56 protein-coding genes and 2 pseudogenes (1 of these 58 running past the window's edge) are annotated in these 57,671 nt (G+C 44.6%); 18 read left to right on the plus strand and 40 right to left on the minus strand.

From position 1 onward, the window contains the following. From ardB to L2729_RS10225, 3 genes and pseudogenes are all read left to right on the plus strand, one after another. A pseudogene (ardB, locus tag L2729_RS10215) lies at positions 1-229 on the plus strand (acrylate reductase cytochrome subunit ArdB); the annotation flags it as partial. Positions 230-614: 385 nt separating this feature from the next. Next, complete coding sequence (dddY, locus tag L2729_RS10220) at positions 615-1,859, plus strand: dimethylsulfoniopropionate lyase DddY (protein ID WP_102038703.1); 1,245 nt, start codon at positions 615-617, stop codon at positions 1,857-1,859. Between the two features lie 118 nt (positions 1,860-1,977). Next, on the plus strand, positions 1,978-3,084 hold the full coding sequence (locus L2729_RS10225) for a hypothetical protein (protein WP_248988175.1): 1,107 nt from the start codon (positions 1,978-1,980) through the stop codon (positions 3,082-3,084). An 89-nt stretch (positions 3,085-3,173) separates the two neighbouring features. Here the strand turns inward: L2729_RS10225 and L2729_RS10230 are convergent, their stop codons facing one another. After that, complete coding sequence (locus L2729_RS10230; protein WP_248988176.1) at positions 3,174-4,061, minus strand: LysR family transcriptional regulator; 888 nt, start codon at positions 4,059-4,061, stop codon at positions 3,174-3,176. Between the two features lie 121 nt (positions 4,062-4,182). Here L2729_RS10230 and L2729_RS10235 point away from each other — a divergent pair, with 121 nt between their 5' ends. After that, positions 4,183-4,830 carry a TetR/AcrR family transcriptional regulator gene (locus tag L2729_RS10235; protein WP_248988177.1) on the plus strand — a complete coding sequence of 216 codons (648 nt, stop codon included), beginning with the start codon at positions 4,183-4,185 and terminating at the stop codon, positions 4,828-4,830. A 32-nt stretch (positions 4,831-4,862) separates the two neighbouring features. Here L2729_RS10235 and L2729_RS10240 read toward each other — a convergent pair whose 3' ends face one another. Together L2729_RS10240 and L2729_RS10245 are read right to left on the minus strand one after the other, a co-directional pair. After that, a complete protein-coding gene (locus L2729_RS10240) occupies positions 4,863-6,233 on the minus strand; it encodes an ATP-binding protein (protein WP_248988178.1) in 1,371 nt (456 codons plus the stop codon). Continuing rightward, positions 6,234-6,917, minus strand: a complete 684-nt coding sequence (locus L2729_RS10245; RefSeq protein WP_248988179.1) for a response regulator — start codon at positions 6,915-6,917, stop codon at positions 6,234-6,236. 240 nt (positions 6,918-7,157) lie between these two features. Here L2729_RS10245 and L2729_RS10250 point away from each other — a divergent pair, with 240 nt between their 5' ends. From L2729_RS10250 to L2729_RS10260, 3 genes are all read left to right on the plus strand, one after another. After that, positions 7,158-7,643 (plus strand): Spy/CpxP family protein refolding chaperone, encoded by a 486-nt coding sequence (locus L2729_RS10250; protein WP_248988180.1) that lies wholly within the window; start codon positions 7,158-7,160, stop codon positions 7,641-7,643. 107 nt (positions 7,644-7,750) lie between these two features. After that, positions 7,751-8,620: a cation efflux pump FieF gene (gene fieF / locus L2729_RS10255; protein WP_248988181.1), complete on the plus strand. Its 870-nt coding sequence runs from the start codon at positions 7,751-7,753 to the stop codon at positions 8,618-8,620. A gap of 168 nt (positions 8,621-8,788) precedes the next feature. Next, positions 8,789-9,343: a porin family protein gene (locus L2729_RS10260; RefSeq protein WP_248988182.1), complete on the plus strand. Its 555-nt coding sequence runs from the start codon at positions 8,789-8,791 to the stop codon at positions 9,341-9,343. A 91-nt stretch (positions 9,344-9,434) separates the two neighbouring features. Here L2729_RS10260 and glnG read toward each other — a convergent pair whose 3' ends face one another. From glnG to L2729_RS10275, 3 genes are all read right to left on the minus strand, one after another. Further along, positions 9,435-10,844: a nitrogen regulation protein NR(I) gene (glnG, locus tag L2729_RS10265; protein WP_248988183.1), complete on the minus strand. Its 1,410-nt coding sequence runs from the start codon at positions 10,842-10,844 to the stop codon at positions 9,435-9,437. Between the two features lie 17 nt (positions 10,845-10,861). Beyond that, positions 10,862-11,902, minus strand: coding sequence for a nitrogen regulation protein NR(II) (gene glnL / locus L2729_RS10270; protein ID WP_248988184.1), 1,041 nt, complete (start codon positions 11,900-11,902; stop codon positions 10,862-10,864). Between the two features lie 180 nt (positions 11,903-12,082). Next, complete coding sequence (locus L2729_RS10275) at positions 12,083-12,601, minus strand: DUF4124 domain-containing protein (protein WP_248988185.1); 519 nt, start codon at positions 12,599-12,601, stop codon at positions 12,083-12,085. A 297-nt stretch (positions 12,602-12,898) separates the two neighbouring features. Between L2729_RS10275 and L2729_RS10280 the strand changes: the two genes are divergently transcribed. Further along, positions 12,899-13,465: an MliC family protein gene (locus L2729_RS10280; protein WP_248988186.1), complete on the plus strand. Its 567-nt coding sequence runs from the start codon at positions 12,899-12,901 to the stop codon at positions 13,463-13,465. 131 nt (positions 13,466-13,596) lie between these two features. Here the strand turns inward: L2729_RS10280 and L2729_RS10285 are convergent, their stop codons facing one another. The 5 genes from L2729_RS10285 to L2729_RS10305 all read right to left on the minus strand — a co-directional run bounded on the left by L2729_RS10285 (position 13,597) and on the right by L2729_RS10305 (position 17,581). After that, on the minus strand, positions 13,597-14,220 hold the full coding sequence (locus L2729_RS10285; protein WP_248988187.1) for a glutathione S-transferase family protein: 624 nt from the start codon (positions 14,218-14,220) through the stop codon (positions 13,597-13,599). 97 nt (positions 14,221-14,317) lie between these two features. Beyond that, on the minus strand, positions 14,318-14,995 hold the full coding sequence (locus L2729_RS10290) for a type 1 glutamine amidotransferase domain-containing protein (RefSeq protein WP_248988188.1): 678 nt from the start codon (positions 14,993-14,995) through the stop codon (positions 14,318-14,320). 119 nt (positions 14,996-15,114) lie between these two features. Beyond that, positions 15,115-16,272: an iron-containing alcohol dehydrogenase gene (locus L2729_RS10295; protein ID WP_248988189.1), complete on the minus strand. Its 1,158-nt coding sequence runs from the start codon at positions 16,270-16,272 to the stop codon at positions 15,115-15,117. Between the two features lie 122 nt (positions 16,273-16,394). Next, on the minus strand, positions 16,395-16,997 hold the full coding sequence (locus L2729_RS10300) for a TetR/AcrR family transcriptional regulator (RefSeq protein WP_248988190.1): 603 nt from the start codon (positions 16,995-16,997) through the stop codon (positions 16,395-16,397). Positions 16,998-17,119: 122 nt separating this feature from the next. Beyond that, entirely contained in the window at positions 17,120-17,581 is a 462-nt protein-coding gene (locus tag L2729_RS10305; protein ID WP_248988191.1) for an Lrp/AsnC family transcriptional regulator, read from the minus strand. A gap of 165 nt (positions 17,582-17,746) precedes the next feature. On the opposite strand from L2729_RS10305, the gene L2729_RS10310 reads away from it, so the two are divergent. Further along, on the plus strand, positions 17,747-18,922 hold the full coding sequence (locus L2729_RS10310; protein WP_248988192.1) for a PrnB family protein: 1,176 nt from the start codon (positions 17,747-17,749) through the stop codon (positions 18,920-18,922). A gap of 1 nt (position 18,923) precedes the next feature. After that, a complete protein-coding gene (locus L2729_RS10315) occupies positions 18,924-20,054 on the plus strand; it encodes an aminotransferase class V-fold PLP-dependent enzyme (RefSeq protein WP_248988193.1) in 1,131 nt (376 codons plus the stop codon). A gap of 58 nt (positions 20,055-20,112) precedes the next feature. On the opposite strand, the gene L2729_RS10320 is transcribed toward L2729_RS10315, so the two are convergent. After that, positions 20,113-20,415 carry a hypothetical protein gene (locus tag L2729_RS10320; protein WP_248988194.1) on the minus strand — a complete coding sequence of 101 codons (303 nt, stop codon included), beginning with the start codon at positions 20,413-20,415 and terminating at the stop codon, positions 20,113-20,115. 250 nt (positions 20,416-20,665) lie between these two features. Between L2729_RS10320 and L2729_RS10325 the strand changes: the two genes are divergently transcribed. Next, the gene (locus tag L2729_RS10325) at positions 20,666-21,685 is read left to right on the plus strand and encodes a WD40/YVTN/BNR-like repeat-containing protein (RefSeq protein ID WP_248988195.1); all 1,020 of its coding nucleotides are present in this window, start codon (positions 20,666-20,668) and stop codon (positions 21,683-21,685) included. Positions 21,686-21,756: 71 nt separating this feature from the next. Here the strand turns inward: L2729_RS10325 and L2729_RS10330 are convergent, their stop codons facing one another. The 5 genes from L2729_RS10330 to glnA form a co-directional block, all read right to left on the minus strand. Continuing rightward, a complete protein-coding gene (locus L2729_RS10330) occupies positions 21,757-22,071 on the minus strand; it encodes a helix-turn-helix domain-containing protein (protein WP_248988196.1) in 315 nt (104 codons plus the stop codon). 40 nt (positions 22,072-22,111) lie between these two features. After that, complete coding sequence (locus L2729_RS10335) at positions 22,112-22,540, minus strand: hypothetical protein (RefSeq protein ID WP_248988197.1); 429 nt, start codon at positions 22,538-22,540, stop codon at positions 22,112-22,114. 206 nt (positions 22,541-22,746) lie between these two features. Next, a complete protein-coding gene (locus tag L2729_RS10340) occupies positions 22,747-23,976 on the minus strand; it encodes a dicarboxylate/amino acid:cation symporter (protein ID WP_248988198.1) in 1,230 nt (409 codons plus the stop codon). Positions 23,977-24,135: 159 nt separating this feature from the next. Next, on the minus strand, positions 24,136-26,316 hold the full coding sequence (locus tag L2729_RS10345; RefSeq protein WP_248988199.1) for a carbohydrate-binding family V/XII: 2,181 nt from the start codon (positions 26,314-26,316) through the stop codon (positions 24,136-24,138). Positions 26,317-26,535: 219 nt separating this feature from the next. Continuing rightward, positions 26,536-27,945 carry a glutamate--ammonia ligase gene (gene glnA / locus L2729_RS10350; protein ID WP_248988200.1) on the minus strand — a complete coding sequence of 470 codons (1,410 nt, stop codon included), beginning with the start codon at positions 27,943-27,945 and terminating at the stop codon, positions 26,536-26,538. A 738-nt stretch (positions 27,946-28,683) separates the two neighbouring features. On the opposite strand from glnA, the gene typA reads away from it, so the two are divergent. Then, complete coding sequence (gene typA, locus L2729_RS10355) at positions 28,684-30,495, plus strand: translational GTPase TypA (RefSeq protein WP_248988201.1); 1,812 nt, start codon at positions 28,684-28,686, stop codon at positions 30,493-30,495. 579 nt (positions 30,496-31,074) lie between these two features. Here typA and L2729_RS10360 read toward each other — a convergent pair. The 4 genes from L2729_RS10360 to L2729_RS10375 all read right to left on the minus strand — a co-directional run bounded on the left by L2729_RS10360 (position 31,075) and on the right by L2729_RS10375 (position 35,083). Further along, positions 31,075-32,274, minus strand: a complete 1,200-nt coding sequence (locus L2729_RS10360) for a DUF418 domain-containing protein (RefSeq protein WP_248988202.1) — start codon at positions 32,272-32,274, stop codon at positions 31,075-31,077. Positions 32,275-32,754: 480 nt separating this feature from the next. Further along, positions 32,755-33,969, minus strand: coding sequence for a 4Fe-4S binding protein (locus tag L2729_RS10365; RefSeq protein WP_248988203.1), 1,215 nt, complete (start codon positions 33,967-33,969; stop codon positions 32,755-32,757). A gap of 182 nt (positions 33,970-34,151) precedes the next feature. Then, positions 34,152-34,799, minus strand: a complete 648-nt coding sequence (locus L2729_RS10370; protein ID WP_248988204.1) for a DUF2959 domain-containing protein — start codon at positions 34,797-34,799, stop codon at positions 34,152-34,154. A gap of 62 nt (positions 34,800-34,861) precedes the next feature. Beyond that, positions 34,862-35,083 carry a hypothetical protein gene (locus tag L2729_RS10375; RefSeq protein ID WP_248988205.1) on the minus strand — a complete coding sequence of 74 codons (222 nt, stop codon included), beginning with the start codon at positions 35,081-35,083 and terminating at the stop codon, positions 34,862-34,864. A gap of 120 nt (positions 35,084-35,203) precedes the next feature. Between L2729_RS10375 and L2729_RS10380 the strand changes: the two genes are divergently transcribed. The 5 genes from L2729_RS10380 (at position 35,204) to L2729_RS10400 (ending at position 38,691) form a co-directional block, all read left to right on the plus strand. Further along, positions 35,204-36,208 carry a virulence factor BrkB family protein gene (locus L2729_RS10380; RefSeq protein WP_248988206.1) on the plus strand — a complete coding sequence of 335 codons (1,005 nt, stop codon included), beginning with the start codon at positions 35,204-35,206 and terminating at the stop codon, positions 36,206-36,208. Then, the gene (locus L2729_RS10385) at positions 36,195-37,133 is read left to right on the plus strand and encodes an alpha/beta fold hydrolase (protein WP_248988207.1); all 939 of its coding nucleotides are present in this window, start codon (positions 36,195-36,197) and stop codon (positions 37,131-37,133) included. The genes L2729_RS10380 and L2729_RS10385 overlap by 14 nt, the downstream gene beginning before the upstream one ends. Further along, on the plus strand, positions 37,130-37,699 hold the full coding sequence (locus tag L2729_RS10390) for a hypothetical protein (RefSeq protein ID WP_248988208.1): 570 nt from the start codon (positions 37,130-37,132) through the stop codon (positions 37,697-37,699). The genes L2729_RS10385 and L2729_RS10390 overlap by 4 nt, the downstream gene beginning before the upstream one ends. A gap of 83 nt (positions 37,700-37,782) precedes the next feature. Continuing rightward, positions 37,783-38,220, plus strand: a complete 438-nt coding sequence (dtd, locus tag L2729_RS10395; RefSeq protein WP_248988209.1) for a D-aminoacyl-tRNA deacylase — start codon at positions 37,783-37,785, stop codon at positions 38,218-38,220. 21 nt (positions 38,221-38,241) lie between these two features. After that, positions 38,242-38,691 carry a thioesterase domain-containing protein gene (locus L2729_RS10400; RefSeq protein WP_248988293.1) on the plus strand — a complete coding sequence of 150 codons (450 nt, stop codon included), beginning with the start codon at positions 38,242-38,244 and terminating at the stop codon, positions 38,689-38,691. Between the two features lie 77 nt (positions 38,692-38,768). Here L2729_RS10400 and L2729_RS10405 read toward each other — a convergent pair whose 3' ends face one another. After that, on the minus strand, positions 38,769-40,142 hold the full coding sequence (locus L2729_RS10405; protein ID WP_248988210.1) for a DUF4397 domain-containing protein: 1,374 nt from the start codon (positions 40,140-40,142) through the stop codon (positions 38,769-38,771). Between the two features lie 393 nt (positions 40,143-40,535). On the opposite strand from L2729_RS10405, the gene L2729_RS10410 reads away from it, so the two are divergent. Then, a complete protein-coding gene (locus L2729_RS10410; protein WP_248988211.1) occupies positions 40,536-41,129 on the plus strand; it encodes an FMN-dependent NADH-azoreductase in 594 nt (197 codons plus the stop codon). 79 nt (positions 41,130-41,208) lie between these two features. Here the strand turns inward: L2729_RS10410 and L2729_RS10415 are convergent, their stop codons facing one another. From L2729_RS10415 to L2729_RS10500, 18 genes and pseudogenes are all read right to left on the minus strand, one after another. Continuing rightward, a complete protein-coding gene (locus L2729_RS10415) occupies positions 41,209-41,535 on the minus strand; it encodes a rhodanese-like domain-containing protein (RefSeq protein ID WP_248988212.1) in 327 nt (108 codons plus the stop codon). Positions 41,536-41,695: 160 nt separating this feature from the next. Continuing rightward, on the minus strand, positions 41,696-42,937 hold the full coding sequence (locus tag L2729_RS10420) for a beta-ketoacyl-ACP synthase (RefSeq protein ID WP_248988213.1): 1,242 nt from the start codon (positions 42,935-42,937) through the stop codon (positions 41,696-41,698). After that, a complete protein-coding gene (locus L2729_RS10425) occupies positions 42,934-43,659 on the minus strand; it encodes a 3-ketoacyl-ACP reductase FabG2 (protein ID WP_248988214.1) in 726 nt (241 codons plus the stop codon). Before L2729_RS10425 ends, L2729_RS10420 begins: the two co-directional genes overlap by 4 nt. Positions 43,660-43,759: 100 nt before the next feature. Continuing rightward, positions 43,760-44,236 carry a hotdog family protein gene (locus tag L2729_RS10430; protein WP_248988215.1) on the minus strand — a complete coding sequence of 159 codons (477 nt, stop codon included), beginning with the start codon at positions 44,234-44,236 and terminating at the stop codon, positions 43,760-43,762. Next, positions 44,229-45,458, minus strand: a complete 1,230-nt coding sequence (locus L2729_RS10435) for a beta-ketoacyl-[acyl-carrier-protein] synthase family protein (protein WP_248988216.1) — start codon at positions 45,456-45,458, stop codon at positions 44,229-44,231. Before L2729_RS10435 ends, L2729_RS10430 begins: the two co-directional genes overlap by 8 nt. Positions 45,459-45,478: 20 nt before the next feature. Continuing rightward, positions 45,479-46,129 (minus strand): DUF3261 domain-containing protein, encoded by a 651-nt coding sequence (locus L2729_RS10440; RefSeq protein ID WP_248988217.1) that lies wholly within the window; start codon positions 46,127-46,129, stop codon positions 45,479-45,481. Continuing rightward, positions 46,117-47,364, minus strand: coding sequence for an NAD(P)/FAD-dependent oxidoreductase (locus L2729_RS10445; RefSeq protein WP_248988294.1), 1,248 nt, complete (start codon positions 47,362-47,364; stop codon positions 46,117-46,119). Before L2729_RS10445 ends, L2729_RS10440 begins: the two co-directional genes overlap by 13 nt. 23 nt (positions 47,365-47,387) lie before the next feature. Then, the gene (locus L2729_RS10450; RefSeq protein ID WP_248988218.1) at positions 47,388-49,805 is read right to left on the minus strand and encodes an MMPL family transporter; all 2,418 of its coding nucleotides are present in this window, start codon (positions 49,803-49,805) and stop codon (positions 47,388-47,390) included. After that, a complete protein-coding gene (locus L2729_RS10455) occupies positions 49,802-50,524 on the minus strand; it encodes an outer membrane lipoprotein carrier protein LolA (protein WP_248988219.1) in 723 nt (240 codons plus the stop codon). The genes L2729_RS10450 and L2729_RS10455 overlap by 4 nt, the downstream gene beginning before the upstream one ends. Continuing rightward, positions 50,521-50,991 carry an acyl-CoA thioesterase gene (locus L2729_RS10460; protein ID WP_248988220.1) on the minus strand — a complete coding sequence of 157 codons (471 nt, stop codon included), beginning with the start codon at positions 50,989-50,991 and terminating at the stop codon, positions 50,521-50,523. The genes L2729_RS10455 and L2729_RS10460 overlap by 4 nt, the downstream gene beginning before the upstream one ends. A 34-nt stretch (positions 50,992-51,025) precedes the next feature. Next, entirely contained in the window at positions 51,026-52,585 is a 1,560-nt protein-coding gene (locus L2729_RS10465; protein ID WP_248988221.1) for an HAL/PAL/TAL family ammonia-lyase, read from the minus strand. After that, positions 52,582-54,300, minus strand: coding sequence for a glycosyltransferase family 2 protein (locus L2729_RS10470; RefSeq protein ID WP_248988222.1), 1,719 nt, complete (start codon positions 54,298-54,300; stop codon positions 52,582-52,584). The genes L2729_RS10465 and L2729_RS10470 overlap by 4 nt, the downstream gene beginning before the upstream one ends. Further along, positions 54,300-54,692 (minus strand): ApeI family dehydratase, encoded by a 393-nt coding sequence (locus tag L2729_RS10475; RefSeq protein WP_248988223.1) that lies wholly within the window; start codon positions 54,690-54,692, stop codon positions 54,300-54,302. The genes L2729_RS10470 and L2729_RS10475 overlap by 1 nt, the downstream gene beginning before the upstream one ends. Further along, entirely contained in the window at positions 54,689-56,068 is a 1,380-nt protein-coding gene (locus tag L2729_RS10480; RefSeq protein ID WP_248988224.1) for an AMP-binding protein, read from the minus strand. The genes L2729_RS10475 and L2729_RS10480 overlap by 4 nt, the downstream gene beginning before the upstream one ends. Then, the gene (locus L2729_RS10485) at positions 56,065-56,613 is read right to left on the minus strand and encodes a COG4648 family protein (RefSeq protein WP_248988225.1); all 549 of its coding nucleotides are present in this window, start codon (positions 56,611-56,613) and stop codon (positions 56,065-56,067) included. The genes L2729_RS10480 and L2729_RS10485 overlap by 4 nt, the downstream gene beginning before the upstream one ends. Then, the gene (locus L2729_RS10490) at positions 56,613-56,861 is read right to left on the minus strand and encodes an acyl carrier protein (RefSeq protein WP_101089488.1); all 249 of its coding nucleotides are present in this window, start codon (positions 56,859-56,861) and stop codon (positions 56,613-56,615) included. Before L2729_RS10490 ends, L2729_RS10485 begins: the two co-directional genes overlap by 1 nt. Before the next feature lie 8 nt (positions 56,862-56,869). Further along, positions 56,870-57,124, minus strand: a complete 255-nt coding sequence (locus L2729_RS10495) for a phosphopantetheine-binding protein (RefSeq protein WP_248988226.1) — start codon at positions 57,122-57,124, stop codon at positions 56,870-56,872. Then, positions 57,102-57,671, minus strand: a pseudogene (locus L2729_RS10500) (lysophospholipid acyltransferase family protein) (it continues 250 nt past the right edge of the window). The gene L2729_RS10495 and the pseudogene L2729_RS10500 overlap by 23 nt, the downstream one beginning before the upstream one ends.

A 57,671-nucleotide genomic window follows, 5' to 3' on the forward strand; every position in this document is an offset into this window, starting at 1 on the left:
CAATGGCATCAAACAGTTTCCATCAGATCAAGCCTGTTTGCAGTGTCATGATGTTGATGACTTAGCAGAGCAAACAGCGCGTAGCGAAGAAGATAAGTGGCAGAATCCACATAACAACCTGCATTACGGTAAAGAGTTACCTTGCCAAGAGTGTCATGGCGAGCATACATCTAAAAAGCCATTATGCAGTAACTGCCATACTTTTAAGTTTGATAAATTTAAAGAGTAAACGGTAAACCACTCATTGTGATGAGTGGTGTTTCATCTCAATTATCCTAATCATTAGGATCAGGCCATGCTACTCAGTAATGGCCTTTTTTATTGAAAGAAAATTTATAAGATCCCTGCAAGTTTCTATAAGTTAATATTAGCCTCGCAATTTTATTGCGAGGCTTTTTATTTGTGTGGATATACATCTATTACTATTAGTAAAGTTTTATTGATTAAGTTCTAATTTAATTAATACAATTAAATTTTGTCATCATATTTTGATTGTGTGATACAGATGATGATTTTTTTGATAAAAGTTTGTGGTTTAATCATTTTTGGAAATGATTCCAAATATAATATTACGCGGAGTTTTATATTATATAATTAAACAATAATGGTGATGTATGAACGGTAAAATAGTATTGGGAGCTTTGCTTCTGTCCAATAGTGTCGCGGCAGCTGAGATTCCAGATTTCTTAGATGCTAATGAGATTAAGTCGGCAAAGTTTAGTTGTTTAGCTGAGCAAGCAAAATATTCTGCTGATGACCAAAAGTATGTCGATATTCTATGGGATGAGACTTTAACCTATCTAAAAGCTTACGCTATTGCACTGACCAACGATCAAACAAGCGGTTGCCTTAATTCGGACTCGGCTATGATTGACTCGACAGAGGGCGGTCAACGTATGTGCTTGATGGATAGGCGTGATATGAAGTTGATGGTGAAAAACATCTATCAGGTGATTAATAACGCTGATGAGGCAAAAAAGTGCTTTGGTGCACGTGAAGACGTTGCTTGGATCTACAATCCAGGTGGTGAGCTAACGGAAAACTCTCCCGTGGCGAAATGGCTGAATCGCACTACTTTTGAGACCTTTTTTAAAGAGAAGGTCACTAACCCTGAAGTGAAAAAGTTAGGTAAGAGTTTTACCGATAATTTTTACAAGATGGTGACGGGTGATGAAGTCAAAATGCCTGCGGTATTTCCTTATGACATTAGCGCTAATGCATTACCTAATTTATGGGCGGCGGCGGGTTGGTTCCCTATGTACGCAGAAGAAAGTAAGCGTAACGATAAGAACTTTAATAATATTCGTGGTGGTTATGCATACGCTGAAATATTTGGTCATTGGGGCTTATTACGTATCGATGAAATTAATGGCGAAAAGGTCGGTGCAGAAGTGGGTATGACAGTACAATCTGTTGATACCTTGTATCCGTTCCATAATCACGCAATCTCTGAGATGTACTACAACATGCGTGTGCCAGCTTGTACCAATCAGTTCAAAACAATGGCTATCCGTGAAGATTCACCTCTTGTTACAACCGTAAAAGAGGATGACAAAATACGTCGAGTGCAATTTGATGAAGGTCAGCATAATTCACAAACTATGTGGTTATCAGGTAGCAGCGAACAAGATCCATTGATCTACTTCCACCAGAATACTATCCATGCATTTGATGTTGACGGTAGTTGCGAAGCTAAGCCTGAAGAGCGCGCTATCGTATCAGTCTGGGCCAGAAGTAACGCGAATGACAAGCGTAATGACTATGGCACAACTTTGCTGTGCGAATCAGCTGAAAATCCGGGAACACCGGCTAAACGTGGCGAAGTTATTCAGTGTGATTTAACCAAAATTAAATGGTAGTGATTTAATATGACGATAGATAAAATCTATCGTCTATTAATTTAATCCCACTGTAGATATAACCCTCTCAATTAATTGTTTAACACTATATTATTTTTTAAATAAAAGGACGTATTCGATGAGCAAGCTAAATATAGCGCTGACTTTTTCGGCGCTGGTAGCTATTACGAGTAACTTTGCCGTTGCTGATGATTTAAAAGTTGGTGGTTCAGTTCGTGCTAATTACAGTTATAGTGATTATTCTGAATCGTCAAAAGATAAAATTGGTGATCTCGACTTTAACTTATTATCCGTTACTTTTTCAGACAAATGGAATGATATTGGCGTTAAAGCTGAATATCGGTTTTATCAAGGTTATGATTTCTTAAAATATGGTTATGCTTATTGGGATGTCAATGAAGACTTAACGGTTAGCGGCGGCGTTATCAATAAACCTTTTGGTAATAAGGGCTACGCATCGCATAACTGGTGGTATAGCTTAAACTACTATTTGGGCTTTGAAGACGATTATGGTGTTGGTGTTGCGGCAAAATATCAAAATGGTCGTTCACTAACAGAGTTCGCCTTTATTAAGAATGCGGTATATGGCGGCAGTGATCATCGAGATTTTGCGGGTACGGTAGCTAAAGGCACGGTTGATGGTACGAGTTATAATAACGAAGAAGCTAATACTTTAGCGGCTCGTCAAAGCTTTACGCTTACGGATGGGGAATTGATTACGATAGTGGGTGCATCACTTGAGTACGGACAACTCTATAACTCAGCGTTTGGTGAAAATGGCGATACTCTTAATTATGCTGCACACCTTGATATGAGTTATGACGGATGGGGCCTTCAAGCACAATATTTAGCTTATGATTATGATCAATATGACGATGGTCAAATTGATCCGAATAAGATTGGTATGGGCATGTTAGATGGATTTTTTGAAGTTGCTAGCAAAGGTAATATCTATACCGCTAACTTATCAAAAAACATCACAACTTCATGGGGAAGCTACACGCTCTATAATGACTTTAGTATGGTACAGCCAGATGTTGAAGCGTTTGATGACTCATTGCTAAATACAACGGGTGTGTCATTAGCATATGGTCCAGTCTTTGTTTATGTTGATTATTATATGGCTAAAAACGTCTTATGGTTGGGTGGCAACAGCTTGGGGTTAATCCAAGCTGATGACGATTGGGATCAACGATTTAATATCAACTTCGCTTACTACTTCTAGTGGCTTGCTCACTGTAGGTTAATTTAAAAACCTAAAAAAATGCCAACAATATTGTTGGCATTTTTTGTTTAACAGATTTGAAGCCGTGGTTAATTGGGATTGACAGTTTGAGTGACTTCACCCAAGTCAGTTACGTTGGCTTTTATTAAGTTAATTAATTGATTTGTCGCCTCAGTTTGTGTCTCTGGATTGAGATACAAGGACTCATTGAAAATCGGCAGTGGCGGAATATTGTGTTCAATAGGATCGATGATTTGCATCTTGTCACTAATTCGAAATTCGGCAACGGGGGCGATCACTAAGTCATTTTCGACCGCCATACATATTGCTGCTGGCGATGGGGTTGACAGTAATACACTCATTGGACGCATGGATATTCTATGGTTGGCAAAAACCTGTGCGCGAATGGGACAGTTCTCAGGATACAAAGCCATAGGCACGGTTTCCCGTTTATGGGCATTGCCCTCTTTTGCCGCAACCCAATGAAAACGACGTTCAAATAGCAGTTCACCATGGCCTGCTGCGGGTGCTTGCCAGTGAGTCGCAACAATGACATCGAATTCACCGTTGTGCAGTCGTTTATAAAGATTGCCACTTACATCGGTATCGATGACTAGCTCGATGCAAGTAAACTCCCGAATAAACTCCAGTAAACAACTGCTGAGATAACGGTTAATGTAATCTGTCGGCACGCCTAGTCGTATCACTTCACGGTTTTGACAATCCTTTAGTTCATCAAGAGCTTGTGAGCTGAGCTGCATCATCTTATAAGCGTAGTTAAGCAACGTCTTACCAGACTCAGTTAGCGTGACGCCTTTGTTATCTCTGAGTAACAAAGGTTGACCCACACTCTCTTCTAGCTTTTTGATTTGTAAGCTAATAGTTGATTGTGTGCGGCAAAGTTTATCCGCCGCCTTGGAAAGGTTTCCACATTCAGCTACCGCAATAAAGCTTTCTAACAATTCAATTTTTAACATGGGCTATTGAGTTTATTCATAGTGGTATCAGTATTACTCAATACCGCCGTAAGTCCTAGGCTGCTATGTTATGAATGTGAAGTTTATTTAAACTAATTGTTAGATTCGTGAAGAGGTCGACATGAGTAATTGGCAACAACGAGAAAGCTACTTAACTGACGTTGCGGAGCGATGCCTGCGTGGCCATAAAAGTTTTGACTTACGGCGTTCTCATTTGGTTGAAGCTAGTCAGATCTCTAAAGGCACAATCTATAATCATTTTCCAAGTGAAGCGGATTTAATGGTGACGGTGGCGACGGCACACTTTAAAAAGCGTTTAGAAAGAGCCGCTATCGACGAGAGCCAATATCAAGACTGTTTAACGCGTTTTTTGATGCACCATTGCTGGGGTATACGTGACGACCTCTTATATAATCGTTTTATTATTTCGAGAGTGATGCCAAATTCTGAACTCCTTGAGCAAGCAACTGACGATAATCGTTGTGCTTTTGAACAAGCTTATAACGATTATATTCAATGGAACCATCGACTAATAAAGGCCGTTGGTATTGTTGAAGGTTTTAATCGAGCAGAGCTGGTGGCCAATTATTTACGCGGCGCACATATTAATTGTGATGATGCGGGTAAGCACTACAATGACGCTAACTTATACCATCAGTTTAGTTACGCATTGGCACAATTAATGGGACACTCAGATAAGCGGATCCCCAAGCTGAGCGACTATATAAACTGGCTTGCGTCATTAGAAGTGACCGCAAGCGCGGCTTAGTCCATACCCAAGTCATTTGGGCATGGTCTCGTTTACGCCAAGGGCAATGTTATGGTGATTTTAAGACCCGTGGGGGAGCAGTTTTCAGCTTTTATCTGACCTTGATGCGCAGTCACCGCAGCTTCAGCAATCGCTAAGCCTAAGCCCCATCCGCCAGACTCTCTATCTCTTGCAGATTGCGGACGATAGAAGGGTTTAAAAATAGCTTCTAAGTCGGCAGTATCTGGGATCCCGGGTCCATCATCGATAATTTCAAGTTTAATTAATTGACCTGTAATTGAAGCTTGAATAGTAATTTGTGAAGTTGCATATCGAATCGCATTACGCAGCAAGTTCTCTACCGCCCTAGACAGTGGCCTAGGGTAAAGCGGCACTCGTATCGATTCATCAATGTCGATATGCAGTAGCTTATTTTGCTGCTGAGCCTCAAAATCGGCGTCATCCAGCACCTGACTTAAGGCCTCTGCAAGCTCTAAGTTGTGCTTAGATTCGCTGGCATTGAGCTTAACCCGCGACAGTTCTAATAACTCGGCAATCATCTGTTCCAACAGATCCGCTTCGTACTCTATTCGTTGTGTCTCTTGGGTTTCTTGACCTTTTTTACGGCTTAGCGCCAGTGACAGCTTGAGCCTAGTCAGGGGCGTTCTGAGTTCATGTGAGATATCGCTTATCAATCGCTGTTGGCTTTTGACCATATCTTCAACAGAATCAGCCATCCCGTTAAATGCTTGAGCAAGCTGTCCAATTTCATCATTACGCTTGGCTGTTGCACTGTCGACACGGCTGCTTAAATCACCATTAGCTAAGGCGTCAGCACTGCTTTTTAGTGAGCGTAATGGTTTGCCTAGATGCCAGGCAAAAAGCCCGCAGAGCAAGCCTGACAATAAAATTGCAATGCTTAAGGTGAGGATTTTGTTATCAATAAAAAAGAAAAACCAAGGTCGAGGGTGATGCTCGGGTAAACGACCATATAAAGCGTATTGCTTACCTTCTGCTGTAAACTCATATGGACCAAATAATAGCTCATCTCTGAATTGATGCTTTATTGGTTTACCGGCTTCATCAGCCATCAGCATAAACCGACGTAGTGCTCGTGAAGGCTTATGAGTATTGAGCACTCGTGAGTTTTCATCGACAAGGTAGATCCTTACCGGGCGACCATCTCTCTGTTTGAAGCGGCTCAAGCGCTTCATCCTATCGGGCTGCATGACTTGGGGGGAGTCAATGATCTTCTGTGCCAGCTTTGCCAACATGCTCTCGAGGCGAGGAGGTAACTCTGACTGGTCATGGTTTTGCTGTAATAGCGGCAATAAACCGATGAGGGCTATGATCAATGAGCTACATAGCCAAAAGCCGAGCAGTAACTTTACAAAAATATTGTTGGGGCTTTTTCTCAATGACATTTATGGTAACCAGATATAACCTTTGCCACGAATCGTTTTAACGCGTGGACGACCATCAATACGTTCAGGCATCTTTTTACGTAAGTTAGACAGATGCATGTCTAAACTACGATCAAATGGCATCAGCTTCTTTCCCAGCACTTTTTCACTGAGTGTCTCTTTAGACGCTAGCTCACCAGCATGTTGTACTAACTCAAACAGCAAACTAAATTCAGTTCCGGTCAGAATGATAAGCAGTTCCTGACAATGCACCTCTTGACGAGCAGGATCTAAACTGAGATCACCAAAGGACTGTATTGTTTGAATATTGTCATTAGGTTTAATATTCGTGCGTCTGATAATAGCGCGGATACGTGCGACGAGTTCGCGGTCATTGAATGGTTTAGGGAGGTAGTCATCTGCGCCAATCTCAAGGCCAACGACTCTGTCTATTTCATCGCCTCGTGCCGTTAACATCAATACCGGAGTTTGCTTCTTGGTACGCAGTGCACGTAATACTTCAAAACCATTGAGTTTAGGTAGCATCACATCGAGCAAGATGAGGTCAAATGTTTGTTGTAATGCGAGATTGAGTCCCGCCTGGCCATCATGGGCTAATGTCAGTTCAAACCCTTCTAGTTCTAATAGTTGTGCCAGTAATTCAGAAAGACCTAAGTCATCATCTATCAACAGTATACGGCTCATGCTAACCCTTTTTATTGCGCTCAATATCAGGAGTATACCTTGTTTGATGTCAATTGCTGTTTAGCAGTGTAATTCAATGTAAAGGTCATTTATTCATGTCGTCGGCATTTAGGTTTACTGCGTCAGCTTTACAGTGTTTTACGTAAGCTAAACCCTCGCTTACATTGCAATGGTTACACTGGTAAGCGTCGAAAACAGCTTAGCGTAACCACGCTAAATCGAATTGAGAAGAGGCAGTATATGAAAAAGAATACTTTAAAAGCAGGATTATTGGCGCTAGTGGCAAGTACCACATTACTCACTGTTACAGTGCGTGCCGCGGATGAACAGTCTGAACAGAATAACCAGCACGAGCATCATCAGATGAAAGGAGAGCGCGGCGGGCATCATGATAAAATGCGTAAGATGTTCCGCGGTTTAGATTTATCTGATGAACAAAAAACGCAAGTGAAGCTCATATTGAGTTCGCATCGTGAAGAGATGGTGTTAAACCGTCCATCGAAAGAGGAGCGCACAGCGCAAAAAGCACAGATGCTAGATTTTATCACTGCTGCGACTTTCAACGAGGCAGAAGTTAAACAAGCACTGGCTGCGAAACAAGAAGATCGTCAGCAAAAAGCGGTCAATATGATGAAACTGCAAAACGAGGTTTATCAATTGCTGACACCTGAGCAGCAACAGAAATTTAAGCAACGTTTTGCAAAGAACAAACACCACAAAAGATGATTTACATAATATCGTCATTAAACATGAGGGGATTCATCAGTTTTCCCCCTCAGTTTGATATAAACTTAAGATCTGGACTTCCCTTACTTTACTCGTAAACAGATCTTATGAATGACACTTCCCAATATGATTTTTGGGTTAAGCTTGCCAGCCGCGCGGCGGTTGCAACAGCCTTAACCCTAATCGCTATAAAATTAGCCGCATGGATGTATTCTGGCTCGGCCAGTATGTTGGCGTCTCTAACGGACTCTTTTGCAGATGCCTTGGCGTCTATCGTTAATTTTATCGCTATCCGCTATGCGATAGTTCCCGCCGATCAAGATCATCGATACGGCCATGGTAAAGCTGAACCGTTAGCTGCACTTGCCCAATCTGCGTTTATTCTTGGCTCTGCATTTCTGCTTCTATTCCATGGTGGTGAACGACTCATTAACCCAATTGAAGTGCAGAATGCGACTTTGGGTGTGATTGTATCAATTATCGCCATCGTGCTTACCTTCGCTCTAGTGATGCTGCAGAAAAGAGCGTTGGCAGCTACCTCAAGCACGATAGTCGAGGCTGATGCTCTGCATTATAAATCGGATCTGTTTTTGAATGCCGCGGTGTTATTAGCATTGGTTCTATCGCAATATGGCTGGTGGTGGGCTGATGGTTTATTCGCGGTGTTAATTGCACTTTTCATTGGTCAGCAAGCGATAGGTTTAGCATATCGGTCGGTACAATCTCTATTAGACAGGGAGCTCGATGATGATACTCGACTTAAAATCAGCGAGATCGCTATCATTGACCCTCAAGTTAAAGGGATCCATGATCTCAGAACAAGAGAGTCAGGCAAGACCATGTTTATTCAATTTCATTTAGAGTTAGATGGCTCGCTGAGTTTGGATCAGGCGCATACCATTGCGGTTGATACCTCTATCAGGATCCGGCGTGAGTTCAGTGATGCAGAGGTGATTATTCACCAAGATCCAGTGTAATCCGTCATGGGGAGCCTGTATAAGCAGGCGTTAGTGCTTTTGGTTACTGTTTTGATGATTACCAGTTATAGCTTTGTGGTCGGAATGATTGTTTACACATAATTGTCGCAATTTGTATCCTTGCCATGCTAAATTCCTGCGCATTAAAAACGATGTAAGGGAATTATCATGAAAAAAATATCAATTGTTGCGTTAGCTGTTCTAGGACTGACAACTTCACATATAGCTTCTGCAGAGACGGATCGCGTTGGAGCATACGTGGGTGGTCAAATTGGCGCATTTTCCGCTGATGCTGAGGGCGACTCCGAATCAGGCCAAAGCTATGGTGCTTATGGTGGATACAACTTCAATGAGTGGTTTGGTCTAGAAGGCACTCTTTATATTACTAATAACTTCGTCGATGAAGATTTTGTGGATGTTTATGCCGCTGCTTTTTCTGTAGCACCTAAATTCACATGGGTTATCAACGATACATTTTCTTTATACGGTAAAGTGGGTGTCGCTTCTGTCGCAATGGTTATCGACAACCCGATAAGAGACATCGATTATTCAGGTTTTGGTTTAACCGTTGGTGCAGGTGTTAACGCAGCCCTGACTAACAATCTCAATATCCGCTTAGGGTACGATTATACCTCAGCAGAGCTGGACTCAGATGATTTTGGTACCAGTGATTTTGACATCGATTTGTCAAACGTGACCTTAGGTATGCATTACCAGTTCTAGTTAATGCTAGAGCGTATTACAGCGCAACATTGAAATATAAAAAGGATATCAAACGATATCCTTTTTTAGTGTCACACTCTCGTGTTGCTCTTTATTCCATCGCCAACTCTTTCAGTTTACGAGTTAAGGTATTACGCCCCCAGCCCAAACGTTTAGCGGCTTCTTGTTTATGGCCATTGGTGTGTTTTAGCGCCGTTTCTAGTAAGATCCGTTCGAAAGCCGGCTGCACTTCAGTAAGCAGGTTACTTTCACCCTCTGCTAAGCGCTGATCTATCCAACGTTTTAACGCCGCTTCCCAGTCGGCAGTGCCAGTGTTTTGCTCGTGAGATACCGCGGGCTCCTCTAGTAATTCAGGGGGCAGGTCTTGGGGCAAAATTTCTTGTCCAGACGCCATCACGGTTAACCAACGACAAGTGTTTTCTAGCTGACGAACATTACCGGGCCAAGGCAGTGTTGCAAGCTTATTGGCTGTTTCCTTGGTCAGAATTTTGGGCTCAACATCGATCTCTTTTGCGGCGATGACTAAAAAGTGACGTGCGAGCTGGGCAATGTCTTCTCGTCGTTGCGATAACGGCGGTAGATGCACTCTGATCACATTCAAACGATGAAACAAATCCTCTCTAAAGCCACCTGCTTGCACAAGTTGTTCTAAATTTTGGTGCGTTGCAGCAATAATACGCACATCAACCTGAACGGGAGAGTGACCTCCTACGCGATAGAACTGACCATCGGCTAGCACTCGTAACAAACGAGTTTGTACATCCAAGGGCATGTCACCAATTTCATCTAGAAAGAGTGTGCCACCATTTGCTTGTTCAAATCGACCTTGGCGAACATTTCCAGCGCCTGTAAAGGCGCCTTTTTCATGGCCAAACAGCTCCGACTCGATTAAGTCTTTAGGGATCGCCGCCATATTAATTGCAATAAAGGGCTTACCCTTTCGGGGACTGTGTTTGTGTAACGCACTGGCGACTAGCTCTTTACCTGTACCCGATTGGCCATTAATCAGCACGCTAATGGATGAGCGTGATAATCGACCTATGGCTCTAAACACTTCTTGCATTGCCGGCGCTTCACCAATGATTTCGGGAGTGGCAACAACGGGTTCTGCAGGTGCACTGCTATTACTTTGTTCGTTAGCGTGCGTAATCGCGCGTTCAACGAGGGAGATGGCTTCATCGATATCAAACGGCTTAGGCAGATACTCAAATGCGCCTGCTTGATAAGCACTGACTGCGCTATCAAGGTCGGAGTGGGCGGTCATAATGATGACGGGAATATGTGGATAATGGGTTTGTAGGCGTTCGAGTAGCGTTAAGCCATCGGTGCCAGGCATCCGAATGTCAGACACAATCACTTTGGGCTGCGCTGTTTCAAGGGCATCCCACAATGATTCGGCAGCGGCAAAACTGGCACTGCTGAGTTTGGCGCTTTGTAATGATTTTTCAAGCACCCAACGAATAGAGCTATCATCATCGAGGACCCATACTTGTTCAGTCATGTTGTTGTTTTCCTCATTTAGCTATTGATGGGTAGGGTGATGGTGAACTCGGTGTGTCCAACAGAAGAGTCGCATTCAATACGGCCACCGTGCAATCGGGCAAAGTTATGCGCAATCGATAATCCGAGGCCTGAACCTTGTTCACGGCCTGTGACCATTGGGTAAAAGAGCGTATCCATTAAGTCGGGGTTAATGCCGGGTCCGTTATCGATAACGGACAACATCAGCACTAATTTATGTCGCTGTGTGCCAATCGTTATTTGATGCTGTGTGCGTGTTTTTATGCGGATATTACCGCCTGCCGTATCGAGTGCTTGCACCGCATTTTGCACAATATTGAGCACAACCTGTTGCAGTTGGTCGGGATCCATTTCGATATCAGGGATGGAAGGATCATAATCTTGCAACAAGGTGACATTGTCAGGCAGGGTTAAGTTGACCAGTTGTAATACCTTATGCACCACTTCATGGATATTATAAAGACGGTGTTGCGTCGGCTTTTGTGGGCCTAATAATCGGTCTACTAAGCCTCTTAAACGATCGGCTTGTTCAATAATTAAGTCGGTAAACTCTCTGAGTTCAGGCTCTTCAAGCTCCCGCGATAACAGCTGCGCTGCCCCTCTTAAACCCCCTAATGGATTTTTTATTTCATGTGCAAGATTTCGCACCAGAAATTGAGCGGCTTGTTGCTGTGCATCTTGAGTTAATTGCTGGTGGATGCGCCTTTGTTGATCGACCTGTCGTAGCTCTAATAAGGCCTGACCATGTTCTTGTTCTATTGGCGTTAGGGTGACATCGACAGTGTGTTGTTGACCGTCTAGAGTGACCAGTGAAACGGTATTAACGGTCAGCCCTTGGTTATTTTTAATGGCTAATTGCAGCATCGGAAGATCAACGGCCAATGTTTGATAATGTTCAGGCAAACTCAGTTCAAGGAGTTTGTTATTGCTAACACCCAAAAGCTGCTCAGTAGCAACATTAGTGTAAAGCAGTTCCAGCTCATCATTGATAACGAGCACTGCAGTCACTAAGTGATTGAGCAATAAACCTGTATCCATCTGCTACTCCGCCTTAATTCAGTTGCACCATTTTGGGATTCTAACTTAGTTGCACCACTATGGTGCACCAAAGTGGTGCGGTCTGCAACTAGACTTCATCGGAGTAATAACATTAAGCTAAATTAGTTAAGTGGATGTATTTATTCGTGTTAACTAATTATTCGCGAGCGAGATCAGACATTATCTTGCTCTATTTTGTATTGTCCGATGAAGAAAAATTTTCCTTGGGAGAGTTGATGCAAGTAGTTTGCCGTCTTGTGTTAGCGCTTTGATAATAAAAGTATGCTCACCGCGGTCGACATTATTCACTTGGAACAAACCGCTTTGTTGCGCATCACTTTGTTGCTTACCGTCCATAAACAGCACTAATAGATGTGAAGGAGCAAGTTCAGGTTCAATCTGCAGTGCGATTGAAATATTACCTTCATTACTTCTTACCGTTTCTTCTTCGTTAGGAGAGGCGATACGCATGCGGTAATTAATCTTATCGCCAGTAGGAGATAAATGTCCATTTGATGGACTGGGAGGCGGGGGAAGCTTTATTTGGTTCTCGGTGTTTTTGTTAAACTCAACGACTTCAGCATTTTTTACGGGCTGATCGGAAAAATGTATTTTACCGTCCTGATCTACCCATTTGTATACAGTCGCATGGATAAGTGGGCTGACAAGCAGCATTAAAACCAAAAAACCTAGGCGCATAGTGAGTTCCTTTGTGACACGTTTGCTCTCTCAGACTAGCGCCTTTTCAATAATAAATCATGAATTTTATTGATGATAATTATGCATTTGTCCTAAGTTATCCAAGTTGTGAACTGAAGGTCAGGGCTTATATGCTAATGTAGGTGTTAACTGCACCGTGAGCAGATCTATATTTCCCTCTAATTGTGGCAATGTTGTTGGTCTAGGTACACTACCCATAATAGAGCTCGATCTGACGGATTACAGTGAGTCGTTATAATACTAATGTTTACAGTATAGTTTGAGGTGATGATGGCTTTGAATAAAATCTTATTTCTGGTATTGCTCAGCATGGGCAGTTTTTCAACTTTAGCTTCATCGCCTAGTTTTGACTGTAATAAGGCTAGTGGTGCAGTAGAGCGACTGATCTGCCAAGATGATGAGCTAGCATCATTAGATAGAACAATGGCGACAGTATATCAGCAAGCTTTGAAAAACATTCCGGTAGAAGAACAACCCAAAGCGATGCAAAGAGGCTGGATAAAAGGCCGTAATGACTGCTGGAAAGCGCAAAGTGTGCGTGAGTGCGCGATGCAAAATTACCAAAGCCGCATTATAGAGTTAAAAATCCAAGGTGGATTGTTAGAGGTCCCTGCGAGTACTCTGTTTGATTGTGAGGATTTCCCTGCAATTACCGCTGTTTTTTATACCCAGTTAGATCCCGTCACAGCTGTTTTTTCGTTTGATGAGCAACAACTGCTGGCAACGAATGTACCCAGTGGCAGTGGTGCTAGATATCAAGGAGCTAACTTTGAGTTCTGGGAGCATCATGGCGAGGCAAGCGTCCGTTATTTTGATCAGGATTCTATTTGTAAGCTCCGCTAGCGGTGTAGAGCTGAACTCTTGAGTTAAGCTGTATTGCCCACCATTTAGTGTATTCGGATTCATCAACAAAAAGGCAGCATATAGAGGCTGCCTTTTTGTGAACGGTTAACTTAGACTAAGTCTAATAACGGTTAACTGTTGTCATATTGCTGTTCAATTTCACTCGCTTTAGCGCTATTGGCATGCTGGTCTAGCTGTTTTGCATAAGTGGCAATGTGTGGATATTTCTCCACCTCATCGCTGGCGACTAACAACTCAACGATAAACGACATCATAATATCTGCACCTGTGAGTTTATCGGCCACTAAGTAGCGTTTACCCTCTAAAGCCTGATTGACATAGCTAAGCACTTTTTCTGTTTCAACGGCGGCGTAGCCCTCTAGAAAGTTGGTTTGGCAACCATCTTTGGCGACAAACATTCTAAGCAGTAATGGCAGTATCGCAGAGCTTTCGGCAAAATGTAGCCATTGCAGATACTCGACATACTCGTTACTGCCTCTTTCTGGCGCTAACTTCCCAGCCGCGTGAACGTCAATAAGATATTCAGTGATCGCACCTGATTCGGCAATAACCTGTTGGTTATATTCGATCACGGGTGACTTACCGAGTGGATGAATGGCTTTAAGCTCTGGCGGTGCTAAAAATGTTTGGCTATCTCGTTGGTAGGCTTTGATTTGGTAGTCTAGCCCCAGCTCTTCTAGTAACCAGATAATGCGTTTTGAGCGAGATTTGTTTAAATGGTGCAAGGTGATCATCGTCTGTCCTTTGCTATTATTTGCCGTTGATACGGCTAAAGCGGAAAATGGGCATTGTGGATTTAAAGGGGCAAAGCCCCTTTATTTGATCTAAAGCTTATTTAAGCTGCTTGATGATTTCATCGGCAACAGCTTCAGATGATGCAGGGTTTTGCCCTGTGATGAGATGACCATCAACCGCTAGGTAGCTCGTCCAATCATCACCTTTACTGTATAAAGCGCCATTTTCTTTCATCATATCTTCAACTAAATAAGGCACAATATCGGTTAACTGCACGGCAGCTTCTTCGCTATTGGTAAAGCCCGCAACTCGCTTACCAGCCACTAAGGGGCTGCCGTCTGCAGCTTTCACATTCTTTAATGCTCCAGAGGCATGGCACACTAAACCAACGGGCTTGCTTGCTTGATAGAAAGTCTCAATTAACGCGATAGAATGTGCATCGTTGGTCAAGTCCCACAATGGCCCGTGGCCACCCGGATAGAATACGGCGTCGTAATCTGCAGCATTAATGTCAGCAAGTACCTGGGTTGTAGCAAGTAGCTGTTGTGCATCGCTGTCTTGATTGAATCTATCGGTTGCTGCCGTTTGAAAGTCAGGTTGTTCGCTGCTTGGATCAAGCGGTGGCTGGCCGCCAGCCGGAGACGCTAGGGTGATGTTAAAGCCACTGTCTTTAAAGCGGTAAAAAGGGCTGGCAAACTCTTCTAACCAAAAGCCTGTTTTTAAACCTGTATCGCCTAATTTGTCGTGTGAGGTCAGTACCATTAATACGTTCATTTATAATCCTTTTTAATGTTTAATCGTTTTAGTTAAAAACGATATTCAAAAGTGTATTCGTTATAAGTTAGATAGCGCACTTTAGCGGGTATATTTAAAGCTTAAGTGCGCTTGCTCGACTAAAGGTTGCGCTCTAAAATCTTGCGACTCATGGCTAAATCAACATCTTGTTTTTCACCCAATGCTGTCATGCCGTGAGCCTCAAGTTGAGTCATTATTTTGTCGATGCTACTGGCGTCTAAACCATAATCAGAAAGGCGAGTTTTAATGCCCATGGCTTCGAAGAACTCTCTGGTTTTAGCGATTGCGGCATCGATAATTTCGTCGTTAGTACCTTGAGTTATGCCCCAAATACGGTCAGCATATTGCAATAATTTCTCTTGCTTACCTTCACGGCGACAATCGAGCATACCTGGCAGCACTATCGCGATAGTGCGAGCGTGGTCGATGTCATACAGAGCTGTAAGCTCATGGCCTATCATATGTGTTGCCCAGTCATGGGGAACGCCGCGACCGATCACACCGCTCAAGGCCATTGTTGCTACCCACATAAGGTTAGCTCTAACATCAAAGTCTTTTGGTTCGCTAAGCGCTTTTGGTCCAAGTTCTAACAAGGTTTGTAGCAAACCTTCGGCAAATCGGTCTTGTACTGGGGCATTAACAGGGAACGTTAAGTACTGCTCTGTGATGTGAATAAAAGCATCTACAACACCATTAGCGACTTGGCGCTCAGGCAGTGTGAAGGTTTTACTCGGGTCTAAAACTGAAAATTTTGGATAAACATGGTCGCTCATGAAAGAGAGCTTAGCCTGATACTCTTTACGGGTAACAACGCTAGCGCTATTCATCTCCGAACCGGTGGCAGGCAAGGTTAACACTGTACCAAATGGCAATGCTTGAGTGACTTTTGCGCCCCAGCTCAAAAGAATATCCCATGGCTCACCTTCAAATAGGGCAGCTGCAGCGACAAACTTAGTACCATCAATAACAGATCCGCCACCGACGGCTAATAGAAAATCAATATTTTGCTGCTTAACAACTTCAACGGCTTTCATTAATGTTTCATAAGTTGGGTTGGCCTCAATACCACCGAACTCAACAACATCACGCTGTCCAAGTGCTGTTTTTACTTCATCTAGCGTGCCAGTGCTTTTGGCGCTATTGCCACCAAACAGTATTAATACTTTTGCATCTTTTGCGACTAAGTTATCCAGTTCGGCAATCTTGCCTTCACCAAAGCTGATATGAGTTGGGTTGTAATAGTCAAAGCTGTACATAATTTTTCCTATCTATCGACCAGTGTTATCGAGTGAATACCACTTTTTAGTAGACCAGTCGTCTAGTGAGAAGCTAAAAAAATACCCGCCTTAAGCATAGGCGGGTGAGATAAAACTGTTGGCTATTTCAGCGGAGAGATAGGCTGCGCCAACAGGGCTTTGGTCACTTGCAATACGCGTCCAATCACATTTGGATCACGAGATAACTTATTTTTTAAGCTTGCGCCTAACCAAAGCTGGTATAAGGTTTCTGCCGTAATTTTGGCGTGCATCGCTGGAAGTGAACCGTCGTTGATCCCAGCTTCAATACAGTAAGCAAGACGCTCGATCACCGCCGTTGAGCCTTTATCAAGCGCAAGGCGCATTGATTCAGATAAATCCGCAACTTCAGCGCTGAGTTTAACCACTAAGCATTTTTGGTCAATACTGCAATCGCTCTGAGTTGCCTGCCAGCGCAGCCAATAACTCATGAGTCGATCAAGTCCTGAACCGTTTTCGGCTGCAAAGAGTTCATCAATACTGTGTAAGTACCCTTTGAAGTAACTGTTAATGATCTCTTCACCAAACTGCTCCTTAGATTTGAAGTAGTGGTAAAAAGAACCTTTTGGAACATCAGCAAATTTTAGGATCTGCGACAAGCCCACATTCGAGAAGCCTTTACTAGAAATTAAGCTATAACCAGAATCAATAATATGCTGACGTGTTTGTTGGGATTCAATTTTCATAGCCGTTATCTTAACTACAAATAGACCGGTCGTCTAGTTATTCTGTGATATTAGTCGCTACCAATGATGTTACCTTAATTTTACTTATAGAGAGTCGTGTCTAAATTGTTGATATTAAGCACTTATAAATTCTTTAAAGGCAGTGTGTTTCGTGAGAAATTTTGCTTTAGCACTACCGTTGATTCAATCCCAGCAATGCAATTTAAGCTACCCAATGACTTTTTAACGAAGCTTTCGTAGCTAAGTAAATCACTGGCAACAATTTTTAAAACATAATCATGCGCCCCGGTGACAACAGAGCACTCCATCACTTGCTCTAGGCTTTGCATTGCCGTTTCGAAGCGCTCAGCATGATGATCTGAATTTTCTGTGAGGCGAACAAAAGCATAGACCACCACATTGAGCCCGACCTCTTTAGGTTCTATTTGTGCCGCATAGCCACTTATCACTCCCGTCTGTTCAAGTTTTCTGACTCGACGAAGACAGGGTGTATCAGACATGTTTAATCTTGCAGCCAACTCTGAAATGGCAATACGGCCCTGTTTTTGCAATATAGCGAGAATATTGAGATCTTTACTGTCCAAAGAGAACTCCGAATTCAGTTTTATAGTTTATTTCAATCATATGTAGTTAATTTATAGTGGAATCCGATCTTAAATGGAAGTTATAGAAGGGAAAATAACGATTTTAACCCTAGAGATCCTGATAGGCTAATTCAACAAAATAATAACAATATCGGAAATCGTTAGATGACATTGAATACTCGAGCTTTTGACCACTGGATCCGTACTCGTTTCGTTGAGCTCAATACCCAATTAGAGCAGTTATATGCAGCGCAAGTTGATCGTGCCAATGTCGAAGGTATTGGCGAGCCACTTAAAATAGCGTTAGAAGCTGAAGGCCGTGAGATGATCGCGGCATTATTGGCGGAGGGAAATACAGATGAAGGCTTTGATCATGCGTTTGGCTTACTGGGTAATGTAGGTTTGTACATGGCTGCTTGTCGCCGCCATGAGATAACCGAACCCTCGCGGGAGCAGGTATCACCATTAACAGAAGCCTCGGCTTTAGCGATGCATATCGGCGCCTCTATCGGTGTTACCCCAAGGTTTGCCACCGCGCACTTAACCACACATAACAGCGCTGATAACGGTCTATACAAGCGGTTTACTAACCTGCCCGCTGAAAAGCTGTTTGTTGATTATAATACCAAAGGTATTCTTGCCTATAAGCGTGCAGCAGACGCATTATTAAAAATACAGCCTCTAGGCATTTCTCATCCTATTGCCGCCGATTTACTCGTTGTCGCCAAGCAAGCGCTCATCGATGTAAAAGAGTCGAATAAGCAACTCTTTAACAAGCTCGATACCAATGACTTCTTCTATTGTGTGAGGCCGTACTACAAACCCTATCGTGTCGGCAGCCAAGTTTACCGTGGTGCAAATGCGGGTGATTTTGCCGGTATCAATGTCATCGACATGCTTTTAGGGCTGTGCGCTGCCAACGAAGCTGGGTATTCACAAATGTTGGTTGATAAGTTTCTGTATATGATGCCGGAAGATCAACGCATTTTGCGTGACTGTATGCGTCGCTCTAGCTTTATGGACGAGTTGTTAGCACTGCAGCATTTACACCATGAAGCTTGGTTTAAAGAAAATGTAAGGCTGTTTCTAGAGGTGTGTACATTGCACGGTGAAACAGCGATTCAGCATCATAATGAATTAGTAAATAAGTATATTGCTATCCCTTCTCAAACGATGGAGCAGCAACATATGGATAAAGTTACCGCGAGTGGTCCGCCATTGCCAGTGTTGCTTAATGCGCTTGAAAAACTAAGAGATAGGCGATCAGCGGCATGCCGCCGTGATATCAAGACGCGATATGACGATATTAAATCGCTCACTGCAAGCTTAGAGGCTCGTTGATATGGGAGATTTTAACTACGACTATAAAAAAGATTTTATGCTCGCGCCTGGAAGTTATTTGTTGAACCACTCTGTTGGCAGACCGCTTCAAACGGCTGAGGCTGATTTTAAGCAACAGTTTTTCACACCATGGCAAGAATCTGGTATTGAGCCTTGGGGAGATTGGCTTGGCATTATTGAGCGATTTACCGCTGGTTTATCGAGAATGTTTAATGCCCCTGCGAGCGAGTTCTGTCCGCAAGTTAATCTGTCGAGCGCATTGACCAAATTGGTGATGTCCGTTGATTCATTGCAACGTGATGATGCCGTGATCTTAATGAGTGAGATTGATTTCCCCAGCATGGGTTTTGCACTCAAAAAAGCGCTGCCAAAAAACTGCGAACTGCGGTTTATCCCTAAAGCGCTGGATATTACCGATGCTAATGTATGGGATGCTCACTTAACGACAGATATTGATATGGTGTTTGTGAGTCATGCTTACTCTAATACTGGGCAGCTATCGCCAGTAGATGACATTGTAGCGGCAGCAAAATCGAAAGGTGTACTCACACTGATTGATATCGCTCAGTCAGCGGGTGTGGTACCGCTAGATTTAGGGGCGCTGCAGGCTGACTTTATGATCGGCTCTAGTGTGAAATGGTTATGTGGTGGCCCAGGAGCGGCTTATCTTTGGATTAACCGTCAGCATATTGCGGCTTGTAAGCCTAAGGACGTAGGCTGGTTTAGTCATGAAAACCCGTTTGAATTCGATATTCATGATTTTAGATACCATAGTAGTGCGCTTAAGTTTTGGGGCGGGACACCGTCTGTAACGCCTTATGCGATAGCGGCTCATAGTATGGATTATTTCTGTCAGGTAGGTTCAGAAAAGCTACGCCTGCATAATCAGCATTTGATTGAGCTGGTGGCAAATGAGCTTGGCAGTGAACTGGTATCTCCCCGAGAACAAGATAAACGCAGTGGCACCATGATCCTAAATTTCGGTCATCGGCAGCCACAGATACTATCAGCGCTAAAAAGTGCCAACATTAGTGTTGATGCTCGGAGCCAAGGTATACGAGTGTCGCCGCACATATACAATGATGAAGCCGATATGTGGCGCCTATTAGAACTTGTTGGCAGAACAGGGTAGCAACCAATAATATTGCTCTTTAGCCGTTGGATAAAGAGCAAATAGGGACACTTTTCAATTAGTGCTTAACGGCGTGAAGATACGTTTTTCGATAATCAAATTGCTGATTCAAGCGGGTAATTTCACCTAGGCTCATATTGGCAGCAATGGTGTTGCCTTTACTGTCAGACACATATTTTTGAGCTGTTCTTTTGACAAAATCGACCACATAGACATTATTGTTCTCAAGTGCCATCGCGGCTTCTAACGCCGTGCTTTTAGAACAATCATTACATAGTGCTACAGAGCTCATTCCTGCGAAGCTTGCTGCAGAGAAGAGTAATGTTGCCATCATTAGTGGGGCAGTAAGGGTCATTTTCATTATTTTCTCCATAACTAAAAGTGTGATGCAAGTCACATTTTTATCACCTTGACTAATTAATGTCCATCTTTTTATTAGCATATTGTTAACATAACGAGTTGTTTAACAAGTACTTACCTAAGCTCCTGCTAATGTTCTTTGTCGTGTTCTTATTGAGTTGTAGCAGAAAAATTCAATTATTTATTCTAGGTTGCCTATTAAACATTATTGATTGATAGTTAAAGTAATTCAGTTTTACAAGGTGAGTTTAATGAAGATATTCATACTGTTATTGGGCTTGTGCAGTGTTAATGCCTTTTCAGTGGAATGGCAGACACAGCAGATTGATGAGAGTTTATCTTTTCGTGGCAGCGCAGCTGCTGATGGCATTGTGTGGGTAAGTGGCTCTAATAATAGTGTCTTTTTGTCAAAGGATGCAGGTAAAACTTGGCTCGATGTTTCTGTTACAGAGCAACCCCTAACGGATTTTCGCGACATTGAAGTTTTCGATGCCAACACCGCAATTGTGATGGGGGCGGGGGAGGGAGATTTATCTACACTCTATATCACTGAAGATCAGGGGGATTCTTGGAAACTGTTGCTCGAAAACAAACATGAAACTGGTTTTTTTGATTCCATTGCCTTTTGGGATAGAAACAACGGATTGCTGTTAGGCGATCCTGTCGATGGCTGCTTTGTTATCTTACGCACTCAAGATGGCGGTAAAAGTTGGCAACGGATTGCTCGAGGTCATCTTCCTAAACAGCTCGACCGTGAAGTGGCCTTTGCCGCGAGTGGTAATACCCTAATGGTAGGCAAAGCGGGTCAAGCATGGTTCACCACTGGCGGCCATAGTAGCTCTATTTATACTTCGCAAGACTCCGGTGAATATTGGCAAAGAACGCATATTCCACTTTATGACGATACACAAACTGCCGGCGGTTATGGCGTGGCGATGAATACTATTGACGATATTTTTGTTGTCGGCGGTGATTACCAACAGCGTGATAAACACGATGCTAATATGGTGTATCTAAAAGGCAAAGTCTGGCATAAAACGCGCAAGACGACTCCTGGACTCAGAACCGCGATGGTCTGTTATCAAGCCATGTGTATAGCGACGGGTAAGTTGGCTACAGATGTCTCATTTGATCATGGTTTTAGTTGGCAACCGTTGTCGATTCAAGGTCAGACACAAGGTTATTACACCTTGGCGATTGATGGTGATACCGTGGTGGCTGCAGGACATAACGGCCGTGTGGCGGTCTACGTTGTGCCACCCGCAAACTGATTTTTGACTGATGATTAGATCCCAAGACATAAGCATAAAACCCAAGTGACTCGCTTGGTTTTTATGGTTTATTAACGGAGTACTAGGTACATGATTAAAGCGCCTATGCCGCCGCCACACACGGTTGCTACAGCGAGCGTTAGTGACTGAGTCTGCAAAGACACTTGTTGCATCTGCTGATGGCTAGGCGCGGGGATTACAAGTAACTTTTTTTGCTCAATCTCAAATACAGCGCACAATCCTAATAAAGTATCATTAGATGCGCTCCCGTCTTTTTCAACTCGCTGCACAGTGCGCAAACTGATATCACAGGCGTCTGCTAAATGCTGCTGTGTCCAGCCTCTTGATTGCCGTAGCTCTTTTACGGTCGTAGCACTAATATCCATGTTCTACTCCGCATGTATAAAGGTTTGAATGTGCATCAGCTTAACCCGTATACTGAAATACAAGCCAAGCTGAAAGTCCACCGAGTAGAATTCCTGCTAAGAAGAACATGAACACTTTTTTTAGAGCGGCTGTAGTGCTCATGTTGAGGTAAGCTTTGGTTTCAGTGGCGACATGTTGGCCATTTTTATACAGTGTACAGACTACCGCTGCAGTTAGAAGGTTGTTAACTTGGAATGTCACCTCATAATCATTCCCTAGGTAACAAAACTTATGAGAGCTTTTCATTCTAAGATTACGCTTTTCAACAACGACTTCATCATTGACATAAATAGTTTCCTGACCTGAAAACCCTGATCCATGCGCAGTTATTCGAACTTCATTATCATTAAAATAATACCAATATCCGTTTGTAATCGAGACCTTGTTCATTGCGGTATCCATTTTATGTCGAGTTATTGAGTTTTCCATCTTGCGCTCCTTGCTATGTTGACTATTGAATTTGACTACAGCAAGTTGAACACAAAATTATACTTAAGACGGCGCCATCGATATGACAGTCATACAATAGGCATATGACATAGTTACTGTCATATTTATAATGCGATGAAAGTTAACGGTTTAAAGTATCAATCTAATCCTGTCTCAAAAATAAATTTTGAGGGTAATCAGCACTCTTATTTATTCAACGGCGACTCAGTTACTTTACTTTGGTAGCGTTTGCCATTGATCCGTTCAATAATCTGAGTGGCATTTAGGTCGTGAATTACATTAATAAGCGTGGCAGGTGCATCGGTCACTGCACCGATAATGACTAAAATAGGAATAACTTCTATCGGTAGACCAAGAGTGGTGACGATAAAAATTTCACCTAAAAAGGCACCGCCAGGCACCCCGCTAATAATAAATGCTGACAACACCGAAATAAGCACGGTGAGTGCAAAAACATCCACAGTGAAATCCAAACCCAATATTGAATAGATAAATACAATCTTTAGCGCGGTGGTCATCGAGGCACCGCCTTTATTGAGATTGACCAATAAAGGCAGGCAAATATCTGCTATCTCCTCTTTTATGCCCATCTTATTGGCGGCGCGGATATTAACGGGTAACGTGGCCAGAGAGGAGCTGGTACCTAATGCGGTAACTGACGGTGCAACTGCATTTTTCCAAAATTGAGTAACGCCTTTTGTCCCGCCACCTAACCAAGCGTAAAGAGTTGAGCCGATGATGAAATAGATAATTGCCGCAACAAAGAATAGCCCAATAGCGCGAGCAAAAGTGCTCAACAGTTCGGTGTCTTGACTCGCCATCGTTGAAGCAAAGTAGGCGCCTAGTCCTACTGGGGCAGCTACCATCAAAATGGATACTATTTTCATGATAACGGTATTGAGACTATCAAGGATATTTGAGACTTTCTCACCATCTTTTCCTGATTGCCCAATGGCGATCCCGGCGATGACCGACATGATGATCAGTGCCAGAATATTGGACTTAGAGAGCAAACCAACAAAATCATTGGTGGTGAGCAAGCCAACGAAATCCATTGTGCCAGCCCCCGCCTCAACATGTTGGTGCAGATCGAGCAAAACACCTTGCGCAGGATCGAAGGCCAGAGCCAAGCCTACAATCGATACGGCGGGGATAATTGCCATTGCAATTGACACCAAGAAGAGGGTAATAAGAATGGCACCGAGTTTTTTTAAGTCTGTCATACGTGCAATGGAAGAGGTCACACTAATCGCGACGAGCGGCACGATAATCATGAATAGCAAATTCAGAAAGATTTGCCCAATAGGCTTTAATTCAAGTGCAAAATCAGGGAGCACAATACCGATAACGCCACCAATAAGTAGCGCTGACAGTAAAACAATTGAAGAACGGTAGGGCTCAAGTTTTTGCCACATAAATGAAGGTCCACTTATTATTGGTTGTCAGAACACTGACTTTCGATGGGGTATTCCATTAAGCTATCTAGCCATAGATGGGGTGTCAACCTAACAAGCGATAGAAGAAAAGGAAAAGGCCTGCAGTAAGCAGGCCTTTAAATATTGAATCGTCGCGAATTAACGTCCTCTTCGACCTTCTCGCGCCATGCCGTGTTGCCTTGCGTTGCGTGAGCGGTTTAATCCTTCTCGGTCAATGTTGCGGTTATTCATTTGTCGCTCCATATTGTTGGGGCGACTCATATCAGTATTAGGTCTTGATGGCATAGTGACAGGCTTACTGATTTCACGATTGTTAAGTCCTGTTTCCACTCTCTGCTTTGTTTCTGGTGTCGGTGTCCAATTGCCTTTATTGCGGCTTTGCCACTCACCATTGTTATCTCGTGCAATATTGCCATTCTTATCGGCAAAGACATTGTTGTCGCGGCTTTTGTTATGAGTCGCTTGTCTAAGATTGTTGTTTATTTTCTTTGAGTCGGCATTACGTACACGGTTCTCGGGACGGTTATAGAGGTTATTTTTCCCCACGCGGTTACCTGAAATATTGTTGTTTTTGGTAACCTTGTTGGAGATATTGGTTCTATTACCGATACTGACACTGTTACCGATATTAATATCACCGGTATTTATCACGACAGGGCGACGGTAACCTCCACCGTAATAACCGCCACAGCATCGGCCTGGATGATAGTTATTACCCCAGCCAGCATTCCAGCCAACCCCTACGCTAAAGAAACCATTGCTCCAACTCACACCGACGTTCCAGCCTGTCCAAGGGTTATAACCAACATGCAATCCCCAGGTTGGTGGTCTCGGGTAATAGTAACGCCCCCAGTAGGGAGGGTAGTACCAGCCTGTGCCATAGACAGGTACACCGTAATAGGGGTAGGACCACATATAGCCCGGGGTGTAACCCACATAAACAACCTCGGGTGTAGAGTCATAAATCTCTACATAAGTGGTGTTATATACTGGTGAGCTTGGAGGGATTTTTGCAATCTCGTCTGTCGGGATATTATCTGCGACCGTCCATGGACCTTTAGCTGTTGAAGCGATAAACCAAACGGCGTTATCAACCGCGTAGTATTGGTCGTTTATTTTCAGTACCTGGGTGGCGGTATTGACCGCATAAGCGACTTTGGTGCCTGGTATCGCATCAAATTTTGGCTCTCCATCGTACTCAACGGTGAGTTTGGCTTCGCTACGTTTAATGGCCGCAGTTTGTGGTATTTGCGCATCGAGCATCGCTTGGTCTGCTTCTGTGGTGCCTGCAACAGAAACACGTAATCCACCAATATCGGATTCAGGCGGGATATCATTAAAACTCGTCGGCAGCTTATCGGCGCGAACAAAGTCCCAAGGTCCCGCTTCCTTCTTGGCTTTAAACCAACGCCCCGAAAGCAATAAATACATATCACCTGAAGAAACCTCTCTGATCCATGCCGTTTCCGTATTACTCACGTACAGCAGCTTACCCTCAGTCAGGCTTTTCCATCTGGGCTTACCCTCTGTTGCGACCAATTCGGTGGCGGTGTTTACGGCAATGACAGCGGGTGCTGAGGCACTTTTTGCTGGAGTGGCATCTTCAGGTTTTGGCAGCATTTTAACGAGGTCTTCAGGCGGATATTCGGTTGTTTGCCAAGGACCCATGGGGTTGTCTGCGGTGTACCAGAACGTGCCGCTACTGAGGTATAACTTTTTAGTTTGTTGGTTACGTGCAACCGCAAATGGCGTGTTTAATGCTCGCTCATAAGGACTGTTTTCTATTTCTCTAAATTGCGGCGCGCCGTCGAAAGACAGTAGTACACTGAGTTGCTGACGGAAAATAATGTTGGGGGCATCGTTTTTAATGTTTTCTAAGCTTTGTTTCTCTTGCTTAGCATTCGCTAGACTGGCTGAAAGGCGTTCCATCGAGATCTTAAAACTACTGCTGCCTAAGGCTTTTTCTACCACTTCAGTAAAGCGTTGCTCATCGGTTTCAGTCGATTCTGGCCAACGAACCTGGGTGACTTTAACGTCTCTAACGGTAGCGTTGTCTGTGGTGGTATCAATGCGAGCACTAAACCAAAAGGCGCCAAAGATGGGGTCATCTCTATCGATGAGTTCGAGAGACATTGCCGCACGTCCTTGCAGAATATTACCATTGAGTGATTCTGGCTGTGGTTGGTATACCACAATGGTGCCCTCTTTATCTGTTACTTCCTGTGGCCACTCAATCGCATTCGCATGGGCTAGACCCAATTGCATCAACATGATTACGGCGAGAATTGAGCGGCAATATGCAAAAATTCTAGCTGGCATAGCAGTTCCTTCTTTTTTGATCGAGTGGTGAATATCAAGCTAACACGATGGCTATTGTAATGGTTAAACTTTATTCAGAACAACTATAGCTGTTCATTATTATAATCGCATTAATCGACCGGAATATTATTGATTTATAAGTACAAAAAAGCCCTAAACGTTTCCGGTTAGGGCTTTTGAAATGGCGTTTTATCACACCATTAGCTCAGTTTGTTGAGTTTACAAGCTGTAGTAAAGCTCAAACTCAACTGGGTGAGTAGTTTGGTTTATGCGCTCAACATCAGCAGTTTTAAGCTTGATATAAGAGTCGATAAAGTCGTTACTGAATACGTCGCCACGAGTCAGGAACTCACGGTCAGCATCGAGACACTCAAGTGCATTTTCGAGCGAAGTTGCAACCGTTGGAATTTCAGCCGCTTCTTCTGGTGGTAAGTCATATAGATCTTTATCCATTGCTTCGCCTGGATGGATCTTGTTTTGGATCCCGTCAAGGCCAGCCATTAGCATTGCAGAGAATGCTAAATATGGGTTAGCCATTGGGTCACCAAAACGTAATTCAATACGACGACCTTTAGCACTTGGTACCACTGGGATACGGATAGATGCTGAGCGGTTTGCTGCTGAGTAAGCAAGCATTACTGGCGCTTCAAAATGTGGAATAAGACGCTTGTATGAGTTCGTCGATGGGTTAGCAAATGCGTTGATGGCACGCGCATGCTTGATAATGCCACCGATGTAGAACAATGCATCTTCGCTCAATCCGCCGTACTTATCACCGGCAAACAAGTTCACGCCGTCTTTTGCTAGCGACTGATGCACGTGCATGCCGCTACCGTTATCACCCACTATTGGCTTAGGCATAAAGGTTGCTGTCTTGCCGTAGGCGTCTGCCACGTTATGGACAACATATTTAAGCACCTGAACTTCATCTGCTTTAAGTGTAAGCGTATTAAAGCGAGTGGCGATTTCGTTTTGACCAGCAGTGGCGACTTCGTGATGATGCGCCTCAACAACTTGGCCCATCTCTTCAAGTACAAGACACATTGCTGAACGTATGTCTTGTGAAGAATCAACGGGTCCTACAGGGAAATAACCGCCTTTAACGCCTGGACGGTGACCTTTGTTACCACCTTCGTAGCTAGTGCCAGAGTTCCAAGCGGCTTCTACAGCGTCAACCTCGTAGAAACAACCCTGCATGCCAGAGCTGAACTTAACGTCATCAAATAGGAAGAACTCTGGCTCAGGACCAATCAATACGGTATCTGCGATACCTGTAGAGCGTAAGTAGTCTTCTGCTTTCTTAGCAATTGAGCGTGGGTCACGGTTGTAACCTGTCATAGTGCCTGGGTTTAGGATGTCACAACGAATGTTTGCAGTTGTTTCTGCAGTGAACGGATCAAGTACAAAACTTGCCGGATCTGGCATCAATACCATGTCAGATTCGTTAATGCCTTTCCAACCATAAATTGAAGAACCGTCAAACATCTTACCGTCTTCGAAAAAGTCTTCATCAACTTGGTGGCTTGGGATCGAAACGTGATGCTCTTTACCTATGGTATCGGTAAAACGTAGATCAACAAACTTAACTTCTAATTCTTGTAGTTGTTGTAAAACTGATTCTGCTGACATTCTAAAGTCTCCGAGTAGGGTAAAGGGTTATCCCTTGTTTCTTATCTTAATGCTTAGCGCTATATGCGATTCTGCTATCAGTAAAGCGAGAGTCGTGCCAATAATGTAACATTATGATTTATATGGATTCTAAATCATACTAAAAATATAAAGTTAGCTTTGGCGCACTGTTTTGGTGCAGGTCGTGGATCAAAATGGTGCGCGCGCCATCATTGTGCAGCTAGATTGTTTTGATATTGGCTAGCCGTTGGATAATGATTAAAAGCAAGACAACAGAATAGCCAAGAATAAGACTTTTTTATAGGGGATAAGCCAAAGAAAAATCAACCAAATATAGATAAGTGTTATTCAGATAAAAGACAGTTTCATGCCACTCGCAGGCTTATCTGTTTAAACAGACTAAACTAGGAAGTCGACTAGAGGGGCGTAAAACAGGATGTTTAACAAAATTGACAACTTAAAAGGACGCTAAACGCCTCAAAGAGGTATTTGAAAGGAGCAAAAATATAAATAATCCCATCAAAGATAATGATGGAAAGTGTATGTAAAGCGTACGTTATGACGGAAAAAAGCAACACGCATAAGTTATTTTTAACGATTGGTTAAAAATAATCCTGTGAGATACTCGCCACCTAGAGTAGAATGTCACGCTTTTTATAGCAACAACTATAATCGTTTGGTTTTAGTGGTTGTCAGTACCCCCCCTATATATTTATACCGATGGTAAGAGGTTTAGCCGTGTTAGAGAATTTACGTAACATCGCCATTATTGCACACGTTGACCATGGTAAGACTACCTTGGTTGATAAGCTGCTGGCGCAGTCAGGAACCCTTGAGACTCGAGGAGAAGCCGCTGAGCGGGTGATGGATTCAAATGATCTTGAAAAAGAACGTGGTATCACGATTCTGGCCAAGAACACTGCCATCAAGTGGAACGACTACCGTATCAACATCGTTGATACCCCTGGTCACGCCGATTTCGGTGGTGAGGTTGAGCGTGTTCTATCTATGGTTGACTCAGTATTACTACTAGTTGACGCAGTAGATGGTCCAATGCCACAAACTCGTTTCGTGACTAAGAAAGCATTTGCTCAAGGTCTTAAGCCAATCGTTGTTATCAACAAGATTGACCGTCCTGGCGCACGTCCTGATTGGGTTATCGACCAAGTATTTGACTTGTTCGACAACTTAGGCGCAACCGATGAGCAACTAGATTTCCCAATCGTTTATGCTTCTGCATTAAACGGCTACGCTTCGCTTGATCCTGAAACAAAAGAGGGTGATATGACGCCTCTTTTTGAAACTATCGTTGAGAAAGTTTCATCTCCTGATGCTGATGCTGATGGTGATTTCCAGATGCAAATCTCGCAAATCGATTACAACTCATACGTGGGTGTTATCGGTATTGGTCGTATCAAGCGTGGTAGCGTTAAAACTAACCAACAGGTCACTATTATTGGTGCTGATGGTAAGAAGCGTAACGGCAAAATGGGCCAGGTATTAGGTTACATGGGTCTAGAGCGTAACGAAGTTGAAATCGCTAACGCAGGCGACATCGTTGCGATTACGGGTCTTGGTCAGCTGTTAATCTCTGACACTATCTGTGCAACAAATAACGTAGTGGCGTTACCGCCGCTATCTGTTGATGAGCCAACGCTAACGATGACCTTCCAGGTCAACACCTCTCCATTCGCTGGTAAAGAAGGTAAGTACGTAACTTCACGTAACATCCTTGAGCGTCTGCAGCAGGAATTAGTTCACAACGTTGCATTGCGCGTTGAAGAAACTGAAAGCCCAGATCGTTTCCGTGTTTCAGGCCGTGGTGAGCTTCACCTTTCAATCTTGATTGAAACCATGCGTCGTGAAGGTTACGAGCTAGCTGTTTCTCGCCCAGAAGTTATCGTTAAAGAGATCGATGGCGAGATGTGTGAGCCATTCGAAAACTTGACCGTTGATGTTGAAGAAGAGCATCAAGGTAGCGTTATCGAGAAGCTTGGTATCCGTAAGGGTGACATGAAAGACATGCAAATGGATGGCAAGGGTCGTGTACGTATCGATTTTGTTATCCCTAGTCGTGGTCTAATCGGTTTCCAAACTGACTTCATGACAGCCACTTCAGGTTCTGGTCTTATTTACCATTCATTCGACCATTACGGTCCTGTGAAAGGTGGTGATATTGGTCAACGCGCACGTGGCGTATTGGTCTCTAACGCAACCGGTAAAGCACTGACATTCGCATTGTTTAACCTTCAAGCTCGTGGTCGTCTGTTTATTACACACGCAGCAGAAGTTTATGAAGGTCAAGTTGTTGGTCTTCACGCTCGTGCAAACGATTTGACTGTTAACTGTTTGAAAGGTAAGCAGCTAACTAACATGCGTGCATCGGGTACCGATGAAGCGCAAGTACTGACTCCACATATCGACATGACACTTGAGCAAGCGCTTGAGTTCATCGATGATGATGAGCTAGTAGAAGTAACACCGCTGAACATTCGTGTTCGTAAGCGTTACTTGAGCGAAAACGATCGTAAGCGTCATAACCGCAAGTAATCGTTGCGTTTAGCTTCAGTCCTTAAAAGGATTGAGCGCGAAGAAGCCCCGAACATGAAAATGTTCGGGGCTTTTTTATACATGGATGTATTTATCCCCGAAGTACAGGATGTACAAGGAGGGGATTTATGTCTGGCCATAAATGTTCCATTCATTTATTGGCATTCCCTCCTTGACCCACAGGGATGTGAGGAATGCCTAAGTGATATAGGGAATATCATAGGCCTTGGCGGTCAGATGTATTTATCCCCGAAGTACAGGATGTACTAGGAGGGGGTTTATGTCTGGAACATAATGGAATTCAGTGCTTCCAAATGGTTGATCCAAAGGACTCGTAAATGAATAGATGAAGATGCGCTGTGGCCGTTCATTACAGGACACGCTTCCAAGGTTGAGATTACAGCGCGTCACCGCTCATACGCACAGCCTTGCGGGAGGCGGGTAATAACACGGGTTGTATCCGTGCGCGGTATTTTTGAGTGAAAAAGTGATCTGCAAAAATAACCGGCTTTTAAATGCGATAGGTTGGCAATATCAACACACGGAGTGTTAAATTGCGGCGTTAAATTGACTCGCAAGTTAATCGGTCGTCACGGCATCAGCACCTTTATTTTTAGCTGGAGTCGCTTTAGGTTTGGTGAGTTTACGCCAAAGCATTTCCAATGGCCCTTGCTTGAAATACTTAAGGTATACGCTGGCGAGAATGATTTGAAAAATAGAGAAACCAAGCGCAATCAACATATAGCCGGGCCTGTCGAGTGTGTTCATTAGTGTTGGCGCAAAATAGCGAAAAACGAGTACTCCACAAGTCGATTGCAGGATGTATAGACTTAATGATAATCGGCCTACCTTCTGTAATGACGCCAATACAGTGGAACGGTTTTGGCATATTTTAACCAGTACATGAATGTAAATCAGCGCCATAGGTATCGCACTGACGATAACGGCAGCACCTGATAGGGTATTTAATATAGGATCTGTTGAAAGGGTCAATAAGCTATCTAAAACCGATAATAGCACCGTCGCTACTGCAAGCTGGATAAGTTGGCTTTTGTTAAAGCCGTGCTCAAAAATGCCTTTACGGTAAAGCGCTATGCCAAGCAGCATTAAGCCTGCTGATAACCACATAAGAGTTAATGGGATAACAAATAGCATCGTTGCAAATATTGTCAACTGCATCATCAGCTGTTCTGCATAGGATCCAAACCATATTAGGGACTCCTCTTTAAATAGCGCAGATCCACGTATAAATGTTTCCTCGGGAGATAATAGGCTAATCAGGGTGAGGAGCAACACAGGGGCAGCGATAAACAAAAGTGATTTTTTTAGCAGTTTATTGTGATCCAGCTTAAGGTAACAAAGTGCCACAAACCCACTGAGTGCATAGGTAAAAAGTACGTCACCAGACCAGATAAAAATAGCGTGTATCACCCCGAAAACCACAAGCCACTTCAACCTGGATTTCATTAATCCGTAAGCATCTTTATTTTGTGCTGACAATCTGTCGAATTGAATCGCCAATCCCACCCCAAATAGCATTGAAAACAAACTAATGAAGCGGCCTTCAATAAAAAAATTGCTAAACAGCTCCACTAAGGTGTCATGCAATGGGTTGGATTCATGGCTGGCGTAGCCAGAAATAGCATTGCCAAAGAAGTAGATGTTGATGAACAAAATGCCCAATACCGCTAAGCCACGAATAACATCGATATTAGCGTTACGATCAAAATCTGTCGGGTTCTGCGTTGGGTTATTCATTATCACGGTTAACGGTTCCATGTTTTTTTGCTTGCACTCCAAGTGCAATAATAGGCTAGACAATATCAGCATTAAGTCATTTACGAAATCACGACATCTACAATCGATTACCTTTTATGTGGTTTGGGTATAAATCTGATTAAAATAAAACGTTAGCCAAAAAAAAAGCAATCCATATGGATTGCCGAATAATATGTTCAATTTACAGTGCGCTAGCGTTGAAACTGAATTTTTTTGCCAAACCTAACTAGGAATGCGCAGTAGGGAGTGATGATGAATAAAACAAATATTTAGCAGGGCATTTTTCAGTGGTTAACCGACAAAAATGGCTTACAAACATTAGCCTCATATAATCAGAGTGTGATAATTCTAGATGGTTCCCACTTTCTGCATTAACAAAAGTTTAGTTTTAAAAAAATCCGATATTCAGATTTGAGTGCACTCCTTCTACTTGAAAGAAACGTCTCCATCCTTGGAGACGTTGTGTTGCTTCGACTAGCGCTAATGCCCTATCGAATTTAAGTGTTGGATTAAATACATCCGTGTTTCTGTTGGTGTTTGACTTACCCAAAAACCACATAGGTAAGCAATCAGAGGGACCAGAAACAGTAGTGCCATTAAGGCGATGGTAAGGCCTCGTGCCGATAATTTAATACCGTTGCGAGTGCTAAATTGCAAAGCCTCTTTTGTAGGGCAGGCTGATACGCAGCGCATGCAGGCTTGGCACTCATCTGAGCGGATATTGATCTGACTATGTACCGAAATATTAGCAGGACAGGCACGGCTGCATTTATCACAGTTCATCCCTTTACTGTCAATCAAGCAATGCTGAGTATTGCGGCGAATTTTAAATGGACTTAAAAAGCTGACTAGCCCGAGTAATGCACCATAAGGACAGATGTAACGGCAAAATCCTTGTCGGCGCCATAACGCCAGGCTCAGAATGAAGCTGAAACAGAGAAAAGTAACTAGGCCTGGAGTGATAAAAAACAGTGCCATTTTTAGATCCGCTATCTTGTGATAATTGCCACTGAGGTAGTCAGGTATTCCCTGTGCTGGCATGCCCACAATGATATAAAGCAACGCCAGTAAAAGAAGGTACTTCACCATTCTCAGTGGCCAATCTAGCCAAGCTGGTGGTAAATATTCACGTTTGACAAAGCGTTTTCTGAGTTTATAGAGGTATTCGCCAGCTAAACCGAGCGGACAAGCCCAGCCACAAAAAGCACGTTTACAGATCAAGCCGGTTAGTAGTACGACGGTTAACATTACTGCCGCTGCCGGGTGAGTTTGATCCCAAATACCGAGGCTGATAATGGCTTTGATTTCGATACCGCCGGCAATGGGTAGGAATGCATCACCAACATCGGGACGCATAAGCCAAGGCGTAATCCCGGCTTTAAGCAGTGCGCTATTCACCGCAAACTGCACTCCAACGAGCAGCATCGATAGCGCTAGCAGATGCTGCACCCCTTCGCGTAAGTTATTGCTCCTCATATCGCCCTGAGCGACTTGAGGTTGAAACTTGCTGACTAAGCCAATAATGACTGCTGCAATGGCAAGAGAGGCGATTAGAGGCCAATATAGGCTAGATATGACTGCGGCAGACACTAATACTCCGCTTGCTGCAGCCCCCCATTTTTTACCACTCCAATAAAGCAGGCTCACACTGTAAGTCAGTGCCAAAATAAGAGTTAATGATTCGATAAAGCTCATAACGGTGTCAGTTTATAATGATTGATACTACTGTGAAACTTTTTAAAGGAAGAAGTTCTAAATGTGTAAGCAGATTGTGGGGTAGGTCGTAAACTTGTGATTAAACTATAAGAAATTAGGCTTTGAGTTCACAAATTCGGTTCCTAAGCCACAAGGCGTAGGAACCGCAGTTTAGTCGTCGCTTATTTGCCTTCTAAGGTCGCAATAAACTTAGTCGACTCATCAATTGATTTGTTCATCTCTTTTATCAGACCAGAAATATCAGTTTGTAAACTGCTAAATTCACCCTTAATGGCGCCAATGGCTTGTGCGTTAAGGTTATGCTTTAAGTAAAGCATATTGTCTTTCATGGCCGTCAGTACCGGTGGCATTTTGCTTTCTGCACGACGCATGCTTTTGATCAGCTGAGTATATGAACGGCGAGTCTGTTTAAGCTTGCTTTCGCTATTTCGGCGCAGACTAGCTTTGCTTATCTCGGCTATCTCTGTCTGCCATTCATCGAATAATGCTTCGGCGACATCTTCAACTTTGTCGATGCGCTTAGTGACATCATCGGCCGCATCTTGCGCCGACTCATATTCATCTTTGGCCTTGTTATAAGCACTTTCGAGATCGCCACCGTCATGGTTAAGTAACGCTTGCATCTCTTCTAGTGCAGAGCTGAACTGCTCTTGCGCTTCTTCTTGAGACTCTTTGGCATCTTCAACCCGATCAACCATGATATCGCGCTTGTGATAACCGACCTTTTCCATGGCGCCATAGTAGGCACTTTGGCAACCCGTCAGCAGTAAACCGCAACTGATGATAGCAACCGATAATATTTTTTTCATCTTATTCAATCCCGAATGTGATTCTAAAGCTTAACCCTAAACTTGTGTGTATTGGCGCTGGACTAATCGGCGCGATATTTAGCCGCATCGATAATGCACCACAAATGGGCTACGGCACCGATGATGGCGGGGAATATTAGCCACCACATGGCATAACCGACCACGACGACAATACAAAACACTAATGCAGCGAGTATACGACCTTGAACGAGTTGCCCAAGACCGGGAAAGAAAAAGCTTGCGATAGCGGCAATAACATTGCCTGCGGAACCCTGTTGAGACATCAATTCGATCCTTATACTTGTAAAGAGAAGGTTATAAGCTTTATTGTACCAATATAGATTTAAACAAATCATTTATCGTTGTACATATTCGTACAACTTTAACAGAATCAAGAGTGACAAGTGAAAAATAAGATAGCAGTGAATCAATTTCGATCTTTTTTGTGGAGTATTTGGGCATTTTTTTTACATTTGCTACGCCGCTTCAAAGAGGACCAAGTCAATATTAAAGCGGGGCACTTAGCCTACGTAACGTTACTCTCGTTAGTACCGATTGTGGCCGTCATGTTTTCTATGCTGTCGGCTTTTCCGGTCTTTGCCGGTATTCGGGAACAGTTGGAGGGGTTTGTATATGACAATTTCTTACCTGCTGCCGGGGATACGGTACAGATCTATATTAATGAATTTGTGGCCAACGCTTCTAAAGGTACCACCGTCGGTATAGCAGCCCTGGTGGTGGTGGCATTAATGCTCATCTCTGCAATCGATAAGTCACTTAACAGTATTTGGCGTACCAAAGAAAAACGTCAAGTTGCAGTGTCGTTTTCGATGTACTGGATGGTACTGACGTTGGGGCCTGTTTTGGTAGGGTCAAGCTTGGTGGCTAGCTCTTATTTAGTGTCACTTCAGCTATTTAATGACTCTGAACTGTCGGGCGTGGTGCCGCTGATTATTGAGCGGTTGCCAATGATATTTTCGGTGGCTGCTTTTCTGCTGCTCTATATGGTGGTGCCGAATAAGAAAGTTAAGTTTTTCCATGCATTACTGGGTGCCATTGTCGCGGCAATGCTGTTTGAGTTGGGCAAAAAAGGCTTTGCATTTTACGTTACTCAGTTTCCGAGCTACGAAGCTATTTACGGGGCATTAGCGGTGATCCCCATTTTGTTTGTGTGGGTGTATGTCTCATGGATTATCGTGCTGGTTGGCGCTGAAATTACCGCTGCGATGCCGGAATATTTACGTGAACGACACTTGGCTAGGACGGCGCTATTATTAGAAAATAGCGGCGAAATAGAGACTCCAGTGCCGGCTACCGATAGCAGCCCAGTTGATGCTGATAAGCTCAAATCGACATCTAAAAAGGGGCTTAAAGACAACGCTAAGGCAGTAGACGTTGATAGCGCGTGACTGGTTAGCAGTCGGTGATGAGCATGAATTATATATCAGCCAATACGGTAATCTTGATGGTATTCCGTTGCTGTATTTACATGGTGGCCCAGGGGCTGGCTGCTCATTTGATGAGTTAGCGTTATTCGACCTTTCGGTTTACCACGTGATCATGATGGATCAAAGAGGGGCGGGGCGATCGCGACCTAGAGGAGGGCTTGCGCACAACAGTGTTAATCATTTACTCACTGATATTGAACAGGTTAGAGAGTGGTTAGGTATTGCTAAGTGGGCGCTAGCGGGTGGCTCATTTGGCGCGACATTGGCGCTATTGTACGCTGGGCTTTATCCAAACCGAGTGAGCAAACAAGTGCTGTGGGGCGCTTTTATTCCTAGCGAGGAAAGCATTCAATGGTTGTATGGTCAACAGGGGGCCGCTCGTTTGTTTCCATCTGAGCATCTGGCCTTTAGTGTGGCTGCGGCACCGAGTAATCAACTCGATGGATTATTTTCATGTTACCGAGAGGGTTTCGACAATACTTCTGCAAGCATTCGTCAGCATTTTGTGAGGTGCTGGTTAAACTGGGAGCTGGCTTTGGCCTACCCAGGTTGTTTGCAAGTGGGTGAAAATGTCATTTTTAGTCAGGCTTTAGCAAGTATCGAGCTTTATTATGTGACTCATAATTACTTCGGTGCCTTTGAGCAGTTGTCTGCCACTGTGATGGATATTCAAGCGGAAACGCTCATTATTCAAGGAGAGCTAGACAGGGTTTGTCCAAGCGGTTTTGTACATGGTTTTTTGCAAAATAAGGTAAATCATCAGATAAAGGTGATGGAAGTTAACGGCGGTTATCATGCATTGGCGGACGTCAAAATGGCGAATGCAATCGTGAACGCCATAAGGGAAATGGCCCTAAAAATAAATAAAGGAATTCGACTCCGATGAAAAAATTATTAATAGCAGGCTTGGTCATGAGCCTTAGTGCTTGTGCTGCAACAGAGAACAACTCTGACGTTGAAGTAATGGCTAAGGCCCCTGATAGTGTGACTTTAGGTGGGATGACAAATGAACAAGCTTCAACAAAACTTTTAGAAGCATTGCTCAGTAAAAACTACTTAGCGACTAAAGCTGGGCCTAATGGTGTGGCGGTAAATTTTGATAATAGTCAGTTTATCCTGCAGCCAAGTATTAACCCAGAAGGTATCGACCGCATTTTAATGAACCGCTTTTATGCTATTCACCCTAAGTATGTGGGCAGCAAAGAGATGTTGGTTATGATTGGTACACTTAACCAAAAACTCAACTTTGCAAAATTTGTAGTTAGAGAGCGAGGCGCTGTGATTCAAGTGCAAGGCGCCGCTACATTTGTCGATACCATTAGTATGGAAGAGATCCGTCGCTTTTTACTTTGGACCGATGAAGGCTTGCGTCAGGTCGGTAAATCGCTACCTGAAGGCTCAGAAGATGTTATTAAGCCAATCCCTGTGATGCAACAGATGAAATCAATTTAAGTTTACCCGCTTCAAAAAACCGCCTATGTCTTGCGTGAGTGAGCTAGGCGCTTTTTTTTGCTTTTTTAGTCGGAGAGTTTTACGTGATAGCCCTTATTCAACGTGTGAGTGAAGCCAATGTCGTCGTTGATGGCGTAACGATTGGAGAGATAGATAAAGGCCTGTTGGTTTTATTGGGGGTCGAGCGAGAAGATGATGTGGCAAAAATGCAGAAGTTAGCAACTAAAGTGATGAGTTATCGGGTGTTCTCTGACGAGAATGGCAAGATGAACCTTAATCTAGAGCAAGCTGGTGGCAGTTTACTGGTGGTTTCACAGTTTACACTGGCTGCGGATACAGGCCGTGGTTTACGTCCCAGCTTCTCGGGCGCCGGTACGCCAGATCAAGCGCGTGAACTGTATCAAGCCTTTGTTGATTTCTGTCAGTCGAAAGGGGTCAATACTCAAACGGGGGAATTTGCTGCCGATATGAAAGTCTCATTAGTTAATGATGGCCCGGTGACGTTTAATCTACAGGTTTAGTTTGCCATGACATCGAAACTGATGGATGAAACGCAGTTACTAAAACAACTGCGCCAGACTTGGTATCAAACCATACCAGTTAGTGAGTTTATGCAAGTTATGCCACTTGATTTTAGCGCCGATAGCTTTAGTGTTACCGCCCCTTTGGCGCCGAACATCAATCTGCATCAAACGATGTTTGCGGGCAGTGTTTATACCCTAATGACGTTAACTGGCTGGGGTATGATGTGGTTGCAGCAACAGCTTGCTGGTGTCGAAGGCGATATCGTGCTGGCCGATGCACATATTCGTTATATTGCGCCTATCAGCGAAGCACCTGTTGCTCGAACCCATTGGGCTGGCGCGGACCTATCTGTGTTGCAGCGTGGCAAACGGGCACGAGTTCCTTTAACGATAGAGCTATATTGCGGCGATAAATTATGTGCTAATTTTGACGCTATATTCGTGAGTTTACCCACCAAAAATTCATAACTTTATTGTGGTGACATTCAGATTAAACAGAAAAGCGACTCAACTGAGTTAAGTCGCTTAAGTTTATTTATAGTCATTTATTTAGTGGTGAAATCATCCATCAAAATTACGCCAAGTGGTGTTCCGCCGCCGATATTATCAACTGCCGCGACACTATAAATACCGCCAGCCATTAAGGATACAGCTAGTGGACCGATTGCAACGGTTTTGCTGTCGTGTGGTGTTACGCTAACAACATAGTCGCCCGCTGTAATGGACAGTGCACCAGAGGCTGCCATAAAGGGCACATTGCTCAACGCGGGAGTTGCATCGCTGATATCATCAGTCGCAGTTAAGTAAATATCAACATTACCAGCAGAGTATGAAGCATGGGCAATATTGAGCTTTGCTGCCGTTGCTATACGTCGAGGGCTATCCATCAATACCCACGGCATAATGTCATTATCTGTAAGTGAGCCAACAGCAAGTGCCGAATAGCTCATACCTTGCTCTAATGTCACTGCAGCCATGTCGATGACAACAATACTATTATCGCTATTAGCTGCCACGGTAACAGTGTGGTCCCCTTCGGGTACGTTCAAAAAGGGCGTGACTTGCTTGAATGTGAGCATAGCAACCGCGGGTGTTGTTCCCCCATCTAGAAACACATCGACAGCTGGAGCATCTGCAACAGCGTGAATCACCCTAAGATCTGCTCCGGCATTTTTATCTTGAAGCAAGGCTTGTCCTTCAGGAAGCGCTGCAAGCAGAGCAACTGGAGATGTGCCACTCCAAACATTAGTCACTGCGGTGAGCAAGTAATCGGTCTGCGAGGCTAATGTCACGCTACCAGAGTCATAAACCGCGTCTTTTTGACCTGCCGCTGTAATCCGGATTTGATAATCACCGGCAGCAATTTCTAGCTGGTCGGTATAATCCATATAATCGACAGACAACGTGGCTGCCATCATACTAATATCTGCATCTACTGCAGTGACATAAACATCGACTAATCCTACGCCTACAGTGCCATGCAGTACTTGCACACGGACATAATCAGCGGCAATGTCAGCCGTACTATTCGCGATAAGTACTAAACCTAAGCTCTCGTCTGCAACACTACCAACCGCGACCGCAGTGTATTCCATATCAGCTTCAGCATCTAAGTCGGCACTCAGTACCGTTAAAACCTCATCACTGGGCAGTTGGGCGTCGACAGTAATGGCATATGATGTTGCATCAACGAGGAGCAATCCTGAAGACTGAGCGTAGTCGACATCCTCAAGCAAGGTGCTGCCGTTGGCCATAATATTGACCATGGGGGCATCGGCACTGGCATGGATAATACGCACTTGTGACTTTTCTACTGGGAGTGAAAACGTTTCTGGAGTTGGACCATTATCGTCATCACTTCCGCAGGCGGTTAAGGCGAGTGTTGCAATGATTAAGGCGCTAGTATGTAGACGTTGCATTGGATTTCCCTTCTTTTTTTGGGTTCCATTCGCTATACGTGGCTTCAAAAAGCAACGATCACATTTTGGTCACTTATCTTTATCATCTTTAAGTGTTTTAACGACGGCGATGATATTAACTTATTGCTTTAAAATAGTATTTTCGGGCTTTATTTACGAAGTCTAATTTACCAGTATTTTAGTCTTTAGAGCCTTTGTTAACTAAATCGACAGCGGTTACTGTGTATAAGTTATTCAAAAACGGCCATTTCACACTGGAGTATCATTCTATTTATTCGAACGGTATCTCGCGTTTTATCCGCTATTATTGTTTTTTATCGCACACTAAACTACAGCTATTCGATTGAGCTCGTTTATTTCCCTCTGCTTGGTCATCATTATATGGAGTGCGTTATGTCGAAAGTTCTAGTATTAAAATCGAGTATTCTGGGTGGTTATTCGCAATCAGCTCAGTTGATTGAACATCTAAGCCAGCAGTTTGCTGCTCAAGGAAAGCTGATTACAGTACGCGATCTTGCTGCCGAGCCGATTCCCGTTTTAGATGGTGAAATTGCGATGGGTATGCGCGGTGGGGATGATTTATCGGAACGTCAACAAGATGCCGTTGCGCTATCCAATGAATTAATTCAAGAGCTTAAAGATCACGACACGATTGTGATTGCTGCGCCAATGTACAATTTCTCTATTCCTACTCAGCTTAAAAATTGGATCGATCTTGTTGCGCGTGCTGGAGAGACATTTACCTATGGCGAAAATGGTCCTGTAGGGTTAATCAAGGGCAAGCAGGCTATTGTTATTAGCACTCGAGGCGGCGTGCACAAAAATACCGCTTCTGATCATGTGGTGCCTTATCTTAAAACGGTACTGGGTTTTATCGGCATTGATGATGTTGAATTCGTCTATGGCGAAGCATTGGCAATGGGACCAGAAGCGACAGAACTAGGGCTCGCGCAAGCAAAGCAAGCGCTAGCCTTGATAGACGCTTAATTTCTTTTCATTGAACAGCTGCATTGCTGTATGAACTGAAAAGGCCGCTTATGTTAGCGGCCTTTTTTACTGAGTGGCTTTAGCGTTGTGGCTCGCAAGCCAATAGATCTTTAAGGGCGCCAGCGTTAACGACACTTGCTAAGCCGCTTGCTGTGAGTATATCGCAGCCCTTTTGCGCTCGAATACCAGCGCCGCAGTAGAGTAGAAAGATTTGTTGTAGGTTGTTGATACGGACAACCCATGCCGCCAAGGTATCCAGCGGCACATTGATCGCGTTTGGCAGATGGCCGCTAGCGAACTCTTGAGGACTACGAACGTCAATAACAGTGGCGCCTTGTTCGATAAGTTGCCAACACTTATCTCCTGGCTGACAGCTAGACAGCGTCGAAAGTATAGGTTCAGACATGGACTCTCCTTTCACATAGCAATTTATATATTAGTGACACCTATTAAAACCGTTTATTAGATTTATTTCAATAAGATTTTTCTAATTCATAGTTCAAGGTTACCGATATATCGATTATGCTAACTAAACCGGCTCCCAAAAGGAGCTATTTATAAAGGGGTTATGTCGACCACTTCTTAAAAATCAGTGAAGTATTAATCCCACCAAAAGCAAAGTTGTTACTCATGACATAATCAGTCTCGAGTAACCTTATATCATCCTTAATGTAGTCGAGCTGACCACATTCAGGAGCAATCTCGGTGAGGTTCAGTGTGGGGGCAAACCAGCCCTCGTTCATCATCTGAATACTGACCCAAGCTTCAAGTGCACCGCAAGCGCCAAGGGTGTGGCCAGTGTAACTTTTAAGTGATGAGATAGGCTGTGATGGGCCAAACACTGCGTTGGTCGCCAGTGTTTCAGCTATATCGCCACGTTCAGTTGCTGTGCCGTGGGCATTGACGTAACCAATGCTACTGGCATCAATAGCAGCATCTTTAAGCGCGAGTCGGATAGATTTTTCCATCGTCCCTGCGTTTGGCTGGGTAACATGTAAGCCATCTGAGTTGGTACCAAAACCGACGATTTCGGCATAGATTTTAGCGCCACGGTCCTGGGCGTGTTCGAGCTCCTCAAGCACTAAGGTGCAAGCGCCTTCACCAATGACTAATCCATCACGCTGCTTATCAAATGGCTTAGGCGTTTGTGACGGTGTATCGTTTTGAGTGCTGGTGGCAAAAAGGGTATCGAATACAACAGCTGCAGTTGGGCATAACTCTTCAGCACCGCCGGCAAGCATAAGCTCTTGTTGGCCATATTTTATAGCTTCATAAGCGTAACCAATTCCTTGGCTGCCGGAGGTGCAAGCACTACTGGTAGTATGCACTCGTCCTTTTAAACCAAAAAAAACGCCAACATTTACCGCGGTGGTATGGGCCATCATCCTGATGTAACTGGTCGCTGTGACGCCTGACATGTCACCTGTTTTCAGCATATCGCCAAAAGCGATAATAGGTTCGGTACTGCCGGTGGATGAGCCGTAAGCGATCCCCATCGCCCCCGATGTCACCACAGGGTCATCAAGCAGGTTGGCATCCATTAAGGCCAGCTCGCTGGCTCGCGTTGCCATGATGGAGACTCGGCCCATTGAGCGAATCTTTTTGCGAGAATAATGCGCGGGTTTCTCAAAATCAGTAATAGGAGCGGCTAAACGAGTATTTAGATCCTCAAATTTGTCCCACTCATCGAGCCGAACAACACAGTTTTTCTGAGCTTTAAGATTGCTCGCAATCGTTTGCCAGTCATGACCTAGGGCTGAGATCCCACCGATGCCGGTGATGACGACTCTGCGGGGGAGCTGGCTCATATCATGCCTCCATTAACGGAGATCACTTGGCGAGTGATGTAAGCGGCATCTTCAGACATTAAAAAGTTAGCCAGCCCGGCAATTTCTGAGGCTTTACCCATACGTCGCATCGGGACGAGAGTATTGACCATCTCTTTGGGAATATCTGCCACCATATCGGTTTCAATTAGCCCTGGAGCGATACAATTGACGGTGATTTTGCGTTTTGCTAGCTCAAGCGATAACGCTTTGGTAGCGCCGATGATCCCGGCCTTTGAAGCGCTGTAATTGACTTGCCCACGGTTGCCCGCAATACCAGAAACTGAGGCCATAGTAATGATCCTGCCCCCTTGTCTAGCTTGTACCATGGGCATTACCGTGGGGTGAATTACATTGTAAAAACCATCTAAATTGGTGTGGACCACGCTGTCCCACTCTGACTCTGTCATGGCCGGAAAAGCGGTATCGCAATTAATGCCGGCGTTTAATATCACGCCGTAATAAGCGCCGTGCTGTTCAATGTCTTGTTCAATGGCTTGCCTTACGGTTGCGCGGTCGGCGATATCAAATTTAAGGCAAGATACAGACACGCCCAGCTGCTCTAACGCTTGCTGTGTTTCGTTTGCGGCGTCGATATTTTGATAATAATGCATGGCGATATCAAAGCCTGCAGCGGCCAGCTTTAAGGCAATCGCTTTGCCTATTCCGCGGCTTGAACCTGTGATCAGTACTCTTTTAGTCATCTTTCCTCCCTAACAGCTCCGTTGTTATGCAAACTATCGTTCAGTTCAATAGGATAATGCTGTTCTCATGATGTTTAATTCAATTTAGTATCTTTGTTGTTCAGTCAGTCGCTGCGGCAAGATAGCTTTTGGTGTCTTGAGGCTGAAAAACGTTCACATTTGCTTCGGCAACTATCTGCTCATTGTGCATAATTTTGCAGTCAAAAACCGCTAAGCCAGACTCTTCTTGATACAGTCGAGTGACTTGGGTTTGGTAGGTTTCACCTGCTGTAAAGTGCGAAAGATGCATGTTCAGTTTGCGCGTCCCCAGTAAAAACCCCACTCTGATGATGTCTTGTCTAAGATGCGCTTCAACCCCCGCTAAAGCGGCAATGCTTTGCGCCATGTATTCAATGCCGACATAGTTTGGCACCCCTTGTAGGCTGTCATCAAAATAGGGACTGGTTGTCGTTATCTTAGTTTGGGTGAGTAAACTATCAGCTTCATACTCTAATAGATTACTGATCAGCACCATAGGTTGCCGATGGGGGATAAATTGCTCTACGTCTTGGCTGGCAAGGGTGGTTAAATCAAACATGTGGTTGAGTCTCATCAGTAGTTTTTGCATGGCGGCTGAATATGAGGCTGGCGTTGCTGCCACCAAAAGCAAAAGAGTTGCTCATCACATGGTTTATCCTAGCGCTGTCGCCGGATTTCACCAGAGGTAATACCGGATTATCAGGGTCTTGCTGTTGATCACAACGCTGTGGTGGCAGTCTGTTATCGACGTTTAAATCGCTGAGCAACAGGTAACAAAAGGCCGCTTCAATCGCGCCAGCTGCGCCTAAGGTATGTCCGGTTAACGGTTTGGTTGAGCTGCAAGGAGGGAGCTGTTTAGTGAATACCGCTGTGACGGCTCGGCTTTCCATGGCGTCATTTTTGGGCGTCGCCGTGCCGTGTAAATTTAAGTAGCTAATCTGCTCGGCATCCAAGTTTGCCATCGATAGCGCAGATTGCATGGCGACGATGGCGCCAGTTCCTTGCGGATGTGGCGCAGAAATATGATAAGCATCACTAGACTCCCCCACACCGGTCAATAGAATATGGTCCAGCTCAGTTGCCCGTTCTAGGGTGAACAATGCAGCTCCTTCGCCAATATTAATACCATCGCGGTGGGCACTAAATGGCTGGCAATGCGCTTTTGATATTGATTCTAGTGAGCTAAAACCATTGATGGTTAATTGGCATAATGAGTCTACTCCGCCAACAATGACCATGTCACAGAGGTCAGCGTTGAGCAGCCGTCGTGCGCTGGCAAATGCTTTAGCGCTTGAAGAGCAGGCGGTTGAGACGGTAAAGCAAGGTCCGCTTAGCCCAAAGTAACGTTGTAAGAACTGACTGCTGTCGCCCAATTCTTGTTGTGAATAGTCATATCCCGCGGGAAATTCAGCATGCTGATGATGATGCGCTAATGCCTGCTCGCCAGTGGCGATACCTGAGGTACTCGTGCCAATGACAACGGCAACTCGATTGGCACCATATTGGGTGCTAGCAGCAATAACATATTGTTCGATTTGCTTGGCAGCGACTAAGGCGAGCTGATTATTACGGGTATCAAAGTGTCGCCATTGCGTCGTTAACTCGGGTAGTTTGCTGGCCACTTCACCAACGAGTACCGGGCGATCAAACATTAAATCATCGCGCCATCTCATGCCGTCGACATTTGCGGTAATGAGATTATTAAGCACCGACGCAGGGGTGTCACCTAACGGGGTACATAAACCTATTTGGGTTATTGCTATTGCGATATTTGACTTCACTTTAAATCACCATAATAGGTTTATAACGGAGTGATGATGAGCTCGAAATCAGCAGCATCAATCCTCAATTCGACTTTGGCTTGCCATGGATCAAGCTGACTATAACGGATGGTGACAATCGGCTGCGGATCTTCAGCGTTAATCTTCATCTCTTTGTTACTTGCTCTCGGCGCTGCAGCAAATAGCTTTCGACAATACGCAGCATCGCAATTATAGCCCTGTATATAGCCATTTTGTAAATGGCGATTGAGGCTGTCTTCACGCCAATAGACAAGTTGCATAATGGCCAGCAGATACTCGGCTTTAAATTGGTCGCCGAGTAAGGTGCTTTGCTCACTGATAAGCTTATCGCCATCATAAGTCAGCGTGAAGAGTGGTTGGCCTAAAGGGGCTAAGCCAACTAAGGTCAGCTGTTGCGGATTAAGCTCCAATTGAGTGAGCAGTTCATGCTGACTCGATTGGGTCTTTATGGTTGTTTTTTGAGTCAGGCTACGCTCAGTCAAAGGCTTTGACGGCTCACTTATGCTGGCGTCGTTGAGCGGTGCCAGACAGTAACTGACGTTGCTTGGCAGTTCAACGCAGGTTTGTCTTTGCAAGGTTTGGCTACAACCTGCTAACAGCAGCAAGCTGAAGCAGCTTATGCCTTTAAGAAAATGCGTTAGCTGCGACATATTTCTACAACCATATTAAGGCGTCTTTTTGATTCACTGACAAAGGGATTGTTTTGATCCCAAGCATAGCCCGCTAAAATTGAACAGATCATCTGCTTAATTGTGAGGTCGGGGTCGCTATAAAAGATAGCGTCCTGAAAGCGGCAGTCGTACCAAGCTTCGACGTATGTTCTAAAGGTATCAACGCCTTTCATTAATGGCGTAGCGTATTCATCCTGCCAATCAATGGCTTCACCATCGAGTTGCTTGATAAGAGCTTTAGCCGCCAAAGAAGCCGATTGCATTGCAATAGTCACGCCTGATGAAAAGACCGGGTCAAGAAACTCTCCAGCATTGCCTAAGAGCGCAAACTTATTGGTCGCTAAGGTCTTAACGTTAGCGGAGTATCCTTGTAGCAGCGCGGAGTCATTGACTAACTCAGCATTGGCGAGCAATTTTTTAAGCCCTGGTTCTTCAGATATCATCTGCAGCAGAACGTCGTCCAAATTACCTGCTAAGTTACCGAGTTGATGTGGCTCTGCAACAACACCGACTGAGCAACGGCCATTGCTAAAAGGGATTAACCAGTACCAAATATCTTTATTATCAGGGTGAACACTGATGAGAATTTTATTACGGTCGAAATCGGGACAAGTAATATTGTCGTTTATATGGTTAAAAACGGCAGTACGGGTGGGCAGGTGCGATGGTTTTTCTAAGTCGAGTAGTCGAGGTAACACTCGGCCAAAACCACTGGCATCCAGAATGAACTTTGCGTTAACGGTGTAGGTTTCGCCGGCTTCATTTTGTACCGTTAGTTCAGGTGCTGAGTCAAGGTTTACCGACTCTACTGACTGGCCATAGCGGATCTCTACGCCTTGCTTAGTGGCTTCGTCTGCCAGCAGTTTGTCGAACTGAGCGCGTTCAACTTGAAAAGTCGTCCCTGGGCCCGGGGTGAACTTGTCATTAAAGTCGAAGCTGGTGTATTGATCGCGACATCTAAACGCTGCACCATTTTTATATTGAAAGCCAGCCGCGTTAACAGCGTCGAGCATATTGGCTTCAGCAATCACTTGCATGCAGCAGGGGAGTAGGCTTTCTCCAATAGAAAAACGCGGAAAATGCTGCTTCTCTAGCACCAGAACGCGTTTGCCCTGAGCATGCAGTAAACTTGCCGCAATACTCCCTGATGGGCCAGCGCCTATGATGGCAACATCGACGTCTTCAACACGGCTCTGTTCAACATTTTGAGTCATGGTGTTCTGATGTGCATTGGAGCTTAACATTGAGATGGTTTCCTTGTGAAAATTTGAATAAATGGCGACAGTAAAAAGGTAAAGCTAATGCCTATTAACAGGGTCAAACCAAATGCGCTAATGGCTGGGGTTTGGCTAAATGCAAGTAAACCAAAAGCGAGTAGTGTCGATATTGCTGACATGAGTACGGCCATCATCACCCCGCGAGTCTTTTGATTTGCTTCAGCAAAAAACAGGCTGTAGTCAATGCCGATCCCAAACACTAAAATCAGCGCCAACGCATGAAACAGGGTCAATGGCGCGTGCATTAGCCCTAATGTCGATAAGGTCAAGATAGCGGCAAATGCGGGTACGCTCACCACGATTGACGCGAGTTTCACACCGAATCTAAAGGTGAATATGCTTACGGCAGTGATCAATGCGATGACCAGCAGTGCCAGTGTTAGTTGACGATAGTGGCCCATTACTTTGGATATGTCGCCCACCTTATCCACTAAATCAACGTTGGGATTGTCGCTAAACAGGGCAGACAATGTGTCGAGTTGTTTAATGCCACCGAGTAATACAATGGATGCGTAGCCAGAGTCTTGTTGCGGCATTAACCACATCGAGCTCAACTGCTGCCCGGCGGCAGATTGTAAAAAGTCTTCGACATGGATATAGCGGTTTTTTGCCGCTGTAAATTCATCCGCTAACGGTTGTTTAATGCTGTCTTCAATCCCCAAATGGTCAAGAATTTCGACTAAATGTTGCTGATAAATTTGCTGCTGTAACTGGTAGTTTCTTGCTTGTGTTTTTTCACTGGGCAGAAATTTGCTCAAGCTAAAGTGATTGCCAAGCAATTGCTGTTGTTGTGCCGTCTCGAGAATAGGTTCTAGTCGCTCAAGCGCTTGCTTTACTTGTTCTTCAGTTTGTCCAGAGACCAGCAGAAACTGATTATCTGTTCCGCCACTGAGTACGGTGCGTAGCGTGTCTTCTTGCTGCTGAATTGCGGCGGGTGTGTGTTGTAACTGACGAATATCATCATTGCTCTTGAGCTGCGAGAGCCCTACACCGATAAAAGCTACCGTGCTAAGTAACAGGATTACCCTTGATAATCGCGATGATGGCATGGCGCGCTTAAGCATAAAACCTTGGTATGTATCAGCAAGCTCAAGCAGGTGTCGGCCGTCATTTAGTGTTGCACCCGCCAATTTAGGGTAGGCAAACACTAAGGTTAAATATGCCCCTATTAGACCCGCAGCGCAAAATATGGCGACTTGTTGCATCCCCGGGAAAGGCGCTAGCCCCAGTGAGCCATAGGCGATAATACTGGTGACTAAGGCTAATGAAATCGCTGGCAGAATGGCTAATGAAGTCCGGTTAGCATCTTGCTGAGGATGATTTAATCGTTCGCAGTAAAAGTGAAAGCAGTAATCAATGGCGATGCCAATAAGGCTGGTGCCAAATACTAGGGTCAGTAAATGCAACTCGCCAAATACCACAAGCGTGAGTACGACGGCAAAAAGCAGGCTGCAGCTGAGCGTAATGACAGCAATCATTAACGGCATGATGGAACGAAAGGCAAACCAGACTAAGGCGATAACCCCGATAAGCGAGATGAGGCCAATGCTTGAGACCTCTTTTTTTGCATTGTCAGTGGCTGCCGCGGCATGAAAAAGCGCGCCTGCGTGTATAAAATCAACCGCAGCAAATTCGGCACTGACCGCCCGCTGTGCAGTATTGAGTGCGCTCAGCTGTGATTGTTGAGCATTAGGACTAAAGACGCTTTGTAACCCTTTTGCCATCACGATAGCGACATAGCGTGGCGTAGCTTTAGCATCATTACTGGGTAGGCGAGTCACCAGCACAGCGTTTTCTACGCTTAACGCTTGCTTGGGGGCCAGTGCGAGTAAGTTATCAGGGTAGAGCAACAGCGGATCATGACTTATTAAGGCGCTATTGGCGTAACCAAAGGCGCTATAGAGTTTCTGTAAACTCGCTTGAGTTAGCTGTGGCCACTGATTTTGTGTGAGTTGCTGTTGTTGTTTATCGGTCAGTAGGTTGAATCGGTACGGAAAGTAAAAGTCGTTTAAGGCTTCGGCTTGCGAAATGTCAGCGCTACTGATGCCAGTGAACACCGCGGAACTATTTGATTTTAACTGCTGCATGAGTGCTGATGCAGCGCTCACCGCTTGGTTTTTATCAGCACTAATAACCCCGATATAGAGTCGATTGGCTAGCTGCTGTTCAACTTGAGCAATGGCTCGTTGCTCAAGTGGTTGTTCACTTACTTTAGGCAGCATGGCCAAAATATCAGTCTGGATCTTGGCGCCAGATTGCCATTGTAAAAACCCCAGTGTTAGCGTGAAAAATACCAATGCCAGCCAGACCAGTAACTTTTTACTTGGGCTGAGTGTGGCTAACACGCTAAAAACGGCTAGAGGAGATTTTGCGCTCATCGGGCTTCTCTGCTGCTATCTTCCTCTGTGGGAGAAAAGCGTGCTTTGTCTTGATCTGTTAAGGGCATTTCATTGATCGCCGAAAATTCGATGCGGCTGCGGTCTTGGTTGTCACTGAATAGGATCAAGGTTTGGATCTGTTGCTCACCCATTAACACCAGCCTAGGGATCGCCTTTTTGACCAAAGGGTCTATTGGCGTCAAACCCAGTTGCCATTGTGCATTGCTGGCGCTTTGTAAGCTCAATTGAAAATGTTGTTCGAGCGTGTGTAGATCGCCACTGAGCAGGGCGTTGAGCAGGGTTGGCATTAATTGCGACAGTTGATTGGCCGTGGTGGATTGCTGCACATCGCTAATGTGGACTTGCCCTTGACTGTCGATTTGGGTCAAGCGACCCGCTTGTAAGATTAGGGTGCTATTGAAGGGCGACTGCTGCTGCCAGATCACGCCGAGCTGTTTAGAAAAGACAAAAATACCTTTACTGATCAGTGGTTTTTTAAGGACCTTTAAGTGCCGATACTGAGTAAATACCCCCTTCGCTTGTGAGCTTGGTGCTAGCTGCTTAGAGAGCTGGGTTAACTCACTCGATGATGCCGTTTGTGCAAATAATGCGTCGAAACTAGTCTCACTATGAGCCGAAAAGCTCACGGCATTACCGATTAAGAGGATGCAGATTAATATGAACTGGCAGCTGCGCGACTCAGACCCTGTGAACGTCATTTATGTGAGCCTGTGGTCGGGGTCAGCGAAGCGCTTGATTGATCATTCGCATCGACAAGTTTGACTATTTTATGTTGAAACACCTCAGGCGTAACAAAGCACAACTCTTGGGTTTGCATGTCAACCGCGGCTTGTATGGTATAGCCTTTGGTAATGCGTTTTTTAGTGACGGCATCCAATACTTGGTAATTAATTTTTAACCGATTTTCCCATTCAACGATGGCGGCTTTGATAATCACCTTTTGCTCAAAAGTACTCGACTGTACATACTTGATCTGCAAGTCGACAATGGGCCAGCTATAGCCTGAAGCTTGCATTGCTCGGTAGCCGTAATCGATAAGGTCGAGTAACTGGCAGCGAGCAATTTCAAAATAACGCAGATAGTTTCCATGCCAGGTAATGCCCATTGAATCGACATCATGGAAAGGGATAACGATTTCAATCTCGGTGCTTATAATCCCTTTCATAAGGTCATTATCCTTGCTGGCACGGTAACGCGCATTAACATACTTCCCAATCGCCACTTTGGATCTTGTCGACGGTAGCACGGAGTGCTTGCTCCAATGGTCTGTCTTCGGTGAGCAGTTCAAAATCGGCTTCGACTTGCGCTAACGTCTTAGCCAGTGATGGTGTGATAGAGCTTGGGGCTAGCTCTTGTTGCATGATACGCAACCGAATACCTTGAGACATGGCCAGCAACGCTGCGGCCGCGACTTGTTCTGTAAGTTGTAACACTCGTATACAGTCACGCGCCGAAATGGTGCCCATGCTGACTTTATCTTGATTATGGCACTCGGTAGAGCGTGAAAAAACACTGGCAGGCATGGTATTTTTTAGTGCTTCAGCAGTCCATGCAGACACGCCAATCTGTACGGCTTTAAAGCCGTGGTTGATGGCTTTACGCTTACCCATTGCCGCTGAAAGATTAGCGGGCAGACCATTATTAAACTTTTGATCCATCACTAACGCCATCTGGCGGTCAATTAAGTCGGCAATGTTGGCCACGGCAATTTTCATCGCATCCATCGCAAATGCGATATGGCCGCCATAGAAGTGCCCGCCGTGAAGGATATGCTCACCTTCGGCATCCACAATAGGATTGTCGTTAGCGCTGTTAAGCTCGGTTTCGATAAACTGGCGCATAAAGGGCAGCGCATCTTGCAGTACACCGATCACATGGGGTGCGCAGCGAATTGAGTATCTGTCTTGTAATCTGTCTGAGTTACGCGGGTGAGTGTGATGATTTAAGTCCTCACGGATCCACGCGGCAATTTGATTTTGACCCGGGTGTGGCTTGGCGGCAAACAGGATCTCATCGAAGTGGTTCGAATTTCCTTTTAACGTTAGTGAGGCCATCGCCGTAATGCGGCTTGATAATCGAGCCATATATTGAGCGCGATCAAAGGCTAAACAAGCCAGTGCCGTCATCACCGCAGTGCCATTCATTAGCGCGAGCCCCTCTTTAGGGCGCAGCGTCAACGGGATAATATTCAGTTGTTTATAAACGTCGCTAGTCGGGCGTCGCTCACCTTGATACATGACATCACGCTCACCAATGAGTACGGCCGCAAGGTAAGACAAGGGCGTTAAATCACCACTGGCACCGACGGAACCCTCTTCTGGGATCACCGGAGTAATATTGAGGTTCAGCAGTGTCTCAATGCGTTCGAGTAGTTCAAAGCTGACGCCAGATTTACCATAGGCGAGAGAGCTTAAGCGACAAGCCATTACCGCCCGCGTTTGTGCCACCGATAGAATATCGCCAAGACCGCAGCCATGAAAACGGGTCAAATGCAGTGGTAGCTCATGAACAAGATCGAGGCCGACGGTGACAGTGCAGGAGTCTCCGTAACCGGTGGTAACGCCATAAACCACGCCTTCTTCTTTGAGTAAGCTATCGATAAATAACGCACCTTTTTGAATATAGGCTCGGTATTCTTCGGTCTGCTTTAACTGTGCGGTTGCCCCTTTTGCAATTGCTACAACGTCTTCAAGAGACAAATTACGGTAGCCAAACTCAACGGTTTGTTGCTTGATGTTTAGGGAATTAGCGTGGGTCATTTGTGTTGTTGTCCTTTACTGCCTTGAACATTGGTACGCTGGATATTTTCATCCTTGTGCCAAAAATCATAAAAATTAAACCATTGAAGTGGTTGGCGCAGCGCAAAGTATTCAAGGCGCTGGCTAAAATCTTGTACTGCATTGTCGAGTCGTTCAGCTCTGCCAGCTCGTGGGCCTTTCAGGCTGTTAGCAAAATGGCTGAGGTGCACGTGGTAACGACCTTCTTCACGTAAACAGAACATGGTAAACACTGGGCAATCTAATAAGCCCGCTAGGATAAAGGGTCCTTGCGGGAACGGTGCATCTTGACCTAAAAAGGGCTTGTAGATAACACGGCCAGCCGTTTGCGAGGAGGTTCTATCTCCGGCGATAACCACCAATTCACCTTCGTCGATTTTTTGCTGTAACAAGATCGAGGTGCTTGGCCCAAGCTCTGTTACTTGAATAAGGTTTAAGGCGCTATCTGGGTTGAGTTGCTGCAATACACGGTTAAAGTTTTCGGCATGCTCGGTTAAGACCATGACATTCACTTTCACTTTGCGCTGGTGGATCGATATTGCGCGGCAAAGCTCTAGATTGCCTAAATGGGAAACCAGTAAAACAGCCCCTTTGCCAGTGTCCAGTTGTTCTGTCAGAAGTTGTCTATTAGGAAAGTCGACTTCAGCGAGTTTAATGCGGTCACACCAGGCATCGATGCGATCAAGCGCTGCATGACCAAAGGCAAAAAAGTGCTTAAGGCTGTCACGCCAGCTGAGCTTGTCATTAAGCAAAGGATGGTTGGGCTGAGTCGCTTTAATTTGGGTTAAAAACTGCTTCGATGCTGATCTGGCCGTGGCTCCAGTGGCAAAGAAGTAGCAAATAACGGGGTACATAATGGCACGGCATAGCCAGTGGCCACCGTAGCGATAGCTTTCAGCTATCAATTTAATACCCCAATAGCTGCCGCGCTCCTGCATAGTGGACCAGTGTTGGCTTTGTTTACCTTGGCTGAATTTGTTCCACAAGCGCTGAGGTTGCTGCAGTAGCATGCTGAAAAACAGTTTGCTGTGCATGAGAGAGATCCGCGCATTATCTTTGACCCCTTGAAAGTGGCTAATGCCATCTTCGGGGTAAATAACACGGGTAGGAATATGAATAACGGGTACGCCTTGCCAATACAGGCGCACTAGCACTTCTATGTCAAAGTCCATTCGCTCACCAAGAGCATGAGTTAGAAAAAGCTTTTCAGTCTCGGCTAACGGGTAAACTCTAAAGCCGCACATGGAATCTTGGATATCAAAACTGAGGGTTTCTATCCAGACCCAAATGTGGGTGAGATAGCGACCGTATAAGCGGGCCTTAGGCACCGATTCATCATATTGAGGTAGCCCAGAGATTAATGCCTCTGGTGCTGATTCTGCGCGCGCGATCATTGCCGGAATATCATCTAAATTGTGTTGCCCATCGGCATCAACTTGCAGTGCGTGGCTGAAGCCATCTTGATAAGCGGTGCGCAGCCCCGTCATTACCGCAGCGCCTTTACCACGATTAAAAGGGTGGTGTAGCAGCGTTACCCAGGGGTATTTATTGGCCAGTTCGATGAGTAAAAAACGAGTTTCATCATCACTGCCATCATTGACCAAGTAGCAAGGCAAACCCAGTTCATCAAGTTGCTCAAGCGTATGTGCAATTGCCGTTTGGTGGTTATAGTTTGGAATGACCAAAGCGATGCGCATCAGCCTATGTCCTTATTGGTCGGTTGAATGCTCTCCGAGGGGCTCACATTGCAGGCGATTCGGCCAGATGCAAAGCGTTTATCGCCATCGCTATAAGCAAACATAAGCTTGGCTTTAGCGGCATTGTGACTAATGGTCAAATTGACCTGAGTGTTAGGCAGCATGAGCTGTTGAAACTTGAGCACCTCTAGTACGGCAACGTCGCAGACGTAGCCAAAATGCTGGCAGCCAAGTTTAATCGCCCAATCTAATTGAGTGACGCCCGGCAGCACGGGTTGATCGGGGAAGTGGCCTTTGAAATACTCAAGCTCAGCAGCAATCTCTAGACGCCAACAAATGGTGTCATCCTCTATTTCAGTGCTCAAAATCGTCGGTAGCGTAGATTTAATCATTTACTCTTAAACTTATCGATATCAAATAAAGCCAACATGGTGTTGTGTACGCGTTTTCCCTGAAAATCGAGCGGCAGCTGCTCTGGGTAGCGCCAACGACGTGGCAAGGTAACACGTTCAAACTGGGTTAATAGATGGCGTTTAAGCACGTTGTTGAGTGCCAGTTTGCCATCAGCAGTTAACTGCTCAATACCTTGCTGCGATAATTCAATCGCTGCCCCTAGCTGTATTCTGGGCTGTTCTAATAAGAGTAGTGCCGCCTTTGTAACGTAAGGATGGCTCTCTAAAAGCGACTCCATCTGCACTAATGATAAGCGTTTCTCTTCGACTTTAATGATCCGATCTAAGCGGCCTTGTAGGCTAAATTTCCCATCGGCCGCGATGTCGACTTTATCTTCACATCTTAGCCAGTGGTCGTTTTCTAAATAGGGTGATTTCAGTAGCAATGCGCCATCGACAGCATCTTGCTTAATTTCCATTTCGGCAAATGTTTGCCAAGGTTCAGCGGGTGAGTGTTGCTGTCGGTATGCGATACCGCCCGTTTCTGTACTGCCAAAGACTTCGGTGGGTAGACGACCGTAGCATTGCTTTATTGCCATCGCGGCCTCAAAGTTGAGAGGGCCACCTGAGCTAAAGACTAAGCTTGGGGCGCGCAACTGCGGCTCATTGTCCAGAGCATCTGGCAAACGAGATAACTGAGCAGGGCTACTCACTAAGCACAAGTTTGGAAATAAGTTGGCGTAGTAGCTAAGCGTTTCAGGATACTCAACTAAATCACTTAAAAATGGACGACTAGCAGCAAGTGGCCACAGAACTTTAAACAGCAAGCCGTAAATATGTTGGTGCGAAACGGTTGCGATGACGCTGCAATGTGGCAGGTGCTGAGCAAAAGTACGCTCCAAGATGCTGACTTCAGCGTCGAGTTGCCTAATTGATTTGGCGATTCGTTTGGGTTTACCACTGCTACCAGAGGTGAATAATACCAGCTCACCCCATTGGATTGATTGAGGCCATTGCGATGTAGGCAGATTAATATCTTTATCTAAGCGCAGAAACGCTTTGCCTTCACATAGTGGCAGATCGGAAATAACCCCCTCAAATTCATGGGTTAATTCACTCAATGTTCCCGTTTGAGTATTGGCGGGCAGTATAATTTGCTTTCCGGCAAGTAAGCCTGCACAGAGCCCAACAGCAAACATATCGCTACTATCACAGCTCAATAGCCAGCGCTTTTCTTGGGAACGATTGAGCTGCTGGTGCAGATGCGCGACTTGGTTGCTGAAAACTGCACCTGTCACAATATTGTGATGGTTGAAGCTGATTAACTGCTGTGCTGTTGGCCCTTGAGATAACCAGGATTTGAGTAATTCAGTCATGTCTTTTTTAACCACAATGTTCTGTATAACCACTCACCAGCGAGCAGTAATCCAATGAGCAAATAGGCGATTAAGCCGTTATAAAGGGTCCAAGTTTCCAAGCTAGTATAAAGAGCGGTATAGAGTGCAACGCACCCATTGAAAATAAACAATCCACACCAAAGTAGTGTGACCTTATTGAGGTAGCCAACGGCTTCATCAGGAAGGTCGGGTTGTTTCAATCTCGCAAGTTGCTCAATCATGCTAGGACCACGAACTAAAGAGTAACTAAAGAGCGCTAACATTGTCAGGTTTATCACGACTGGATAGAAGAGTAACAGCGCATGCTCTTTAGCGATAAAACTGCCAGCGGTGAGACCAATACCAATTAAAATGGGTAATAACAGTGCTTTTAATTTTTGTTTTTGCAGTAATAAGCGCAACAGCAGTACGGCGCACAATACCAGTGCAACGGTGCCTACGGGCAAATAGTGCAAGCCGAAATAGACTGCTAACGGATAGGCAAGCACCACTAGGCTGGTCACTATTTGCAAAAGTAAGCGCATTAGTCTTTAACTAAACCTTGAATTGCATCGACCACATCACCGACGGTACGCACGGCTTTAAACTCTTCAGGTTTAATTTTTTTGCCTGTCATCTGTTGCAGTTTAATCACGAGATCGACAGCATCAATACTGTCCAAATCTAACGCTTCATAAAGTGATGCTGTTAACGTGATATCGTCAGCATCGACTTCAAAGTCATCGACTAATATACGGGTTAATGCTTCTAAAATTTGTTCACGAGTTTGCATAATGCCTCCTACACTCGTTGTGACTTAACAAAGCTTGCTAAGCTAGCAACGCTGAAAAAATGTAATTTGGTTACGGCGGAATTAGCTTCAATTTTCACATCAAATTGTTTTTTTATTGCTAAGCCAAGTTCTAGTGCATCAATCGAGTCTAGTCCTAACCCTTCACCAAAAAGTGGTGCTTCAGCATCAATATCATCAAGACTGACGTCTTCAAGGTCAAGAGAGTCGATGATCAATTGTTTAATTTCGTTTTCTAAGCTCATAAGTATTTATCTAATTGTTGTTTATAATATTCTTCTAGATCACGGGTCATTTGGCGAGCCATCTTAGCATCGCCACCCGCAGTTGCATCATAGCGTAGATAGGGCAGTTTTTCGCCTACTTCAATATGCATGCCGATGGTACGCCTGGGTAATTGATACCAAGACTCTTGTTTACTAAAGCCAACACAGTTGGTTTTAAGCAATATGGGTAGCAGGTCGCTTTGTGTGCGAATCGTAATGTTGGCAGCACCGCGAGCAAAACTGTTGATGCGTTTACCAATGATAGTCCGAGTACCTTCAGGGAAAATAATTAAATTATTGCCTCTATTGAGCACTTCTTTGCAGTCCGCTAATAGAAATTCTGCACCACGATTCGGTATGTAGCCCGCACTGGATACTACACCACGTAAAAAGGGGTTGCGCCAAATACCTTGTTTGACAATGCAGCTAGTATTGGGTATTAAACTGATCAGGACGACGACATCGACCAAGGTAGGGTGATTTGAGGTAACAATCATTCCCTTAGCATCTCTAAGTTGTTGCAGGT

Origin of the sequence: Shewanella gelidimarina (assembly GCF_023283945.1) — a bacterium.
Classification (GTDB): domain Bacteria; phylum Pseudomonadota; class Gammaproteobacteria; order Enterobacterales; family Shewanellaceae; genus Shewanella; species Shewanella gelidimarina.

Coding starts and splice junctions, on each gene's coding strand:
- dddY (WP_102038703.1), top strand. CDS start 615: ATGAACGGTAAAATAGTATTGGGAGCTTTGCTTCTGTCCAATAGTGTC.
- L2729_RS10225 (WP_248988175.1), top strand. CDS start 1,978: ATGAGCAAGCTAAATATAGCGCTGACTTTTTCGGCGCTGGTAGCTATT.
- L2729_RS10230 (WP_248988176.1), bottom strand. CDS start 4,061: ATGTTAAAAATTGAATTGTTAGAAAGCTTTATTGCGGTAGCTGAATGT.
- L2729_RS10235 (WP_248988177.1), top strand. CDS start 4,183: ATGAGTAATTGGCAACAACGAGAAAGCTACTTAACTGACGTTGCGGAG.
- L2729_RS10240 (WP_248988178.1), bottom strand. CDS start 6,233: ATGTCATTGAGAAAAAGCCCCAACAATATTTTTGTAAAGTTACTGCTC.
- L2729_RS10245 (WP_248988179.1), bottom strand. CDS start 6,917: ATGAGCCGTATACTGTTGATAGATGATGACTTAGGTCTTTCTGAATTA.
- L2729_RS10250 (WP_248988180.1), top strand. CDS start 7,158: ATGAAAAAGAATACTTTAAAAGCAGGATTATTGGCGCTAGTGGCAAGT.
- fieF (WP_248988181.1), top strand. CDS start 7,751: ATGAATGACACTTCCCAATATGATTTTTGGGTTAAGCTTGCCAGCCGC.
- L2729_RS10260 (WP_248988182.1), top strand. CDS start 8,789: ATGAAAAAAATATCAATTGTTGCGTTAGCTGTTCTAGGACTGACAACT.
- glnG (WP_248988183.1), bottom strand. CDS start 10,844: ATGACTGAACAAGTATGGGTCCTCGATGATGATAGCTCTATTCGTTGG.
- glnL (WP_248988184.1), bottom strand. CDS start 11,902: ATGGATACAGGTTTATTGCTCAATCACTTAGTGACTGCAGTGCTCGTT.
- L2729_RS10275 (WP_248988185.1), bottom strand. CDS start 12,601: ATGCGCCTAGGTTTTTTGGTTTTAATGCTGCTTGTCAGCCCACTTATC.
- L2729_RS10285 (WP_248988187.1), bottom strand. CDS start 14,220: ATGATCACCTTGCACCATTTAAACAAATCTCGCTCAAAACGCATTATC.
- L2729_RS10290 (WP_248988188.1), bottom strand. CDS start 14,995: ATGAACGTATTAATGGTACTGACCTCACACGACAAATTAGGCGATACA.
- L2729_RS10295 (WP_248988189.1), bottom strand. CDS start 16,272: ATGTACAGCTTTGACTATTACAACCCAACTCATATCAGCTTTGGTGAA.
- L2729_RS10300 (WP_248988190.1), bottom strand. CDS start 16,997: ATGAAAATTGAATCCCAACAAACACGTCAGCATATTATTGATTCTGGT.
- L2729_RS10310 (WP_248988192.1), top strand. CDS start 17,747: ATGACATTGAATACTCGAGCTTTTGACCACTGGATCCGTACTCGTTTC.
- L2729_RS10315 (WP_248988193.1), top strand. CDS start 18,924: ATGGGAGATTTTAACTACGACTATAAAAAAGATTTTATGCTCGCGCCT.
- L2729_RS10320 (WP_248988194.1), bottom strand. CDS start 20,415: ATGAAAATGACCCTTACTGCCCCACTAATGATGGCAACATTACTCTTC.
- L2729_RS10325 (WP_248988195.1), top strand. CDS start 20,666: ATGAAGATATTCATACTGTTATTGGGCTTGTGCAGTGTTAATGCCTTT.
- L2729_RS10330 (WP_248988196.1), bottom strand. CDS start 22,071: ATGGATATTAGTGCTACGACCGTAAAAGAGCTACGGCAATCAAGAGGC.
- L2729_RS10335 (WP_248988197.1), bottom strand. CDS start 22,540: ATGGAAAACTCAATAACTCGACATAAAATGGATACCGCAATGAACAAG.
- L2729_RS10340 (WP_248988198.1), bottom strand. CDS start 23,976: ATGTGGCAAAAACTTGAGCCCTACCGTTCTTCAATTGTTTTACTGTCA.
- L2729_RS10345 (WP_248988199.1), bottom strand. CDS start 26,316: ATGCCAGCTAGAATTTTTGCATATTGCCGCTCAATTCTCGCCGTAATC.
- glnA (WP_248988200.1), bottom strand. CDS start 27,945: ATGTCAGCAGAATCAGTTTTACAACAACTACAAGAATTAGAAGTTAAG.
- L2729_RS10360 (WP_248988202.1), bottom strand. CDS start 32,274: ATGGAACCGTTAACCGTGATAATGAATAACCCAACGCAGAACCCGACA.
- L2729_RS10365 (WP_248988203.1), bottom strand. CDS start 33,969: ATGAGCTTTATCGAATCATTAACTCTTATTTTGGCACTGACTTACAGT.
- L2729_RS10370 (WP_248988204.1), bottom strand. CDS start 34,799: ATGAAAAAAATATTATCGGTTGCTATCATCAGTTGCGGTTTACTGCTG.
- L2729_RS10375 (WP_248988205.1), bottom strand. CDS start 35,083: ATGTCTCAACAGGGTTCCGCAGGCAATGTTATTGCCGCTATCGCAAGC.
- L2729_RS10390 (WP_248988208.1), top strand. CDS start 37,130: ATGAAAAAATTATTAATAGCAGGCTTGGTCATGAGCCTTAGTGCTTGT.
- L2729_RS10400 (WP_248988293.1), top strand. CDS start 38,242: ATGGATGAAACGCAGTTACTAAAACAACTGCGCCAGACTTGGTATCAA.
- L2729_RS10405 (WP_248988210.1), bottom strand. CDS start 40,142: ATGCAACGTCTACATACTAGCGCCTTAATCATTGCAACACTCGCCTTA.
- L2729_RS10410 (WP_248988211.1), top strand. CDS start 40,536: ATGTCGAAAGTTCTAGTATTAAAATCGAGTATTCTGGGTGGTTATTCG.
- L2729_RS10415 (WP_248988212.1), bottom strand. CDS start 41,535: ATGTCTGAACCTATACTTTCGACGCTGTCTAGCTGTCAGCCAGGAGAT.
- L2729_RS10420 (WP_248988213.1), bottom strand. CDS start 42,937: ATGAGCCAGCTCCCCCGCAGAGTCGTCATCACCGGCATCGGTGGGATC.
- L2729_RS10425 (WP_248988214.1), bottom strand. CDS start 43,659: ATGACTAAAAGAGTACTGATCACAGGTTCAAGCCGCGGAATAGGCAAA.
- L2729_RS10430 (WP_248988215.1), bottom strand. CDS start 44,236: ATGTTTGATTTAACCACCCTTGCCAGCCAAGACGTAGAGCAATTTATC.
- L2729_RS10440 (WP_248988217.1), bottom strand. CDS start 46,129: ATGTCGCAGCTAACGCATTTTCTTAAAGGCATAAGCTGCTTCAGCTTG.
- L2729_RS10445 (WP_248988294.1), bottom strand. CDS start 47,364: ATGACTCAAAATGTTGAACAGAGCCGTGTTGAAGACGTCGATGTTGCC.
- L2729_RS10450 (WP_248988218.1), bottom strand. CDS start 49,805: ATGAGCGCAAAATCTCCTCTAGCCGTTTTTAGCGTGTTAGCCACACTC.
- L2729_RS10455 (WP_248988219.1), bottom strand. CDS start 50,524: ATGACGTTCACAGGGTCTGAGTCGCGCAGCTGCCAGTTCATATTAATC.
- L2729_RS10460 (WP_248988220.1), bottom strand. CDS start 50,991: ATGAAAGGGATTATAAGCACCGAGATTGAAATCGTTATCCCTTTCCAT.
- L2729_RS10465 (WP_248988221.1), bottom strand. CDS start 52,585: ATGACCCACGCTAATTCCCTAAACATCAAGCAACAAACCGTTGAGTTT.
- L2729_RS10470 (WP_248988222.1), bottom strand. CDS start 54,300: ATGCGCATCGCTTTGGTCATTCCAAACTATAACCACCAAACGGCAATT.
- L2729_RS10475 (WP_248988223.1), bottom strand. CDS start 54,692: ATGATTAAATCTACGCTACCGACGATTTTGAGCACTGAAATAGAGGAT.
- L2729_RS10480 (WP_248988224.1), bottom strand. CDS start 56,068: ATGACTGAATTACTCAAATCCTGGTTATCTCAAGGGCCAACAGCACAG.
- L2729_RS10485 (WP_248988225.1), bottom strand. CDS start 56,613: ATGCGCTTACTTTTGCAAATAGTGACCAGCCTAGTGGTGCTTGCCTAT.
- L2729_RS10490 (WP_101089488.1), bottom strand. CDS start 56,861: ATGCAAACTCGTGAACAAATTTTAGAAGCATTAACCCGTATATTAGTC.
- L2729_RS10495 (WP_248988226.1), bottom strand. CDS start 57,124: ATGAGCTTAGAAAACGAAATTAAACAATTGATCATCGACTCTCTTGAC.